Source organism: Pseudomonas brassicacearum (assembly GCF_000585995.1).
GTDB classification, from domain to species: Bacteria; Pseudomonadota; Gammaproteobacteria; order Pseudomonadales; family Pseudomonadaceae; genus Aquipseudomonas; species Aquipseudomonas brassicacearum_A.
In genome coordinates, this window is record NZ_CP007410.1 from 5,921,895 (window position 1) to 5,978,580 (window position 56,686).

General features: G+C 59.1%; 58 protein-coding genes (1 of these 58 running past the window's edge). 12 read left to right on the top strand and 46 right to left on the bottom strand.

Annotation, left to right across the window (positions count from 1 at the left end; all coding sequences use genetic code 11):
- Nucleotides 1-68: 68 nt before the first annotated feature.
- From CD58_RS25430 to CD58_RS25450, 5 genes are all read left to right on the top strand, one after another.
- The gene (locus CD58_RS25430; protein ID WP_025215731.1) at nt 69-650 is read left to right on the top strand and encodes a DUF2796 domain-containing protein; all 582 of its coding nucleotides are present in this window, start codon (nt 69-71) and stop codon (nt 648-650) included.
- A gap of 141 nt (nt 651-791) precedes the next feature.
- Nucleotides 792-1,502, top strand: a complete 711-nt coding sequence (locus CD58_RS25435) for an ABC transporter ATP-binding protein (protein WP_025215732.1) — start codon at nt 792-794, stop codon at nt 1,500-1,502.
- Nucleotide 1,503: 1 nt separating this feature from the next.
- Nucleotides 1,504-2,769: an ABC transporter permease gene (locus tag CD58_RS25440; protein WP_025215733.1), complete on the top strand. Its 1,266-nt coding sequence runs from the start codon at nt 1,504-1,506 to the stop codon at nt 2,767-2,769.
- 11 nt (nt 2,770-2,780) lie between these two features.
- Complete coding sequence (locus CD58_RS25445) at nt 2,781-3,299, top strand: DUF3299 domain-containing protein (protein ID WP_025215734.1); 519 nt, start codon at nt 2,781-2,783, stop codon at nt 3,297-3,299.
- A 260-nt stretch (nt 3,300-3,559) separates the two neighbouring features.
- Nucleotides 3,560-4,258, top strand: a complete 699-nt coding sequence (locus tag CD58_RS25450; protein WP_025215735.1) for an OmpW/AlkL family protein — start codon at nt 3,560-3,562, stop codon at nt 4,256-4,258.
- A gap of 188 nt (nt 4,259-4,446) precedes the next feature.
- On the opposite strand, the gene CD58_RS25455 is transcribed toward CD58_RS25450, so the two are convergent.
- Together CD58_RS25455 and CD58_RS25460 are read right to left on the bottom strand one after the other, a co-directional pair.
- Entirely contained in the window at nt 4,447-5,376 is a 930-nt protein-coding gene (locus CD58_RS25455; protein WP_025215736.1) for an NAD-dependent epimerase/dehydratase family protein, read from the bottom strand.
- The gene (locus tag CD58_RS25460; RefSeq protein WP_038436731.1) at nt 5,369-6,253 is read right to left on the bottom strand and encodes a sugar nucleotide-binding protein; all 885 of its coding nucleotides are present in this window, start codon (nt 6,251-6,253) and stop codon (nt 5,369-5,371) included. Before CD58_RS25460 ends, CD58_RS25455 begins: the two co-directional genes overlap by 8 nt.
- Before the next feature lie 311 nt (nt 6,254-6,564).
- Here CD58_RS25460 and CD58_RS25465 point away from each other — a divergent pair, with 311 nt between their 5' ends.
- Nucleotides 6,565-10,878, top strand: a complete 4,314-nt coding sequence (locus CD58_RS25465) for a DEAD/DEAH box helicase (protein ID WP_025215738.1) — start codon at nt 6,565-6,567, stop codon at nt 10,876-10,878.
- Between the two features lie 208 nt (nt 10,879-11,086).
- On the opposite strand, the gene CD58_RS25470 is transcribed toward CD58_RS25465, so the two are convergent.
- A complete protein-coding gene (locus tag CD58_RS25470) occupies nt 11,087-13,162 on the bottom strand; it encodes a mechanosensitive ion channel family protein (protein ID WP_025215739.1) in 2,076 nt (691 codons plus the stop codon).
- Nucleotides 13,163-13,491: 329 nt separating this feature from the next.
- Between CD58_RS25470 and CD58_RS25475 the strand changes: the two genes are divergently transcribed.
- From CD58_RS25475 to CD58_RS25490, 4 genes are read left to right on the top strand one after another with little or no spacing between them, the layout of a single operon-like run.
- The gene (locus CD58_RS25475) at nt 13,492-14,418 is read left to right on the top strand and encodes a DUF72 domain-containing protein (RefSeq protein WP_025215740.1); all 927 of its coding nucleotides are present in this window, start codon (nt 13,492-13,494) and stop codon (nt 14,416-14,418) included.
- Nucleotides 14,415-15,227, top strand: coding sequence for an endonuclease/exonuclease/phosphatase family protein (locus CD58_RS25480; RefSeq protein WP_025215741.1), 813 nt, complete (start codon nt 14,415-14,417; stop codon nt 15,225-15,227). Before CD58_RS25475 ends, CD58_RS25480 begins: the two co-directional genes overlap by 4 nt.
- Complete coding sequence (gene clsB, locus CD58_RS25485; RefSeq protein ID WP_080712618.1) at nt 15,224-16,522, top strand: cardiolipin synthase ClsB; 1,299 nt, start codon at nt 15,224-15,226, stop codon at nt 16,520-16,522. The genes CD58_RS25480 and clsB overlap by 4 nt, the downstream gene beginning before the upstream one ends.
- A complete protein-coding gene (locus CD58_RS25490) occupies nt 16,509-17,513 on the top strand; it encodes a lysylphosphatidylglycerol synthase domain-containing protein (RefSeq protein WP_025215743.1) in 1,005 nt (334 codons plus the stop codon). The genes clsB and CD58_RS25490 overlap by 14 nt, the downstream gene beginning before the upstream one ends.
- Nucleotides 17,514-17,649: 136 nt before the next feature.
- Here CD58_RS25490 and CD58_RS25495 read toward each other — a convergent pair whose 3' ends face one another.
- From CD58_RS25495 to CD58_RS25505, 3 genes are all read right to left on the bottom strand, one after another.
- The gene (locus tag CD58_RS25495; RefSeq protein ID WP_025215744.1) at nt 17,650-18,408 is read right to left on the bottom strand and encodes an alpha/beta hydrolase family protein; all 759 of its coding nucleotides are present in this window, start codon (nt 18,406-18,408) and stop codon (nt 17,650-17,652) included.
- Nucleotides 18,398-19,507 carry a DUF3182 family protein gene (locus tag CD58_RS25500; RefSeq protein ID WP_025215745.1) on the bottom strand — a complete coding sequence of 370 codons (1,110 nt, stop codon included), beginning with the start codon at nt 19,505-19,507 and terminating at the stop codon, nt 18,398-18,400. The genes CD58_RS25495 and CD58_RS25500 overlap by 11 nt, the downstream gene beginning before the upstream one ends.
- A 302-nt stretch (nt 19,508-19,809) precedes the next feature.
- Nucleotides 19,810-20,805: a GlxA family transcriptional regulator gene (locus tag CD58_RS25505; RefSeq protein ID WP_025215746.1), complete on the bottom strand. Its 996-nt coding sequence runs from the start codon at nt 20,803-20,805 to the stop codon at nt 19,810-19,812.
- Nucleotides 20,806-20,903: 98 nt separating this feature from the next.
- On the opposite strand from CD58_RS25505, the gene CD58_RS25510 reads away from it, so the two are divergent.
- Nucleotides 20,904-21,467, top strand: a complete 564-nt coding sequence (locus tag CD58_RS25510) for a cysteine hydrolase family protein (RefSeq protein ID WP_025215747.1) — start codon at nt 20,904-20,906, stop codon at nt 21,465-21,467.
- 89 nt (nt 21,468-21,556) lie between these two features.
- Here the strand turns inward: CD58_RS25510 and CD58_RS25515 are convergent, their stop codons facing one another.
- Nucleotides 21,557-22,081, bottom strand: a complete 525-nt coding sequence (locus CD58_RS25515; RefSeq protein ID WP_025215748.1) for a single-stranded DNA-binding protein — start codon at nt 22,079-22,081, stop codon at nt 21,557-21,559.
- Nucleotides 22,082-22,090: 9 nt separating this feature from the next.
- On the bottom strand, nt 22,091-23,488 hold the full coding sequence (locus tag CD58_RS25520) for an MFS transporter (RefSeq protein WP_025215749.1): 1,398 nt from the start codon (nt 23,486-23,488) through the stop codon (nt 22,091-22,093).
- Nucleotides 23,489-23,667: 179 nt separating this feature from the next.
- On the opposite strand from CD58_RS25520, the gene uvrA reads away from it, so the two are divergent.
- Nucleotides 23,668-26,502 carry an excinuclease ABC subunit UvrA gene (gene uvrA / locus CD58_RS25525; RefSeq protein WP_025215750.1) on the top strand — a complete coding sequence of 945 codons (2,835 nt, stop codon included), beginning with the start codon at nt 23,668-23,670 and terminating at the stop codon, nt 26,500-26,502.
- Between the two features lie 101 nt (nt 26,503-26,603).
- Here uvrA and bfr read toward each other — a convergent pair whose 3' ends face one another.
- The 38 genes from bfr to rplJ all read right to left on the bottom strand — a co-directional run.
- Complete coding sequence (bfr, locus tag CD58_RS25530; protein ID WP_025215751.1) at nt 26,604-27,068, bottom strand: bacterioferritin; 465 nt, start codon at nt 27,066-27,068, stop codon at nt 26,604-26,606.
- A 157-nt stretch (nt 27,069-27,225) separates the two neighbouring features.
- Nucleotides 27,226-28,674, bottom strand: coding sequence for a catalase (locus CD58_RS25535; RefSeq protein WP_025215752.1), 1,449 nt, complete (start codon nt 28,672-28,674; stop codon nt 27,226-27,228).
- 222 nt (nt 28,675-28,896) lie between these two features.
- Complete coding sequence (rplQ, locus tag CD58_RS25540; RefSeq protein ID WP_003186009.1) at nt 28,897-29,283, bottom strand: 50S ribosomal protein L17; 387 nt, start codon at nt 29,281-29,283, stop codon at nt 28,897-28,899.
- Between the two features lie 42 nt (nt 29,284-29,325).
- On the bottom strand, nt 29,326-30,327 hold the full coding sequence (locus tag CD58_RS25545; RefSeq protein WP_003186012.1) for a DNA-directed RNA polymerase subunit alpha: 1,002 nt from the start codon (nt 30,325-30,327) through the stop codon (nt 29,326-29,328).
- A 22-nt stretch (nt 30,328-30,349) separates the two neighbouring features.
- Nucleotides 30,350-30,970: a 30S ribosomal protein S4 gene (gene rpsD, locus CD58_RS25550; RefSeq protein ID WP_003176404.1), complete on the bottom strand. Its 621-nt coding sequence runs from the start codon at nt 30,968-30,970 to the stop codon at nt 30,350-30,352.
- Between the two features lie 18 nt (nt 30,971-30,988).
- Nucleotides 30,989-31,378 (bottom strand): 30S ribosomal protein S11, encoded by a 390-nt coding sequence (gene rpsK, locus CD58_RS25555; RefSeq protein ID WP_002555466.1) that lies wholly within the window; start codon nt 31,376-31,378, stop codon nt 30,989-30,991.
- 30 nt (nt 31,379-31,408) lie between these two features.
- A complete protein-coding gene (rpsM, locus tag CD58_RS25560) occupies nt 31,409-31,765 on the bottom strand; it encodes a 30S ribosomal protein S13 (RefSeq protein WP_003186020.1) in 357 nt (118 codons plus the stop codon).
- Nucleotides 31,766-31,895: 130 nt separating this feature from the next.
- Entirely contained in the window at nt 31,896-32,012 is a 117-nt protein-coding gene (gene rpmJ / locus CD58_RS29610; RefSeq protein WP_002555468.1) for a 50S ribosomal protein L36, read from the bottom strand.
- 30 nt (nt 32,013-32,042) lie between these two features.
- Nucleotides 32,043-33,371, bottom strand: a complete 1,329-nt coding sequence (secY, locus tag CD58_RS25565) for a preprotein translocase subunit SecY (RefSeq protein WP_025215753.1) — start codon at nt 33,369-33,371, stop codon at nt 32,043-32,045.
- On the bottom strand, nt 33,372-33,809 hold the full coding sequence (gene rplO, locus CD58_RS25570; RefSeq protein WP_003186032.1) for a 50S ribosomal protein L15: 438 nt from the start codon (nt 33,807-33,809) through the stop codon (nt 33,372-33,374).
- 3 nt (nt 33,810-33,812) lie between these two features.
- Entirely contained in the window at nt 33,813-33,989 is a 177-nt protein-coding gene (gene rpmD / locus CD58_RS25575; RefSeq protein WP_003176408.1) for a 50S ribosomal protein L30, read from the bottom strand.
- Nucleotides 33,990-33,991: 2 nt separating this feature from the next.
- Entirely contained in the window at nt 33,992-34,492 is a 501-nt protein-coding gene (gene rpsE, locus CD58_RS25580) for a 30S ribosomal protein S5 (RefSeq protein ID WP_003186035.1), read from the bottom strand.
- Between the two features lie 3 nt (nt 34,493-34,495).
- Nucleotides 34,496-34,846, bottom strand: a complete 351-nt coding sequence (rplR, locus tag CD58_RS25585; RefSeq protein WP_003186037.1) for a 50S ribosomal protein L18 — start codon at nt 34,844-34,846, stop codon at nt 34,496-34,498.
- 10 nt (nt 34,847-34,856) lie between these two features.
- A complete protein-coding gene (rplF, locus tag CD58_RS25590) occupies nt 34,857-35,390 on the bottom strand; it encodes a 50S ribosomal protein L6 (RefSeq protein WP_003186039.1) in 534 nt (177 codons plus the stop codon).
- Nucleotides 35,391-35,402: 12 nt separating this feature from the next.
- Nucleotides 35,403-35,795 (bottom strand): 30S ribosomal protein S8, encoded by a 393-nt coding sequence (rpsH, locus tag CD58_RS25595; protein ID WP_003186040.1) that lies wholly within the window; start codon nt 35,793-35,795, stop codon nt 35,403-35,405.
- A gap of 210 nt (nt 35,796-36,005) precedes the next feature.
- Nucleotides 36,006-36,311 (bottom strand): 30S ribosomal protein S14, encoded by a 306-nt coding sequence (gene rpsN, locus CD58_RS25600; protein WP_003186042.1) that lies wholly within the window; start codon nt 36,309-36,311, stop codon nt 36,006-36,008.
- A gap of 13 nt (nt 36,312-36,324) precedes the next feature.
- On the bottom strand, nt 36,325-36,864 hold the full coding sequence (gene rplE / locus CD58_RS25605) for a 50S ribosomal protein L5 (protein ID WP_003186044.1): 540 nt from the start codon (nt 36,862-36,864) through the stop codon (nt 36,325-36,327).
- A 20-nt stretch (nt 36,865-36,884) separates the two neighbouring features.
- Nucleotides 36,885-37,199 (bottom strand): 50S ribosomal protein L24, encoded by a 315-nt coding sequence (gene rplX, locus CD58_RS25610; RefSeq protein WP_003186046.1) that lies wholly within the window; start codon nt 37,197-37,199, stop codon nt 36,885-36,887.
- Between the two features lie 11 nt (nt 37,200-37,210).
- Nucleotides 37,211-37,579 carry a 50S ribosomal protein L14 gene (gene rplN, locus CD58_RS25615; protein ID WP_002555479.1) on the bottom strand — a complete coding sequence of 123 codons (369 nt, stop codon included), beginning with the start codon at nt 37,577-37,579 and terminating at the stop codon, nt 37,211-37,213.
- A 23-nt stretch (nt 37,580-37,602) separates the two neighbouring features.
- Nucleotides 37,603-37,869: a 30S ribosomal protein S17 gene (rpsQ, locus tag CD58_RS25620; RefSeq protein ID WP_003176419.1), complete on the bottom strand. Its 267-nt coding sequence runs from the start codon at nt 37,867-37,869 to the stop codon at nt 37,603-37,605.
- 2 nt (nt 37,870-37,871) lie between these two features.
- Nucleotides 37,872-38,063 carry a 50S ribosomal protein L29 gene (gene rpmC / locus CD58_RS25625; RefSeq protein WP_002555481.1) on the bottom strand — a complete coding sequence of 64 codons (192 nt, stop codon included), beginning with the start codon at nt 38,061-38,063 and terminating at the stop codon, nt 37,872-37,874.
- Entirely contained in the window at nt 38,063-38,476 is a 414-nt protein-coding gene (rplP, locus tag CD58_RS25630) for a 50S ribosomal protein L16 (protein WP_025215754.1), read from the bottom strand. Before rplP ends, rpmC begins: the two co-directional genes overlap by 1 nt.
- 12 nt (nt 38,477-38,488) lie before the next feature.
- On the bottom strand, nt 38,489-39,175 hold the full coding sequence (gene rpsC, locus CD58_RS25635; RefSeq protein ID WP_003176422.1) for a 30S ribosomal protein S3: 687 nt from the start codon (nt 39,173-39,175) through the stop codon (nt 38,489-38,491).
- 13 nt (nt 39,176-39,188) lie between these two features.
- A complete protein-coding gene (rplV, locus tag CD58_RS25640) occupies nt 39,189-39,521 on the bottom strand; it encodes a 50S ribosomal protein L22 (protein WP_003103908.1) in 333 nt (110 codons plus the stop codon).
- Between the two features lie 11 nt (nt 39,522-39,532).
- Nucleotides 39,533-39,808 carry a 30S ribosomal protein S19 gene (gene rpsS, locus CD58_RS25645; RefSeq protein WP_002555486.1) on the bottom strand — a complete coding sequence of 92 codons (276 nt, stop codon included), beginning with the start codon at nt 39,806-39,808 and terminating at the stop codon, nt 39,533-39,535.
- A 16-nt stretch (nt 39,809-39,824) separates the two neighbouring features.
- Nucleotides 39,825-40,649 carry a 50S ribosomal protein L2 gene (gene rplB, locus CD58_RS25650; RefSeq protein ID WP_003186055.1) on the bottom strand — a complete coding sequence of 275 codons (825 nt, stop codon included), beginning with the start codon at nt 40,647-40,649 and terminating at the stop codon, nt 39,825-39,827.
- Between the two features lie 14 nt (nt 40,650-40,663).
- Nucleotides 40,664-40,963 carry a 50S ribosomal protein L23 gene (rplW, locus tag CD58_RS25655; protein ID WP_002555488.1) on the bottom strand — a complete coding sequence of 100 codons (300 nt, stop codon included), beginning with the start codon at nt 40,961-40,963 and terminating at the stop codon, nt 40,664-40,666.
- On the bottom strand, nt 40,960-41,562 hold the full coding sequence (gene rplD / locus CD58_RS25660) for a 50S ribosomal protein L4 (RefSeq protein ID WP_003186057.1): 603 nt from the start codon (nt 41,560-41,562) through the stop codon (nt 40,960-40,962). The genes rplW and rplD overlap by 4 nt, the downstream gene beginning before the upstream one ends.
- A 12-nt stretch (nt 41,563-41,574) precedes the next feature.
- Nucleotides 41,575-42,210 carry a 50S ribosomal protein L3 gene (gene rplC, locus CD58_RS25665; protein ID WP_003186059.1) on the bottom strand — a complete coding sequence of 212 codons (636 nt, stop codon included), beginning with the start codon at nt 42,208-42,210 and terminating at the stop codon, nt 41,575-41,577.
- Nucleotides 42,211-42,290: 80 nt separating this feature from the next.
- On the bottom strand, nt 42,291-42,602 hold the full coding sequence (rpsJ, locus tag CD58_RS25670) for a 30S ribosomal protein S10 (RefSeq protein ID WP_003186070.1): 312 nt from the start codon (nt 42,600-42,602) through the stop codon (nt 42,291-42,293).
- A 157-nt stretch (nt 42,603-42,759) separates the two neighbouring features.
- Nucleotides 42,760-43,953: an elongation factor Tu gene (tuf, locus tag CD58_RS25675; RefSeq protein ID WP_003186071.1), complete on the bottom strand. Its 1,194-nt coding sequence runs from the start codon at nt 43,951-43,953 to the stop codon at nt 42,760-42,762.
- Nucleotides 43,954-43,983: 30 nt separating this feature from the next.
- A complete protein-coding gene (gene fusA, locus CD58_RS25680) occupies nt 43,984-46,089 on the bottom strand; it encodes an elongation factor G (protein ID WP_025215755.1) in 2,106 nt (701 codons plus the stop codon).
- A gap of 30 nt (nt 46,090-46,119) precedes the next feature.
- A complete protein-coding gene (rpsG, locus tag CD58_RS25685; protein WP_003186074.1) occupies nt 46,120-46,590 on the bottom strand; it encodes a 30S ribosomal protein S7 in 471 nt (156 codons plus the stop codon).
- A gap of 102 nt (nt 46,591-46,692) precedes the next feature.
- Nucleotides 46,693-47,064, bottom strand: a complete 372-nt coding sequence (rpsL, locus tag CD58_RS25690; protein WP_003186084.1) for a 30S ribosomal protein S12 — start codon at nt 47,062-47,064, stop codon at nt 46,693-46,695.
- A gap of 216 nt (nt 47,065-47,280) precedes the next feature.
- A complete protein-coding gene (rpoC, locus tag CD58_RS25695) occupies nt 47,281-51,480 on the bottom strand; it encodes a DNA-directed RNA polymerase subunit beta' (protein WP_025215756.1) in 4,200 nt (1,399 codons plus the stop codon).
- 64 nt (nt 51,481-51,544) lie between these two features.
- Entirely contained in the window at nt 51,545-55,618 is a 4,074-nt protein-coding gene (gene rpoB, locus CD58_RS25700; RefSeq protein ID WP_025215757.1) for a DNA-directed RNA polymerase subunit beta, read from the bottom strand.
- Nucleotides 55,619-55,838: 220 nt separating this feature from the next.
- Nucleotides 55,839-56,204 (bottom strand): 50S ribosomal protein L7/L12, encoded by a 366-nt coding sequence (rplL, locus tag CD58_RS25705; RefSeq protein WP_025215758.1) that lies wholly within the window; start codon nt 56,202-56,204, stop codon nt 55,839-55,841.
- Between the two features lie 78 nt (nt 56,205-56,282).
- Nucleotides 56,283-56,686: the 3' portion of a 50S ribosomal protein L10 gene (gene rplJ, locus CD58_RS25710; RefSeq protein ID WP_025215759.1), read on the bottom strand. The gene runs 97 nt beyond the window's last position; the window shows 404 of its 501 coding nt (coding positions 98-501); its start codon lies beyond the right edge, outside the window — the gene reads right to left on this strand; the stop codon is at nt 56,283-56,285.

The following is a 56,686-nucleotide window of genomic DNA, read 5'->3' on the forward strand; positions in this document are numbered from 1 at the left end:
ACGGTCAAACTCTCCGCACTTTCGTTATGAGATTACATAACACAACTTGTACTTCCTGGAGACTCGTCATGCGTCGTCTGCTTCTCGCCCTGCCGTTCGCCCTGCTGCCCTTGGCTGTCGCTCACGCGGCCGTCGAGCATGACCACGACCATGAGCACGGCAGCCTCGGCGCCCATGAACACGGCGTTGCTCGACTGAACGCTGCACTGGACGGCCAGACCCTGGAGCTGGAACTGGAAAGCCCGGCGATGAACCTGGTGGGCTTCGAACACGCCGCCACCAGCGATGCCGACAAAGCCAAGGTCGCCGCTGCCCGTGCCCAACTGGAAAAACCCCTGGCGCTGTTCAACCTGCCGGCCGCCGCCAAATGCACCGTGGCCCAACAGGAACTGGAAAGCCCGTTGTTTGGCGATGAGCCGGACCACGAAGACCACGATGAAGACGCCGATGGCGACGAACACCACGAGCACAGTGAAATCCATGCCCACTATCAATTCACCTGCGCCGTCCCTGGCGCCCTGAAGAACCTGGACTTGGCGACACTGTTCAAAACCTTCCCGGCCACCCAGAAAATTCAGGTACAACTGATCAGCCCGAGCGGCCAGCAAGGCGTGGAAGTGACGGCCAAGGCGCCAGCCCTGAAATTCTGATTCACCGCAAAACCCAAACCCAATGTGGGAGCGAGCTTGCTCGCGATGAGGCCGGCACATCCAATGCAGATGCAGCCTGACACACCGCCATCGCGAGCAAGCTCGCTCCCACAGGGTTCACCTTGATCTGACCGGTTTCATATGACCCAAGCACTCATCGAACTGTCCGACCTGACCTTCAGCTGGCCCGGGCATCCGCCGCTGCTGGATATCCCGGCGTTTCGCCTGGAGGCCGGCGAAACCTTGTTCCTCAAGGGCCCGAGCGGCAGTGGCAAGACCACCCTGCTGGGGTTGCTGGGCGGTGTGCAGACGCCGGATCGCGGCAGCATCCGCCTGCTCGGCCAGGAACTCAGCGAACTGGGCGCCGGCAGTCGCGACCGGTTTCGCGTGGACCACACCGGCTACATCTTCCAACAATTCAACCTGCTGCCGTTTCTCTCGGTGCGCGAGAACGTCGAGCTGCCTTGTCACTTTTCCAAGCTGCGTGCACAACGGGCCATGCAGCGCCACGGCAGCATCGATCAAGCCGCCGCCACGCTGCTGGCCCACCTGGGGCTGACAGATCCGAACCTGCTGGAGCGCCGCGCCGACTCGCTGTCCATCGGCCAACAGCAACGGGTCGCCGCCGCCCGGGCCCTGATCGGCCAGCCGGAACTGGTGATCGCCGACGAGCCAACTTCGGCCCTGGATTACGATGCCCGGGAAAACTTCCTGCGGCTGTTGTTCGCCGAATGCCGCGAGGCCGGCTCGAGCCTGTTGTTCGTCAGCCACGACCAGAGCCTGGCGCCGCTGTTCGACCGCAACCTCTCGCTGGCCGATCTCAATCGCGCCGCCACGCCACTCGAGGTCTGAGATGTATTTGTTCCGTCTAGCCATGGCCAGCCTGGCGAACCGCCGCTTCACCGCGATCCTCACCGCTTTCGCCATCGCCCTTTCGGTATGCCTGCTGCTGGCGGTGGAACGGGTGCGCACCGAGGCGCGAAACAGTTTTGCCAGCACCATCAGCGGCACCGACCTGATCGTCGGCGCCCGCTCCGGCTCGGTGAACCTGCTGCTGTATTCGGTGTTTCGCATCGGCAATGCCACCAACAACATCCGCTGGGACAGCTTCGAACACTTCGCCAGCAACCCGAAAGTGAAGTGGGCGATCCCCATGTCCCTGGGCGATTCCCATCGTGGCTACCGGGTGATGGGCACCACCGAGGCCTACTTCGAGCACTACCAGTACGGCCGCCAGCAACACCTGGAACTGGCCGATGGCCGGGCTTTCGCCAGCGATCCGTTCGAAGTGGTGCTCGGTGCCGAAGTGGCCGAGGCGCTGCACTACAAACTCGGCGACAAACTGGTGCTGGCCCACGGCGTGGCGGTGGTCAGCCTGGTCAAGCATGACGACAAGCCCTTCACCGTGGTTGGGATTCTCAAGCGCACCGGCACCCCGGTGGACCGCACGCTGCACATTAGCCTCGGCGGCATGGAAGCGATCCACATCGACTGGAAAAATGGCGTACCCGCCCAGGGCAACGGCCGCATCAGCGCCGACCAGGCCCGTAACATGGACCTCACGCCCCAAGCGATCACCGCGTTCATGCTCGGCCTCAACAGCAAGATTTCCACGTTTGCCTTGCAGCGCGAGATCAATGAGTTCCGCGGCGAACCGTTGCTGGCGATTCTGCCCGGCGTGGCGCTGCAGGAGTTGTGGAGCCTGATGGGCACGGCGGAAAAGGCCCTGTTCGTGATTTCACTGTTCGTGGTGCTGACGGGCTTGATCGGCATGCTCACGGCGATCCTCACCAGCCTCAACGAACGCCGCCGGGAAATGGCGATCCTGCGTTCGGTGGGTGCACGGCCGTGGCACATCGCGACCCTGCTGGTGCTCGAAGCCTTTGCCCTGTCGCTGGCCGGGGTGAGCGCCGGGCTGGCCTTGCTATACATCGGCATCGCCGCGGCCCAGGGTTATGTGCAGTCGGCCTATGGTTTGTATCTGCCGCTGAGCTGGCCGAGCGAATATGAATGGACGCTCATGGCTGGCATCCTGCTCGCTGCCCTGCTGATGGGCAGCGTGCCGGCCTGGCGCGCCTATCGCCAATCGCTGGCCGATGGCCTGTCGATCCGTTTATGAGGACCGTGAAAATGCCCCGCGCCCTGCTTGCGCTGTTGATGATGGTCGCCCTGCCGCTGTGGGCGGCCGAGCCGAGGGACCTGGCCTGGTCGGAAATGATCCCGCCGGACGCGCCACCGGAAGTGCCGAACATGACCCCGCTGCACGACTTGTCGAAGATGAGCGATGCCCTCGCCGCCGAATCCGCCCCGGCGGCCAAGCAGGATTTGCCCAACGCCCCGGTGGTCAAGGCCCTCGACGGCCAGCAGATTCGTTTGCCGGGCTACATCGTGCCGCTGGAAGTCAGCGAGGAAGGCCGCACCACCGACTTTTTGCTGGTGCCGTACTTCGGCGCCTGCATCCACGTGCCGCCACCGCCGTCGAATCAGATCGTGCATGTGAAAAGCGAGGTCGGCGTGAAGCTCGACGAGTTGTATCAGCCGTATTGGGTCGAGGGGCCGATGCAGGTCAAGCCGTCTACCAGTGAGCTGGCCGACGCCGGGTATCAGATGGAGGCGCAGAAGATTTATGTGTATGAGCTGCCGGAGTGAACCCGGTAGTGATGTGCAGTCAGTCAGATAGCTATCGCGAGCAAGCTCGCTCCCACAGTTGATCGTGTTTCTTCAGAAAGAATGCGGTCGAATGATGTGGGAGCGAGCTTGCTCGCGATGGTTCCCTCAAATTTTCTCATCGGCGCTTTTATTGAGCTGAGTCAATTAAACACCCCCTGACTCATTGAGCTGGGTCAAAAGACCGGACCAGACGGCTTCGTACCATGAGACATCAAATTTCGATGCCCTCTGGAGCCCTCATGAACAAGTCCTTGCTCTGCGCTTCCCTCGCCGCCCTCGCGCTCGCCGCCCCACTCGCCCAGGCCCACACGGCCGGCGATATTATCGTTCGCGCCGGTGCCATTACCGTCAATCCCGAAGCCGACAGTTCCAGCGTCAAGGTCGACCGTGGCCCGCTGGCCGGTGCCGATCTGGGCGGCAAGGCGACCATGAGCAGCGACACGCAACTGGGCCTGAACTTCGCCTACATGATCACCAACAACCTGGGCATCGAACTGCTGGCGGCCTCGCCGTTCGAGCACGATGTGAAGATCAAAGGCACCGCCCTGGGCGCGGCCAACAACAAGCTCGGCACCCTCAAGCACCTGCCGCCGACCCTGAGCCTGGTCTACTACCCGCTCGACGCCAAGTCGGCCTTCCAGCCTTATGTCGGCGCCGGCATCAACTACACCTGGATCTACGACGAACACGTCGGCAGCACAGCCAGCGCCAACGGCTTCAGCAACTTTCAAGCGAGCAACAGCTGGGGCATGGCGTGGCAAGTGGGCGCAGACTACATGCTGACCGACAACGTGATGATCAACGGCCAGATTCGCTACATCGACATCGACACCACTGCTTATGTCGACAACAACGCCGTGGCCGGCGGGACCCGGGCCAAGGTAAATGTCGAAGTGGACCCATGGATCTACATGGTGGGGTTGGGCTACAAGTTTTAACCTGCTGCACAATGGCAAGTTGATAACACATCCTGTGGCGAGGGAGCTTGCTCCCGTTGGGCTGCGAAGCAGACCCAAAGAGGTTGCGACCGCTTCGCGCTCGAGCGGGAGCAAGCTCCCTCGCCACAGTGTTCACTCCAGCACTGTGTAGCTCATGAAAAAGGCGCCTCGAAAGGCGCCTTTTTCATTCAGCGGCCCAGCAACCGCGCCAATCCCACACTCATCGGCGTTTGCGGGGGAAAGCTGAAGCGCTCCAACAAGCGACGATTGTCGGCCCGGGAATGGCGGATATCGCCGGAGCGTGCCGGGCCATAGCTGATCGGCGGCAGGTCACCGACCACCGCGGCCAGGGCCTGGAGCATCTGCTTGAGGGTCGTGGCCTGGTTCCAGCCGACGTTCACCGCCCCCACTTCCACCTCAGGCTTTTCGATGGCTTGCACCAGCAAGTCCACCAGGTCTTCGACGTAGACAAAGTCCCGGGTCTGCTCACCGTCGCCAAACACGGTGATCGGCAGGCCTTTGTGTGCCCGTTCGCTGAAGATGCTGATGACCCCGGAATACGGCGAGGACGGATCCTGGCGCGGGCCGTAGATGTTGAAGAAGCGGAACACCACCGGTTCCAGCGCGTGCTGGCGGCGATAGAAGTCGAAGTAGAACTCGCTGGCCAACTTATCGGAGGCATAAGGCGTGAGCGGCGCCTTGGGGGTTTCTTCGTCGATCGACTCGCCTTCGCCATTGTTGCCATAGACCGCTGCGCTGGAAGCGAACAGCACCCGCTTCACACCGGCCTGGCGCATGGCTTCGCAGACATTCAGGGTGCCGATGAAGTTGCTCTGGTGCGTGCGCACCGGGTCGTCCACCGAGGCTTGTACCGAAGCCACGGCGGCCAGGTGCGCTACGGCGCTGCAACCGGCCATGGCCCGGGCCACCAGCGCGGCATCGGCGACGTCGCCTTCGATCAGTTCGACAGCAGGGTTATCCAGCGGCAGGTTGCTGCGCTTGCCGGTGGACAGGTCATCGAGGATGCGTACCGAATGTCCCTTGGCAAGCAGAGCGTCGGTCAGGTGCGAACCAATGAAACCCGCGCCGCCGGTGATTAAAACAGGGCCTTCAGCCATGGCGATAAAACCTATCCAGTAAGCCCGGGAGGGCGGCGCGCCAGGCGCGGGGCTTGATCCCGAAGGTGTGCAGTATTTTCTTGCAGGCCAGCACCGCGTGCTGCGGTTCTTCCGCGGCGTCCGGCCGTGCGGCGTGAGCCTGGGGCGTGGGTGACTCGACCGCCAGGGGATGCAGGGCGCGGGCTTCGGTGAGGATCGCCTGGCCCAGCGCCAGCGGCGTGGTCGCCTCGTGTCCGGCGTAATGATAGGTGCCCCACAGCGGAGCGGCGCAATCGAGTTGCTTGAGCACCGAGATAATCACCCGTGCCGCATCGTCCACCGGCGTCGGATTACCCCGACGGTCATCGGCCAGCAGCAGCTCTTCGGGTTGTTCGGCCCGGGCCAGGAAACGTCCAAGGATGCCATCGACGCTGTCGTCCAGCAGCCAGCCGAAACGCAGCAGCACATGCTGTGGGCAGGTGGCGCGCACGCTTTGCTCGATCCGCCACAACGCCTGGCCACGCAAGCCCAGGGGCACAGGTTCGTCCTTTTCGCTGTAGGCGGTGGCACGGGAACCGTCGAACACGCGATAGCTCGACGGTTGCAGCAAGACGATGTTGTGATGCTGGCACAGCTCGGCCAGGCGCTCGACAGCGCGCTCCTGGCCGGCCAGGCGCTGCTCGCTGACGGCCTCGGCTTGAAACCAGTCGAAGTAGTACGCCAGGTTGATCAAGGCGTCCGGGCGGGTGTCGTCGAGCAGTTGCGTCAGGCTCGCGGCATCCCAACCGTCTTCGGGTGGGCGGGGGGCAAGAAAACCGATGTCTTCTTCTGCACCGAGGCGAATCAGCGCCTGCCCAAGGGCATTTCCGCCGCCCAGTAACATAAGGCGCATTCGCATAAAGTCAGCAGGCCCAGTCTATTGGCACAAGAATTTGGTCGATAACGCCCGCAGGCGTTGTCGGAATCGTTGCATTTTGCGGGTTTAGTGCGCAACCGTCATCCGTAAAGTGTGGATCCGAGGTCGGTTGGACACCTTGAGGCCGCCATCGCGAGCAAGCTCGCTCCCACAGGGTTCGGTTGTGAACGCAAAATCTGTTGCTACAAAAAACAATTGTGGGAGCGAGCTTGCTCGCGATGAGGCCCTGACAGGCGACAGAGATCTTAGCCGATACTTGCGTCCTCCCCACCTCGCCCGCATAAACTGATCCTATGAATCTGCCCCTTGCAGCCGACCACGCCATGGCAGGCTTTCACCCCGCCGTTCGCGCCTGGTTCAGCCAGACCTTCCCGGCGGTCACGGCCGCCCAGGCCCAGGCGTGGCCGTTGATCGGCCAGCGCCGTTCGACCCTGGTGGCCGCGCCCACCGGTTCGGGCAAGACCCTGACCGCGTTTCTCGCTGTGCTCGATGACCTGGTGCATCGTGGCCTGGAACAGGGCGGCCTGCCGGACCAGACCCTGGTGGTCTACGTCTCGCCGCTCAAGGCGCTGAGCAACGACATCCAGATCAACCTGCAAAACCCGCTGGCCGGCATTACCGAACAGCTGCGGCAAATGCACTTGCCGCCCCTGCACATCACCACCGCCGTGCGCACCGGCGACACGCCGCAGAAAGAACGCACGGCGATGCGCAAGACCGCGCCACACATCCTGGTGACCACCCCCGAATCGCTCTACGTGCTGCTCGGTTCCGACTCCGGCCGGCAGATGCTCGCCAGCACCCGCACAGTGATCGTCGACGAAATCCACGCGATCGCCGCCAGCAAGCGTGGCAGCCACCTGGCCTTGAGCCTGGAGCGCTTGCAGGCGCTGTGTGCCGAACCACTGATGCGCATTGGCCTGTCGGCCACGCAAAAGCCTATCGAAGCGGTGTCACGGTTTCTCGTCGGTGAAGGCCGCGTCTGTGAAATCGTCGACATTGGCCACGCTCGCCCCCGGGACTTGGACATCGAGGTGCCGCCGGTGCCGCTCTCGGCGGTAATGGCCAACGACGTGTGGGAGCTGGTCTACAACCGCCTCGCCGAGCTGGCCCGGGAACACCGCACCACCCTGGTGTTCGTCAACACCCGGCGCCTGGCCGAACGCCTGAGTCGGCATTTGAGCGAGCGTCTGGGCAAGGACGCCGTGGCGGCCCATCACGGCAGCCTGGCCAAGGAGTTTCGCCTCGACGCCGAACAACGTCTCAAGCGCGGCGAATTGCAGGTGTTGATCGCCACCGCCTCCCTGGAACTGGGCATCGATATCGGCGATGTCGACCTGGTGTGCCAGATCGCCTCGCCCCGTTCAATCTCGGCGTTCCTGCAAAGAGTTGGGCGCTCTGGGCACCAGGTCGGCGGCACGCCCAAGGGCCGCCTGTTCGCCACCACCCGCGACGACTTGATCGAGTGCGCCGCCCTCCTCGACTGCGTGCGCCGTGGCGAGCTGGATATTTTGCACATTCCCAAGGCACCCCTGGACGTATTGGCCCAGCAGATCGTCGCCGAGGTCAGTTGCCAGGAATGGCAGGAACAGGCACTGCTGGAAACCTTGCGCCGCGCATCGCCCTACGCGGAACTGGATGAAGGGCATTACCAGGCGCTGTTGCAGATGCTCGCCGAAGGCCTCAACGGTCGCCAGGGTGTACGCAGTGCCTACCTGCACCGGGACGCCGTGACCCGCACCTTGCGCGGGCGCCGGGGCAGCAAGCTGACGGCGGTGACCAGCGGCGGCACCATCCCGGATAACGCCGACTACAGCGTGCTGCTCGAACCCCAGGGCCTGAACATCGGCAGCGTCAACGAAGACTTCGCGGTGGAGAGCATTGCCGGCGATGTGTTCCAACTGGGCAATACGTCCTACCGCATCATCCGCGTCGAGAGCGGTCGCGTGCGGGTCGAGGACGCCCAGGGCCAACCGCCGACCATTCCGTTCTGGCTCGGCGAAGCCCCAGGGCGCAGCGACGAATTGTCCCTGGCCGTGGCACGCCTGCAAGCCCAGCTCGATCAATTGCTCGGCGCCACCCCGGGCAATCTGCAACCGGCCCTGGATTGGCTGACCGGCACCTTGCAACTGAACCTGGCCAGCGCCGAGCAATTGCTGGATTACCTGGCGCCAGCACGCCTGGCCTTCGGCGCCCTGCCGTCCCAGGACACGCTGCTGATGGAGCGATTTTTCGATGAGTCCGGCGGCACGCAACTGATCATCCACACGCCGTTCGGCAGCCGCATCAACCGCGCCTGGGGCCTGGCCTTGCGCAAGCGTTTCTGCCGCACCTTCAATTTCGAACTGCAAGCGGCCGCCAGCGAGGACGCCATCGTGCTGTCGCTGTCCACCAGCCACAGCTTCGAGCTGGACGAGGTCTGGCGCTACCTCAACAGCCACAGCGCCGAGCAGATCCTGATTCAGGCGGTGCTGGATGCGCCGCTGTTCGGTGTGCGCTGGCGCTGGAATGCCGGCGTGGCCCTGGCCTTGCCGCGCTACACCGGCGGGCGCAAAGTCGCCCCGCAGATTCAGCGGATGAAAAGCGAAGACCTGATCGCCAGTGTGTTTCCCGACCAGATCGCCTGCCTCGAGAACCTCGCTGGCGAGCGGGAGATTCCCGACCATCCGCTGGTGGAACAGACCCTCGACGATTGCCTGCACGAGGCCATGGACAGCGAAGGCTGGCTGGCGCTGTTGCGGCGCATGGAGGCCGGCGAGATTCGCCTGATCAGCCGCGACCTGCCGGCGCCCTCGCCCCTGGCAGCGGAAATCCTCAGCGCCCGGCCCTACACCTTTCTCGACGACGCGCCGCTGGAAGAACGTCGCACCCAGGCGGTGATCAACCGGCGCTGGAGCGATCCACATTCCACCGATGACCTGGGCGCGCTGGACGCCGAGGCTATCCAATCGGTCCGGGACGAAGCCTGGCCGAGCCCCGCCAATCTCGATGAAATGCACGAAGCCCTGATGAGCCTGGCCTGCATCGCCGACAGCGAGGCCAGCGCCCACGCGCCGTGGCTGGATTGGTTGCAGGCCCTGGCCGAACACGGGCGCGCCAGCCATGTGCAGATCAGCGCCGAGCGCGGCCTGTGGGTGGCGTTGGAGCGGCTGACCTGCCTGCAAGCGGTTTATCCACAGGCCCAATGGAAGCCATCGCTGACACCCCTGGCCGGTTTCGATGAAGCCTGGGATGGCGACGAAGCCCTGGTGGAAGTGCTCCGCGCCCGGCTCAGCGCCTTTGGCCCGCTGCCGTTGAAAGCCATCGCCTACCCGTTGGGGTTGTCGACACCGCAGGTCACCCAGGCCCTGGCGCTGCTCGAGCAGCAGGGTTACGTGCTGCGTGGCCGTTTCACGCCGGGCACCGGCCAGGAGGAATGGTGCGAGCGGCATTTGTTGGCGCGCATCCATCGCTACACCGTCAAGCGCCTGCGCCGGGAAATCGAGCCGGTGATGCTGCAGGATTTCATGCGCTTCCTGTTCGACTGGCAGCACCTGTCGCCCACCACCCAGGGCCGGGGCAGCGCTGTGCTGCCATCGATCATCAGCCAGTTCGAAGGCTACCCGGCCGCTGCCTCGGCCTGGGACAGCGATTTACTGTCGGCGCGGATCAAGGACTATTCGCCAAGTTGGCTCGATGAGTTGTGTCGCAGCGGCAAGCTGGTGTGGACGCGCCTGAGCGCTCGCCAGAAGCTCTCGGCCAGCGCCCTGCGCAGTACGCCGGTGGTGTTGCTGCCGCGCAGCCAGGTGGCGCTGTGGAGCAGCCTGGCCGAGCAAACCCCGGTCAGCGAACTGTCGCCCAAGACGCAGAAAGTCCATCAAGCCCTCAGCGAGCATGGCGCGTTGTTTTTTGACGAACTGCTGCACGAAGCCCACCTGCTGCGCAGCGAACTGGAAATCGCCTTGCAGGAACTGGTGGGCGCCGGGTTGGTGAACGCCGACAGCTTCGCCGGCCTGCGCGCGCTGATCACCCCCGCCAGCAAACGCCAGGCCCGCAGCAGTCGGCGCGGGCGCGGGGCGTTTGTCGGTGGCATGGACGACGCCGGGCGCTGGGCCTTGTTGCGCCGCAGCCAACCCGCACCCGCGCAAGGCAACCGCCCGGCGCCGACACCGCCCGAGACACTGGAACACATTGCCATGACCCTGTTGCGCCGCTACGGCGTGGTGTTCTGGCGCTTGCTGGAGCGGGAGGCCGACTGGTTGCCGAGCTGGCGCGAACTGCTGCGCACCTTTCATCGGTTGGAGGCCCGGGGCGAGATTCGGGGCGGGCGGTTCGTCAGCGGGCTGGCGGGCGAACAATTCGCCCTGCCCGAAGCCATTCCATTGCTGCGCGAAGTGCGCCGCCGCCCCACCGACGGCAGCCTGGTGGCGGTGTGCGGCGTCGACCCGCTGAACCTGGCCGGCACCCTGCTGCCGGGGGCGAAGGTGCCGGCGCTGGCAAGTAATCGGCTGGTGTATCGCGATGGGTTGCCGGTGGCGGCGCAGATTGCTGGCAAGCAGCAGTTGTGGGTGGAGTTGGATGGGCTGGGGATGACTGAGGTCAGGAATAAGCTGATCCAACACCATTAGCCCTACACACCAAACTGTTTGGTCCGGGGACTTGGGTCCGGGAACATGCATGGTTAACCTGTGGCGAGGGAGCTTGCTCCCGCTGGGCTGCGTAGCAGCCCCAAAACACACATCCGCACGATGCAATATCCGCCCAAAAGCGACGACTGCTGCGCAGCCGAGCGGGAGCAAGCTCCCTCGCCACAGGTGACCGAGCCGGCCTTTCGAATCAAGACTCCTCTCCCGCTTCCTTCGGCTCATCCACGAACCGCTTGGGCAACATCACCTGCTGTGGATAAGTCTGCGCAAAATGCACCGCCGGATGGTTATCCACAAGCTTCTTCAAGCGCTGGTTGAACGCCCGGCTCACCGCGTACTGCCCACCCGACACCGTACGGAACTGCGCCGTGAGCACCACGCCGTTGAGGTCCATCTTGTCCACGCCGAACACATCCAGCGGTCCTTGCAGGTTGAACTTGAGGAACGGGTCTTCGGAGATCGAGTGTCCGGCTTCGCGAATCAGCTCGATGGCCTGGTCCACGTCGGTGTCGTAGGTGAACTGCACCGAGAAGAACGCGAAGGCAAATTGCCGGGATTGGTTGGTCACGGCCTTGATCTGACCGAACGGCACCGAATGCACGAAGCCCTTGCCGTCGCGCAGGCGCAGGGTGCGGATGGTCAGGCCTTCGACAGTGCCGGCATGGCCGGAGTCGAGCACCACCCAGTCGCCGATGGACAGCGTGTCCTCGATGATGATGAACAGCCCGGTGATCACGTCCTGCACCAATTGCTGCGAACCGAAACCGATCGCCAGCCCCACCACCCCGGCACCTGCCAGCAACGGCGCGACGTTGATGCCCAGGTTGGCCATGGTGGTGATCGCGCAGATCACCACCAGGATGATTTTCGCCGCGTTGCGCAGCAGCGGCAGGATGGTCTTGATCCGCGTGCTGGGCTGGCGGGCCCCGCGTTTGTTCAGCGGTGGTTTCAAGGCTTCCTGGATCGCCGTGTCGAGCACCACCCACGTGAGCCAGGTCATCAGGAAGATCAGGCCGATGCGGCTCAAGGAATCACTGATCGCCCGGCCTATGGCATTGCGCGAGGCGAACTCGAACAGCGAAATCCCCCAGATCCGCCCGAGGATTTCAATGAACGCAACTGCCATGACGATCCGCAACAACGCATGCAGCAAGCTCAACAGGCGGCCTTTATAGGCACTGTTACGCTGGATGGCCTCGGCCTTGGGCGACTTGAAGATGTGCTGGAATACCGTGCTGAGAAACACCATCGCAATCAGCAGGATCGTGGTGAACAACGCGCACCGCAGGGCTTTCTGGTTGTCTTCGCCAACGCCAATCAGGCTCACCGCCGACACCAGCACCATCAGCAGGATCGGCCAGTACCAGAGCCCGGAAAAAATCCGCAGCGACTCTTGCAGGGCCGGCTGCTTCAAGCGCTGGGCCAATGGCCGGTTGCGGATCAGGTGCGCCACCGGCCGGCGCAGGCGAATCACCAGCCAGCCGAAGATCACCGAGGCGAACAAGCCGGTGAATACCGCGATGCTGCTGGTGATGTTGCCACCCAATTGCCGGGCGATCTGCGGGCTGGTCAGGGCATCGCTGAGGGCGGCGAGAAAGCCGATCATGAACAGCGGCCTGGGGCTGAAGTGACGGATCATCGCCACCGCCCGGCGTTTGTGACCGGCGTTGAACATCACGATCACACACAGCAGCACTGACGTGGAGAAAATACCGCTGCTGGTGGCGTAGGCGAAACACAGCGCCAAGGCGCGCCCCACCGAGACTTGCAGGAAATGGCTGACGTACAGGGTCAGCGGCAGGCAGACCAACGCCGGTACGGTATAGGGCAGCAGGTAACCGAGCAGGTCCCGGACCCGCTGGCGGGTGCGCAGCCAACGGCGCGGGCCCAAGTGTTGCACCAGCAGCCGCGCCGCTGTCCAGATCAGCGCGAAGGCCCCGATCCAGACGCCGGACAGCAAGAGGAAATCCCCCGCTATGCGCCAGGATGAACGGGAAGTCTGGTTCACCAACCGGTCCACCTCATCCGCCGCCCGATCCGCCCGCAGGCGCCAGGCGTCCACCAGGCTCTGGTTGAGGTCGAGTTTGTCCTGGACGTCGTCGATGCTCGAACTGATGGCCCCCAATAAACCGCCCTGCACCAGCGGCTCGGGTTCGGCGGGGGCTTCATTGGGGTTTGAGGTGCCGGGGATAGCGGCGGTCCCGTGGGCGTCCGTGCCGGTCAATGCCAACAAAACCAGCAACAATGCGGTACTCAATCGAGACAAAACGCGAGGCTCCTTCACACAGGTTCGGTAAGGAACTGATCAATTATGGGCTGGCAAGTTCGCCCGCAAGACCAATACCAAACCCCGTGGCGAGGGAGCTTGCTCCCGCTGGGCTGCGCAGCAGCCCCAAAACAGGGCCGCTGCGCGCCCCAGCGGGAGCAAGCTCCCTCGCCACAAAAAAACAAAAGTGCTCTCCCTCATGTGGGAATACCCCCTCCCCACAATGACCGCCCCGCCCCCACCGCCGGTAAGCCCATCGAAACTTTCTACGCCCCCGGCAGTCATCACAAAACAGAGGCTGCACGAGGTCATTGGCACGGGAGGGACACATGACGGCGATCCACATTGGCATTTCCGGTTGGCGTTACACGCCTTGGCGGGGCGATTTCTACCCCAAGGGGCTGACCCAGAAACGGGAATTGCAATTTGCTTCGCGAGCGGTCAACAGCATCGAAATCAACGGATCGTTCTACGCCCTGCAACGCCCCGAACGGTATGCCCAGTGGTACGCCGAGACGCCGCCCGGCTTTGTGTTCAGCGTCAAGGCGCCGCGTTTCATCACCCACATCAAGCGCCTGCGGGACATCCGCAAGCCGCTGGCCAATTTCTTCGCCTCCGGCGTGCTGGAGCTCAAGGAGAAACTGGGCGCCATCCTCTGGCAGTTTCCGCCCAGCTTCAAATTCGACCCCGAGCTGTTCGAAGACTTTCTCAAGCAACTGCCCCACGACACCGAAGGCGCTGCCGCCCTGGCCGGCGAGCACGAACCGCGCCTGGACGGCCACGCCAGCACCAAGACCGATAAAAAACGCCCGCTGCGCCACGCCGTCGAAATCCGTCATGAGAGTTTCATCGACCCGCACTTCATCACCTTGCTCAAGCGCTACGACATTGCCCTGGTGATCGCCGACACCGCCGGCAAGTGGCCCTATCGCGAAGACGTCACCAGCGATTTCGTCTACCTGCGCCTGCACGGCGCCGAGGAGCTGTACGCCAGCGGTTATACCGAGGCGGCGTTGAAACGCTGGGGTGACCGGATCCAGGCCTGGAGCCAAGGCAAGCAGCCCGCCGACGCGCACCTGATCGACCCGAAAAAGAAACCCCGGGCACGCAAGAGCCGGGAAGTGTTCTGCTATTTCGACAACGACATCAAAGTCCGCGCGCCCTATGACGCACGCCACTTACTGGAGCGCTTCGACCTGGACAAGGACCTCGCCACCACACCCGGTGAACGCCCGGCCGAGGGAGTATTGCCATGAGCATTCCAGAATCCACCGAAGCGACCCACGATCCGACCCAGCACCTGGCCCAGGATGTCGGGCGGATCAACCGTTTCACCGTGCTGACGGTCAACACCCATAAGGGTTTCACCGCCCTGAACCGGCGTTTCATCCTGCCGGAACTGCGCGAAGCGGTGCGCAGCGTGTCCGCCGACGTGGTGTTTTTGCAGGAAGTGCACGGCACCCACGAACACCACCCGCAGCGCTACAACAACTGGCCAAGCATGCCCCAATACGAATTTCTCGCCGACAGCCTCTGGCCGCAGTTCGCCTACGGGCGCAACGCGGTCTACCCGGCAGGCGACCACGGCAATGCGCTGTTGTCGAAATTCCAGATCATCCGCCACGACAACATCGACATGTCCATCAGCGGCCATGAAAACCGCGGCATGCTCCACAGCGTGCTGCGCCTGCCGGGTGGCGACGGGCTGCACATCCATGCCATTTGCGTGCACCTGGGGCTGCGCGAAGGTCATCGCGTCGAGCAATTGAAACTGCTTTGCCAGCGTTTGAGTGAACTGCCGCCCGAGGCGCCCGTGATCGTCGCCGGGGACTTCAACGACTGGCGCGGCAAGGCCAGTGAGCTGCTCGAGCCCTGTGGCCTGCGGGAAGTGTTTGCCGAGCAGTTGGGCAAGCCGGCCCGCAGCTTTCCAGCGCGCTTGCCGATCCTGCGCCTGGACCGCATCTACGTGCGCAACCTCAAGGCCCATCACCCCAAAGTGCTGAGCGTACGTCCCTGGTCGCACCTGTCCGACCATGCACCGCTGTCGGTGGAGATCGAATTATGAGCGCGACGATGAACAAGGCGACGGTGGAACAGATCGAAGTTCCGCCCACCGAGCGCAACCCGGCGCTCGCCGACATCGAGTACGGCTGGCACGGCAACAACCGGGTCACGCTGTTGGAAAACGGCGAGGAATATTTCCCCCGGGTTTTCGAGGCCATTCGCCGCGCCGAGAGCGAAATTCTGCTGGAAACCTTCATCCTGTTCGAGGACAAGGTCGGCAATGAACTGCGGGATCTGCTGGTAGATGCCGCCCAGCGCGGCGTGCGCATCACCGTCAGCCTCGACGGCTTCGGTTGCGGTGAGCTGACCACCGAGTTCCTGGCGTCGTTGAGCGAGGCCGGCGTGCGCCTGCAAATGTTCGATCCCGCCCCCCGGCACTTGGGGATCCGTACCAACTGGTTCCGCCGCCTGCACCGCAAGATCGTGGTGGTGGACGGGGTGATTGCGTTTATCGGCGGAATCAATTTTTCCGCTGATCACCTGGGTGATTTCGGCCCCGAGGCCAAGCAGGATTACTCCGTGGAGGTCAAAGGCCCGGCGGTGGTGGATATCCATCACTTCGCGCTGTTGCAGAGCGGCCGGCCTTCGCGGGCCAAATATTGGTGGCAACGGCGCCGCAGCCGTCGCAACGAGCTGGCTTTCAACGATCATGACGGCCAGGTGCGCCTGGTCTATCGCGACAATCATGAGCATCAGACCGACATCGAAGAGGTTTACCTGCAAGTGCTGCGCAGCGCCCAGCGGCGGGTGGTGATCGCCAATGCCTATTTCTTCCCTGGCTACCGGTTGCTGCGGGAAATCCGTAATGCGGCGCGGCGTGGCGTGGAAGTGCGGCTGATCCTGCAGGGCCAGCCGGACATGATGGTGGCCAAGCTCGCGGCGCGGATGCTTTACCACTACCTGCTCAAGGCCGGCGTGGTGATCTACGAGTACTGCGAGCGACCGTTGCACGGCAAAGTCGCGCTGGTGGATGAGGATTGGAGCACTGTCGGCTCAAGCAACCTCGACCCGCTGAGCCTGTCCCTGAACCTGGAAGCCAACGTACTGATCCGCGACCGGGGCTTCAACCGCGAACTGTTCCAGCGACTCGATCATCTGAGCCGCAACCACTGCACCGTCATGCCCGAGAATCACGCCCCACGGGGCCTGCTGTGGCGCATGACCATCGGTTTCATGGTGTTCCACTTCCTGCGCCACTTTCCGGCCTGGGCCGGCTGGCTGCCGGCCCATAAACCGCGTCTGAAACCTTTTTCGCCGCCGACGGCGGTTCGGAGCGAGCCCCATGAACCACTCTGAAGCGCACACCGCGCCGAGAGACGCCCACGCGCCGGAACAGGCCAAACCGGCGTCGCGCTGGAGCCGCTGGAAAAGACCGCTGACCCTGGCCTTCTTCCTGCTGCTGATCGTGCTGTTCACGACCCTGGCCCGACGCATCGACTGGTCGGAAGTATTCGCCACCCTGGCGGACTTCAAGGTGCGCACCTTGATCATCGCTGGCGCGTTGACCATTACCAGTTTCATTACCTACGCCTGCTTCGACCTGATCGGCCGCACCTACATCCGGCAGAAACTGGGCTGGCGACAAATCTTGCCGGTGGGGGTGATCAGCTACGCCTTCAACCTCAACCTCAGCGCCTGGGTCGGCGGCATCGCCATGCGCTATCGGCTGTATTCGCGGCTCGGGGTCAGCACCGGCAACATCGCCAAGATCCTTGGCCTGAGCCTGGCCACCAACTGGTTCGGCTACATGACCCTGGCCGGCGTGGTGTTCAGCAGCGGCCTGGTGACGATGCCGCCAGGCTGGAAACTGAGCAGCGGTGCGCTGCAAGGCGTGGGTGCACTGTTGCTGCTGGTGAGCGCCGGTTACCTGGTGGCCTGTCGGTTCTCCAAGCGGCGGGCCTGGACGATTCGCGGCATGGAAATCAATCTGCCATCGCTGCGCATGGCCATGCTGCAACTGGCCCTGGGGGCGCTGAACTGGTCGTTGATGGCTGCGGTGATCTTCACCTTGCTGCCCGGCAAACTGGATTATCCAATGGTGCTCGGCGTGTTGCTGATCAGCAGCATTGCCGGGGTCATTACCCACATTCCGGCGGGGCTCGGGGTGCTGGAAGCGGTGTTTATCGCGGTGTTGCAGCATGAGGTGTCGCGGGGCAGCCTGTTGGCGGGGCTGATTGCGTACCGGGCGATCTACTTCATCTTGCCGCTGTTGATTACGGTGGTGATGTATCTGGTGATCGAGGCGAAGGCCAAGGCGCTGCGGGTCAAGCCAGGGCTCAAGCGCTGAGGTGCCACGCCTGGCCCTATCGCGAGCAAGCTCGCTCCCACAGGGGATGTGCAGTGGACATGGGTTTTGTGTTCACAGGAGATCCAAGGTGGGAGCGGGCTTGCTCGCGATAGGGCCCGCACCAGCACCACAAAAATCAGCGCTCCTGGATAATGCTCAACCGCTCTCCCACCACCATTTCCGTGATCCAGTCCACCAGGATCGAGGTGTAGGCCTGTTGTGATACAGGGTCGCTCAGGGCATGGTCGGCGCCGTCGATGATCCGGTGGGTCAACGAATGGGTCTGCTGGCACGCGGCGCGGTAGCTCATGATGGTGGCATGGGGGACGTGATCGTCGGTCTCCGACTCCACCAGCAGCACATCACCAGTGAACTGCGAACAGGCATGCAAGGCGCGGTTGGTGTCGGCGTGCACCAGGGTGCTGCGATAATCCAGCAGGTCGCTCTTGTCCAGGTCGCGCTTGGGCGTGTGCCATTGCTCGTCGCGGTACAGCGCCGGGACCCGCAAGGCCAACCAGCGCACAGGCCGCAGCGATGTCAGAATCGAGGCCAGGTAACCGCCATAACTGGTGCCCACCACCGCAATCGCCGAGGTGTCCAGGGCCGGGTGCGCGAGCAGCCGGTCGTAGGCCGTCAGCAGATCCCGCAAGTTGTCCTCCCGCGTCACCCGTGACAGCGGAATGCCCGCCCCGCCGGTGTGCCCGCGCAAGTCAAAGGTCAAACACACGCAGCCCAGGCCGGCGATGCCTTTGGCCCGTTCCAGATCACGTTCCTGACTGCCGCCCCAGCCGTGCACAAATAACACGCCGGGCACCTTCGACTTGGGGCTCAGGAATGTCCCGTTCATGTGTTCATCGTCGATCTCAATCTGAATGGTTTCGCTTCTAGCCGTCATAGGAATGAACCGTTACGTATTTAAGAAGGAAGTCTCCATTGTGCGCCTCGCCGCGATACACCTCGGTGGCCCCGGGGGGCAGCGGCTGGTCGGTGTAGGTTTCCACCGAGGACACGCGAACCGCGTTGGTCGATGGGTCCTCGACGAACACTTGCAACGCCGCCAGCTCCGCACTGCTGGCCCCACCCATGCGCCACGACTGCTCCAGCACGCCGCCCCGGGGCTGGCCGGCGGCGTCGAGGCCCTGGGCAATGTCGTAATTGCGCCGCGAGGCGAAGAAGCCCGGGTAGGCCTGGTTGGCGGCGTCATCAAACACCTGGGCCAGGCGCACTGCTTCACGCACGTCGTCAGGCAACTCAAGCCTGAGCAATTCGATGTAGCCGCCCTGCACCACCAGCAGATCCGAGCCGCCGTAGACTTCCAGGCCTTCGCTGTCGCGGGTCAGGTGTTGCACGCCGCAATAGCTGACGACCTTGCCGCTGATGAAGCTCTGGCCAACGCTCTGGGTCTGGACCTCACTGAGGTTCTGTTCCAGCACCACCCCGTCGCGAAACAGCGCCTGGGCATCGGGCCTGGCGACGATTTCGTCGAACTGCGCCAAGCTCTTGATCACCCGCTGGTCGCGCCCGGCACAGGCATGCACAGGCTTGAGGCGGATCGCTCCCGAGTAAAGCAACTGCTCGGCGGCCTGGCGTGCGTCCTGGAGCGCAAAGACACTCACGCCATCAAGCACCGCGCCACGGGTGAGCTTGGCAAACAATGGCGACCAGCCTTTGGGCGCCACGGCATCCTTATTCAACAGACCGTGGGTAATCGCCTTGGTGCAGATAAAATCATGCTCGACATAACCGCCCCATAAATCCTCCGGACCCTTGATGCCCAAGCGCAACGCGGCCTCGGCGCCGATCAGGGTTTGCGTAGGCACCAGATACACATCACGCCCGGTATGTTGTTGGTCGTCATAACTGCCGCCGTACTCAAAGCCCAGGATCTGCGCCAGCCAACGGGCCAGTGCGCGATTGGTTTCGACTTCATGGAGCGGTGCGTGAGGGTTGACCGAGTGGGCCACTACCGTTTTGTTGCGATTGACTGACGTCATGCGATGCCCTTTTACCTGTGCTCGATGGCGGTAGATAGAGGGGTGCAGAGATCAGGCCAACGGTGTGTCGAGCCGGGAGGAGCAGGGAAACGGGCGTATCGGAGGGAGTTGATAGCACCTGGCCTGTTTCATTCTGCACGACCCGCGGCCGTCATCCCGCAAATTGCACGATGGAGTGCAAATCCCCGTGGCGAGGGAGCTTGCTCCCGCTGGGGTGCGAAGCGCCCCCATAAAACCGACGCTTGCAATGGGACTGCTGCGCAGTCCAGCGGGAGCAAGCTCCCTCGCCACAGGTGTCAGTCTCAGCTTTTTGAAACAGCCGGCGGATTCACCCCAAACTTCGCCCGATAATCACTCGGCGCCAACCCGGTGATCTTCTTGAACGTCGCTCGAAAAGCGCTTGGGTCTTGATAGCCGACGGTCCAGGCAATGTGGTCGATGGTGCCATTGGTGAACTCCAGCATTTCCCGAGCCTTGCCGACGCGCAGGTGCTGGCAGTATTCAGTGGGCTTGAGTCCGGTGGCGGCGCGAAACCGGCGCAGGAAGGTGCGTTCTTCCAGACCGGCCCGTTCAGCCATCGCGCCGAGGGATACGTCTACCGCGCCGCTGCTTTGCAACCAATGCTGGACCTTGAGAATCGCCGCATCGCCATGTCCGAGAATGGGGGCAAAGTTACTGCCGCACTGGCTCGCGCTATCGCTGTGTTCGATCACCAGAAATTGCGCCGTGCGCGTGGCGATGCTGGGCCCGAGCAGGCGGTCCACCAAGCGCAGCCCGAGCTCCGACCACGCCATCAACCCGGCCGTGGTAATCAGGTCGCCGTCGTCGACGATGGGTTTGTCGGCGTTGAGTTTGATCTTGGGGTAACGCGCGGCGAAGCTCTTGGCCGAGGTCCAATGGGTGGTGGCGCTGCGGCCGTCGAGCAAGCCGCTTTCGGCCAGCAGGATCGAGCCTACGCACACCCCGCCCAACACCGTGCCGCCGGCATGCTGGGCACGCAGCCAAGCCATCAGTGCCCGGGAAATCTGGCCCTCACTGAAGCCGGCGAGGGACGGCGGAATCAGCAACGCAACCAGCTTGCCCGCGGGGCCGGTAGCACTGTCGAACACACGCTGCGGTGCCTCATCACCCTCTGCTTGCCAGTGGCTCACCCGCAGCTGTGGCAGTTGCGCGCTGGCCTGCTCGGCGGCGATCCGCTGTGCCACCGCAAACAGATCGGTCAGGCCGTGCACCGCCGCCAGTTGCGCACCGGGATAAATCAGTACCCCGAGTTCGGCGACTGCCCTTTCCTGCACCATTGTCAGTTTTCCCTCGCTTATTGTCGTTGCGGCCAATCCTCGAACCGGCGGTAAAGGCCAATACTGGCGCCCTACCCCATCCGATCAAGGAAGCCCTCATGTCCAAGCAAGCGCTCATCGTAGTCGATATCCAGAACGACTACTTCCCCCAAGGAAAATGGCCGTTGGTCGGCGCCGAAGCTGCTGCCGACAACGCCGCGAAGCTGATTGAAGCTTTTCGCCAGGCCGGCGATCAGGTGGTGCACATCCGCCACGAGTTCACCTCCGACGACGCGCCGTTCTTCACGCCGGGCTCCGAAGGCGCCAAGTTGCACCCCAAGGTGCTCAACCGCGCCGACGAACCGGTGGTACTCAAACATTTCGTCAATTCGTTTCGCGAAACCGAACTGCAAGCCCTCCTCGACCACCACGGCATCGAACAACTGGTGGTGGTCGGCAGCATGAGCCACATGTGCGTCGACGGCGTCGTGCGGGCGGCGGCAGACCTGGGCTACGACGTCACGGTGATCCATGATGCCTGCGCCACCCTCGACCTGGAATTCAATGGTGTCGTCGTTCCAGCCGTCCAAGTGCATGCGGCGTTCATGGCGGCGCTGGGGTTTGCTTATGCGAGCGTGGTGAGTGCTGAGCAATTTCTGACTGCCGGCCGGACGCAGCCATAAGCTCCAAGCGAAAAAAAACCGCGCCTCGGAAACCGAAGCGCGGTTTTGTCTTTAGCTTGAAGCTAGCGACTTGAAGCTATGAGCTGCATTTAGAACGGAATATCGTCATCAAAGCTGTCGAAATCCGGAGCCGGTTGCGGCGCGGCCTGTTGTGGGGCCGGGCGCTCGCGTTGTGGCTGTGGAGCCGACTGCTGTGGACGAGGCGCCTGCTGACGTGGGGCTGGGGCCGATTGCTGGTAGTTGTTGCCACCTTGTTGCTGGTCGCCCTGTGGACGGCCGCCCAGCAGTTGCATGGTGCCTTGCATGTCGACCACGATTTCGGTGGTGTAGCGCTTGATACCGTCTTTTTCCCACTCGCGGGTCTGCAGCTTGCCTTCGATGTACACCTGCGAACCCTTGCGCAGGTATTCGCCGGCGATCTCGGCCACCTTGCCGAACATCGACACGCGGTGCCATTCGGTCTTCTCGACCTTCTGGCCGGTCTGCTTGTCGGTCCACTGTTCGCTGGTCGCCAGACTCAGGTTGGTCACGGCGTTGCCGTTCGGCAGGTAGCGAACTTCGGGATCCTGGCCGCAAGTACCGACCAATATGACTTTGTTAACCCCACGGGCCATAACGTTCTCCTAGGCTTCGCACGCGTTCGGGGCCGGGTTGTTCACCAGGCGCTCGAGCGTCGCGCGATCCAATAATTCGGTGTCCAGTTTGATATATACGGCCGCCTCGTCGGCGACCACCACTGCATCGGTTACTCCAACGACGGCCTTCAGACGCTCGGTCAGGCCAGCCTCACGAATCGCCTCGGGCGATAAGGGCAAGCGCAGGCTCGTCACATAGGGAGGTTCGCGCATGGTAACAGCAAAGGCTAGCCAAAGTGCAGCCAGCGCGGCACATCCCAGGAACACAACCGACAAACCGCCATGCTGGAACAACCAGCCGCCGAGAATCCCGCCCAACGCCGAACCCAGGAATTGGCTGGTGGAGTAGACCCCCATCGCCGTGCCCTTGCCCCCCGCCGGTGAAACCTTGCTGATCAGCGACGGCAGTGACGCCTCCAGCAGATTGAACGCGGTGAAGAACACCACCGTGCCGATCACCAGGGCCCGCAGGCTATCGCCGAACTGCCAGAAGAATAGCTCAGTGAGCATCAGCGTCAGGACGGCGCCGAGCAAAACTCGTTTCATTTTGCGTCGCTTCTCGCCATAGATGATGAACGGGATCATGGCGAAGAACGAAATCAGCAGCGCAGTCAGGTAGACCCACCAGTGCTGTTCCTTGGGCAGGCCGGCCTTCTCGACCAGCGCCAGCGGCAAGGCCACGAAGCTGGACATCAGCATGGCGTGAAGCACGAAAATGCCCAGGTCCAGGCGCAACAGGTCCGGGTGCTTGAGCGTCGGGATCAGCGCTTGGCGCGCCACCCCGGACTCACGGTGCTGCAACGGCCCGGTGGAGTGCGGCACCATGAACGCCACGATCAGGATGCCCACCAACGCCATGGCACCGGTCGCCAGGAACAGCCCCGACAAGCCAAAGGCACGGGTCAGCAACGGTCCTACGACCATGGCGACAGCGAACGACAGACCGATGGTCATGCCGATCATGGCCATGGCCTTGGTCCGATGTTGTTCACGGGTCAAGTCTGACAACAGCGCCATGACGGCGGCGGAAATAGCCCCCGCACCTTGCAGGATTCGTCCGGCGATCACGCCCCAGATCGAATCGGCATTGGCCGCCAACACGCTGCCCAGGGCGAAGACGATCAGCCCCAGGTAAATCACGGGACGTCGCCCGATGCGGTCGGAAATGACCCCGAACGGAATCTGGAAAATCGCCTGGGTCAGGCCGTAAGCGCCAATCGCCAACCCGATGAGGGCCGGGGTCGCGCCCGCCAAGTCCATGCCATAGGTCGCCAGCACCGGCAACACCATGAACATGCCCAGCATACGGAAGGCGAACACCAGGGCCAGACCGCTTGCCGCGCGGGTCTCACCACTACTCATGCGTTCGCTGTGGGGATCGTGCATGGAAAAACCTCATGTGAACCGGCGGCGATTCTACCAGTCCCATCGATTGAGGGGGTATATGGCGACCGTTTGCCGCGCAGTCTTCATGTATGGCTGCAAACGCACTCTCAATAGTGTGCATCCATCCAGTATTTGCCCGTATACTCCTACGTTTTCGACGCCCGCCGAGCGAGGCCACTTTGGACAAGATCCTGATTCGTGGGGCCCGTACCCACAACCTGAAGAACATCGACCTGACCCTGCCACGGGACAAACTGATCGTCATCACCGGCCTGTCCGGATCCGGCAAATCATCCCTGGCTTTCGACACCCTGTACGCCGAAGGCCAGCGACGCTATGTCGAATCGCTGTCGGCCTATGCCCGGCAGTTCCTGTCGATGATGGAAAAACCTGACGTCGACACCATCGAAGGCCTGTCGCCGGCCATCTCCATCGAACAGAAATCCACCTCCCATAACCCACGGTCGACGGTGGGCACCATCACCGAGATCTACGACTACCTGCGCCTGCTGTATGCGCGAGTCGGTATCCCCCGCTGCCCCGACCACGACATTCCCCTGGAAGCCCAGACCGTCAGCCAGATGGTCGACCTGGTGCTTGCCCAGCCGGAAGGCAGCAAGCTGATGCTGCTGGCGCCGGTGATTCGCGAGCGCAAGGGCGAACACCTGATGGTCTTCGAAGAGCTGCGCGCCCAGGGTTTCGTGCGGGCCCGGGTCAACGGCAAGCTGTGCGAGCTGGACGAACTGCCGAAGTTGGATAAACAGAAGAAGCATTCGATCGATGTCGTGGTCGACCGCTTCAAGGTCCGTGCCGACCTGCAACAGCGGTTGGCCGAGTCCTTCGAGACCGCCCTGAAACTGGCCGACGGCATTGCCCTGGTGGCACCGATGGACGACGAGCCCGGGGAGGAAATCATCTTCTCCGCGCGCTTTGCCTGCCCGATCTGCGGCCACGCCATCAGCGAGCTGGAACCCAAGCTGTTCTCCTTCAACAACCCGGCCGGCGCCTGCCCGACCTGCGATGGGCTGGGGGTCAAGCAGTTCTTCGACACCAAGCGCCTGGTCAATGGCGAGCTGACCCTGGCCGAAGGTGCTATTCGCGGCTGGGACAGGCGCAACGTCTATTACTTCCAGATGCTCGGGTCGCTGGCGGCCCACTACAAGTTCAGCCTGGACAAGCCATTCAACGAGTTACCCGCCGATCAGCAGAAATTCATCCTGCACGGCAGCGGCTCGCAGAATGTCGATTTCAAATACCTGAACGACCGCGGCGATATCGTCAAGCGCTCCCACCCGTTCGAAGGCATCGTGCCGAACCTGGAGCGGCGCTACCGCGAGACCGAATCGGCCAGCGTGCGCGAAGAGCTGGCGAAGTTCCTCAGCACCCAGCCCTGCCCTGACTGCCGCGGCACTCGCCTGCGTCGCGAGGCGCGGCATGTGTGGGTCGGCGAGAAGACTTTGCCGGCGGTGACCAACCTGCCGATTGGCGACGCTACCGATTACTTCGGCGGCTTGAAGCTCACCGGTCGTCGTGGCGAAATCGCCGACAAGATCCTCAAGGAAATCCGCGAACGCCTGCAGTTCCTGGTGAACGTCGGCCTGGATTACCTGACCCTTGATCGCAGCGCAGACACTTTGTCCGGCGGCGAAGCCCAGCGTATCCGCCTTGCAAGCCAGATCGGCGCCGGCCTGGTGGGAGTGATGTACATCCTCGACGAGCCGTCCATCGGCCTGCACCAACGGGACAACGACCGACTGCTCGGGACCCTGAAGCATCTGCGGGACATCGGCAACACGGTGATCGTGGTCGAACACGACGAAGACGCGATTCGCCTGGCGGATTACGTGGTGGACATCGGCCCGGGCGCGGGCGTGCATGGCGGGCATATCGTTGCCCAGGGCACTGCCGCCGAAGTCATGGCGCACCCCGATTCCCTGACCGGCAAATACCTGTCGGGCCGGGTGAAGATCAAGGTTCCGGCCAAGCGCACGCCACGCAACAAGAAGCTGTCGCTGACCCTCAAGGGCGCCCGTGGCAACAACTTGCGCAACGTCGACCTGGAAATCCCGATCGGCCTGCTGACCTGCGTCACCGGCGTGTCCGGCTCTGGCAAATCGACGCTGATCAACAACACCCTGTTCCCGCTCAGCGCCACGGCCCTGAACGGCGCCACCACCCTGGAAGCGGCCGCCCACGACAGCATCAAGGGCCTGGAGCACCTGGACAAGGTGGTCGACATCGACCAGAGCCCAATCGGTCGTACGCCGCGCTCCAACCCGGCGACCTATACCGGGTTGTTCACGCCGATCCGCGAACTGTTCGCCGGCGTGCCGGAGTCTCGCTCCCGGGGCTACGGTCCGGGGCGGTTCTCCTTCAACGTCAAGGGCGGGCGTTGCGAAGCCTGCCAGGGCGATGGCCTGATCAAGGTGGAAATGCACTTTCTGCCGGATATCTACGTGCCGTGCGACGTGTGCAAGAGCAAGCGCTACAACCGCGAAACCCTGGAGATCAAATACAAGGGCAAGAACATCCACGAAACCCTCGAGATGACCATCGAGGAAGCGCGGGTGTTCTTCGACGCGGTACCCGCGCTGGCGCGCAAGCTCCAGACGTTGATGGATGTGGGCCTGTCGTATATCAAGCTGGGGCAGTCGGCGACGACGTTGTCCGGCGGTGAAGCCCAGCGGGTCAAGTTGTCCCGCGAGCTGTCCAAGCGCGACACCGGCAAGACCCTGTACATCCTCGACGAGCCGACCACAGGCCTGCACTTCGCCGATATCCAGCAATTGCTCGACGTGCTGCATCGCCTGCGGGACCACGGCAACACCGTGGTGGTGATCGAGCACAACCTGGACGTCATCAAGACCGCTGACTGGCTGGTGGACCTGGGACCGGAAGGCGGCTCCAAGGGTGGCCAGATCATCGCCGTAGGGACACCCGAGCAAGTGGCCGAGATGAAGCAATCCTATACCGGCTACTACCTCAAACCGTTGCTGGAGCGTGATCGGGACTGATTTCACCCGAGCACGAAAAAGCCCCTGTCATCTCGTCGATGACAGGGGCTTTTGCTTTTCTTCTGTGGGAGCGAGCTTGCTCGCTCCCACAATTATCGCGATTAGAACTGTGATTGCAGGTAGTTTTCCAGGCCAATCAACTTGATCAGACCCAACTGCTTCTCGAGCCAGTAGGTGTGGTCTTCTTCAGTGTCGTTGAGTTGGATACGCAGGATCTCGCGGGTCACGTAGTCGTTGTGCTGCTCGCAAAGTTCGATGCCTTTGCATAGGGCAGCGCGCACCTTGTATTCCAGGCGCAAGTCGGCGGCGAGCATATCGGGCACGGTGGTGCCGATGTCCAAGTCATCCGGACGCATCCGCGGCGTGCCTTCGAGCATCAGGATCCGGCGCATCAATGCATCGGCGTGCTGGGCTTCTTCTTCCATCTCATGGTTGATACGTTCGTAGAGCTCGGTGAAACCCCAGTCCTCGTACATCCGCGAGTGGATGAAATATTGATCACGGGCTGCCAGTTCGCCTGTCAGCAACGTGTTGAGGTAATCGATTACATCTGGGTGACCTTGCATCGCCCTACATCTCCACAAGCTTTGAAGGCTCTAGTTTGAACCAACCTGACGAAGAGGTCACTCGCTCATCGCAATAAAAGCGAAGAAAATCCGAGAAAACCGGGCTAAAAAACGCAAAAACCGCCCAAATGAGGGCGGTTCTGCTTCTCGTTTAGACTTAGTTAAGCTGTACGTCCAACGCCTTTGCGATACCTTCTCCATAAGCGGCGTCCGCCTTGAAGAAATGCTGGAGCTGACGGTCAACGACATCCGCCGATACACCGGCCATCGCGCCGGCGATATTGTTGATCAGCAACGCTTTCTGCTCATCACTCATCAAACGGAACAGCGCACCGGCATGGGTGTAGTAGTCAGTGTCTTCGCGATGATCGTAACGATCAGCCGCGCCACTGAGAGCCAGGGCCGGCTCGGCATAGCGTGAAGCCTGTTTCGGCGCTTCCACGTAACTGTTCGGCTCATAGTTCGGTGCCGCACCGCCGTTGCTGCCAAACGCCATGGCACCATCACGCTGGTAGGTATTGACCGGGCTGCGCGGAGCATTCACCGGCAATTGCTGATGATTGGTCCCTACACGGTAGCGGTGCGCATCGGCATAGGCGAATACCCGGCCCTGCAGCATGCGATCCGGCGACAGACCAACGCCCGGCACCATGTTGCTCGGCCCGAACGCCGCCTGCTCGACCTCGGCAAAGTAGTTCAGCGGATTGCGGTTGAGTTCGAGTTCACCTACTTCAATCAACGGAAACTCTTTCTGCGACCAGGTCTTGGTCACGTCGAACGGGTTCTCGTAATGAGCCGCGGCCTGAGCCTCAGTCATGACCTGGATGCAGACACTCCATTTCGGGAAGTCACCTCGCTCGATCGCATTGAACAAGTCACGCTGGGCGTAATCCGGGTCGGTACCCGCCAGGCGTGCCGCTTCAGCCGGGGCGAGGTTCTTGATCCCTTGCTTGGTCTTGTAGTGCCATTTCACCCAATGACGTTCACCCTGTGCATTAATCAGGCTGTAGGTGTGGCTGCCGAAACCGTGCATGTGGCGGTAGCCGTCAGGAATGCCACGATCGGAGAACAGAATGGTGACCTGGTGCAGCGCCTCAGGCGAATGCGACCAGAAATCCCACATCGCCTGGGCGCTCTTCAGGTTGCTTTGCGGCAGACGTTTCTGGGTGTGGATGAAGTCCGGAAATTTCAATGGATCACGGATGAAGAACACCGGTGTGTTGTTGCCAACAATGTCCCAGTTGCCTTCCTCGGTGTAGAACTTCAGGGCGAAACCGCGCGGATCGCGTTCGGTGTCGGCAGAACCACGCTCACCACCCACAGTGGAAAACCGCAGGAACGTTGGGGTTTGCTTGCCGACTGAGTCAAACAATTTGGCGCTGGTGTACGGCGTGATATCCCGGGTGACGGTGAATGTTCCGTAAGCGCCCGAGCCTTTGGCGTGCACGCGGCGTTCAGGAATATTTTCGCGGTTGAAGTGAGCAAGCTTCTCGATCAGGTGAAAATCATCGAGCAACAGTGGGCCGCGCGGGCCGGCGGAGCGAGAGTTCTGGTTATCGGCGACAGGAGCGCCGCTGGCGGTCGTAAGCGTTTTGGTCTGGCTCATGCTCAATCTTCCTAGGTCGGTCTTCGAACTGCCGGCTAATCGGCTGGAAAGGAGTATTGATCATGTTAATGACAGTATCCAAATTCATTAAATCATGGGCATCGATAGTTATTATCTAATTTTGATGACTTGCCGATAGCGAGGCCTGACGAAACGGCCTCTTGCTTTTCTACCGGGCACAAAAAACCGGGCACTAGGCCCGGTTTTTTGTATGTTGCCGACTTACTCAGCGGATACAGCTTCACCGCTGGTAGCACGATCAACCAACTCGACGTACGCCATAGGCGCGTTGTCGCCAGCGCGGAAACCGCACTTGAGGATGCGCAGGTAGCCACCCTCACGGGTAGCGTAACGCTTGCCCAGGTCGTTGAAGAGCTTACCAACGATAGCTTTCGAACGCGTACGGTCGAAAGCCAGACGGCGGTTAGCCAGGCTATCTGTCTTGGCCAGAGTGATCAGCGGCTCAGCAACGCGACGCAGTTCTTTGGCTTTCGGCAGTGTAGTTTTGATCAGCTCGTGCTCGAACAGCGACACCGCCATGTTTTGGAACATGGCCTTGCGGTGCGAGCTGGTGCGGCTCAGGTGACGACCACTTTTACGATGACGCATGGTTCATTCCTTACCAAACACAACGTTCGGTGATTACGACGATCAGGCAGTCGCCTTGTCGTCCTTCTTAAGACTTGCAGGCGGCCAGTTGTCGAGGCGCATGCCGAGGGACAGACCGCGGGAGGCCAGAACGTCCTTGATTTCAGTCAAGGATTTCTTGCCAAGGTTCGGAGTCTTCAACAGCTCTACTTCGGTACGCTGAATCAGGTCACCGATGTAGTAGATGTTTTCCGCCTTAAGGCAGTTAGCCGAACGTACAGTCAGTTCCAGATCGTCAACCGGGCGAAGCAGGATCGGATCGATCTCGTCTTCCTGCTCAACAACCACTGGCTCACTGTCACCCTTAAGGTCGACGAACGCAGCCAACTGCTGTTGCAGGATGGTTGCAGCGCGGCGAATAGCCTCTTCAGGATCCAGGGTACCGTTGGTTTCCAGATCAATAACCAGCTTGTCCAGGTTGGTACGCTGCTCGACACGGGCGTTTTCCACCACGTATGCGATACGGCGAACCGGGCTGAACGAAGAGTCAAGCTGCAAGCGACCGATGCTGCGGCTTTCGTCTTCATCGCTCTGACGCGAGTCTGCCGGTTCATAACCACGACCACGAGCTACGGTGAGCTTCATGTTCAGGGCGCCGTTAGACGCCAGGTTAGCGATTACGTGATCGGGGTTAACGATCTCGACATCATGATCCAGCTGAATATCGGCAGCGGTAACCACCCCCGAACCCTTCTTCGACAAGGTCAGCGTAACTTCGTCACGACCGTGCAGCTTGATAGCCAGACCTTTCAGGTTCAACAGGATTTCAATTACGTCTTCCTGTACACCTTCGATGGCGCTGTACTCATGGAGCACACCGTCAATCTCGGCCTCGACTACTGCACAGCCGGGCATTGAGGACAACAGGATGCGGCGCAGCGCGTTGCCCAGGGTGTGGCCGAAACCACGCTCGAGAGGCTCGAGTGTGATCTTGGCGCGGGTTGGACTGACAACCTGCACATCAATATGGCGGGGTGTCAGGAACTCATTTACCGAAATCTGCATGGATGCACCTATTTTCTAGCCCTTACTTGGAGTAGAGCTCGACAATCAGGCTTTCGTTGATGTCGGCGGACAGATCACTGCGAGCAGGAACGTTTTTGAAAACGCCCGACTTCTTCTCAGTGTCTACTTCTACCCATTCTACGCGGCCACGTTGGGCACACAGATCGAGAGCTTGGACAATGCGAAGTTGGTTCTTTGCTTTCTCGCGAACAGCAACCACGTCACCAGCACGAACCTGGTAGGACGGAACGTTTACGGTCTGACCGTTAACGCTGATCGACTTGTGCGATACCAGCTGACGGGATTCGGCACGAGTAGAACCGAAACCCATACGGTATACAACGTTGTCCAAACGGCATTCGAGCAGCTGCAACAGGTTTTCGCCGGTTGCGCCTTTCTTGCCAGCAGCTTCTTTGTAGTAGCCGCTGAATTGACGCTCGAGAACGCCGTAGATACGACGGACCTTCTGCTTTTCACGCAGTTGGGTGCCGTAATCGGACTGGCGACCGCGGCGTTGGCCGTGGATACCAGGTGCTGCTTCAATGTTGCACTTCGATTCGATCGCGCGCACGCCGCTCTTCAGGAAGAGATCGGTGCCTTCGCGACGAGCGAGTTTGCATTTTGGACCAATGTAACGAGCCATTCTTTACAATCTCCTGGATTACACGCGGCGCTTCTTCGGCGGACGGCACCCGTTGTGCGGGATTGGCGTCACGTCGGTGATGCTGGCGATCTTGTAGCCACAGCCGTTCAAAGCGCGGACTGCGGATTCACGACCTGGACCTGGACCTTTGACGTTGACGTCGAGGTTTTTCAGGCCGTATTCCAGCGCAGCTTGACCAGCACGTTCAGCAGCTACTTGAGCGGCGAACGGGGTGGACTTGCGGGAACCGCGGAAACCCGAACCACCAGAGGTAGCCCAAGAGAGAGCGTTACCTTGACGGTCGGTAATGGTCACGATGGTGTTGTTAAAAGAAGCATGGATGTGGGCGATGCCATCAACCACTGTCTTTTTAACTTTTTTACGAGGACGAGCAGCAGGTTTTGCCATGATTAAATTCCTGTCGATTCGCTGGGGCGATTACTTGCGGATCGGCTTACGCGGACCTTTACGGGTACGCGCGTTGGTCTTGGTACGCTGACCGCGTACTGGAAGACCACGACGATGACGCAGACCGCGATAGCAACCGAGGTCCATCAAGCGCTTGATTTTCATGTTGATTTCGCGACGCAGGTCACCTTCAGTGGTGAACTTCGCCACTTCGCCACGCAGCTGTTCAATCTGCTCGTCGCTCAGATCTTTGATCTTTGCCGCTGGGTTGACCCCAGTCACTGCACAAATTTTCTGTGCAGTAGTGCGACCAACACCATAGATGTAGGTCAGCGAGATAACAGTATGCTTGTTATCTGGAATGTTAACGCCTGCAATACGGGCCATTCAGTGGGACTCCAATTGACAGCTACCTACGCCCCGGAAGCCAAGAAATAGGGCGCGAGATAATATCGCTGTAATAACAAATAATCAACCCGGCAGCGCACTAGCTGCCGGGCTTAAAGCACAATCACACTCAGCCTTGGCGCTGTTTGTGACGCGGTTCCGCGCTGCAAATTACCCGAACAACACCTTCGCGGCGAATAATCTTGCAGTTACGGCACAGCTTTTTCACCGATGCACGAACTTTCATCACCAACTCCTCGAACCTTATGGACGCTACTCAGCGCAACATGCCGCTGCCGTAGCCCTTCAGGTTGGCTTTCTTCATCAGGGATTCGTACTGGTGCGAAACGAGGTGCGATTGTACTTGGGACATGAAGTCCATCACAACCACGACCACGATCAGCAACGAGGTCCCGCCAAGGTAGAACGGTACGTTTGCCGCAACCACCAGGAACTGGGGCAACAGACAGACGGCCGTCATGTAAAGAGCACCGAACATGGTCAAGCGAGTCAGAACGCCATCAATGTAGCGCGCAGACTGCTCACCTGGACGGATGCCCGGAATAAAGGCACCGGACTTCTTCAGGTTTTCCGCTACGTCTTTCGGATTGAACATCAACGCCGTATAGAAGAAGCAGAAGAAAATAATCCCTGCACTAAACAGCAGAATATTCAACGGCTGACCAGGAGCGATCGACTGCGAGATGTCCTGCAACCAGCCCATACCTTCAGACTGGCCGAACCAGGCACCCAACGAAGCCGGGAACAGCAGAATGCTGCTCGCGAAAATAGCCGGAATGACGCCGGCCATGTTCACCTTCAACGGCAAGTGGCTAGTCTGCGCAGCAAACACCTTACGGCCCTGCTGACGCTTGGCGTAGTGAACAGCAATACGCCGCTGACCACGCTCAATGAACACCACGAAACCGATAATCGCTACTGCCAGCAAACCGATGGCAACCAGGGCGAAAATGTTGATATCACCCTGACGCGCAGACTCGAAAGACTGCCCGATCGCTCTCGGAAGACCGGCGACGATACCTGCGAAGATCAACATCGAGATACCGTTGCCAACACCACGCTCAGTAATCTGCTCACCCAGCCACATCATGAACATCGCGCCTGCCACAAATGTGGTTACCGCAACGAAATAGAAGCTAAAGTCCGCAGTGAACGAAACACCCTGCCCCGCCAGGCCAATGGACATGCCAATGGCTTGAACGAGAGCGAGGATGACAGTGCCGTAGCGGGTGTACTGGCTGATCTTGCGACGGCCAGCTTCACCTTCCTTCTTCAACTGCTCCAGCTGCGGGCTGACGGCGGTCATCAACTGCATGATGATCGATGCCGAAATGTACGGCATGATCCCCAGTGCAAAGATGCTCATCCGCTCCAGCGCGCCGCCGGAAAACATGTTGAACAAGCTAAGAATGGTCCCCTCATTCTGTCGAAACAGGTCCGCGAGTCGGTCCGGGTTGATACCTGGAACCGGGATGTGTGCGCCTATTCGGTAGACGATAATCGCCAGGAACAGAAAACGCAGACGAGCCCAGAGTTCAGACATACCGCCTTTGCCGAGCGCAGAGAGAGCACCTTGCTTAGCCATTTATTCCTCGAACTTGCCGCCAGCTGCTTCGATAGCCGCACGCGCACCTTTGGTGGCGCCGATTCCCTTTCCGATGGTGACAGCACGAGCAACTTCGCCCGACAGCATGATTTTCACACGCTGTACGTTCTGGTTGATCACGTTGGCATCCTTCAGGGACTGCACGGTGACGATGTCGCCATCCACTTTAGCCAGCTCGGACAGACGCACTTCTGCGCGATCCATGGCCTTCAGGGAAACGAAACCGAACTTCGGCAGACGACGATGCAGCGGCTGTTGACCGCCTTCAAAGCCTGGAGCAATGGTGCCACCGGAGCGGGAGGTCTGACCTTTGTGGCCACGGCCACCGGTCTTGCCCAAACCACTACCGATACCACGGCCCGGACGATGCTTTTCGCGACGGGAACCCGGCGCTGGACTCAGATCATTGAGTTTCATCGATTAACCCTCGACACGCAGCATGTAGTAAGCCTTGTTGATCATCCCGCGATTCTCGGGAGTATCCTGGACTTCTACAGTGTGACCGATGCGACGCAGACCCAGACCCTTAACGCACAGTTTGTGGTTAGGGATGCGGCCGGTCATGCTTTTGATCAGCGTAACTTTTACGGTAGCCATGATCAGAAGATCTCCTTGACGCTTTTGCCACGCTTGGCGGCAATGGATTCAGGAGACTGCATTGCTTTCAAACCCTTGAAAGTGGCGTGAACCACGTTTACCGGGTTAGTCGAGCCGTAGCACTTGGCCAGAACGTTCTGAACGCCAGCAACTTCGAGGACAGCACGCATAGCGCCGCCAGCGATGATACCGGTACCTTCAGAAGCAGGCTGCATGTACACCTTCGAAGCGCCATGGGCAGACTTCATTGCGTACTGCAGAGTGGTGCCGTTCAGATCAACTTGGATCATGTTGCGGCGAGCAGCTTCCATTGCCTTCTGGATCGCAGCAGGCACTTCACGCGACTTGCCACGGCCGAAGCCAACGCGCCCCTTACCATCACCTACCACGGTCAACGCGGTGAAGGTGAAGATACGGCCGCCTTTAACGGTTTTGGCTACGCGGTTAACTTGAACCAGCTTCTCAATGTAGCCTTCGTCGCGCTTTTGGTCGTTATTTGACATAACTTAGAACTCCAGCCCAGCTTCACGAGCAGCATCAGCCAGCGCCTTGACGCGGCCGTGGTACTTGAAGCCAGAGCGGTCGAAAGCCACCTGCGAGACGCCAGCGGCTTTTGCACGCGTAGCGACCAGCTGGCCAACCTTAGTGGCCGCGTCGATGTTGCCAGTGGCACCATCACGCAGTTCTTTATCCAAAGTCGAGGCACTTGCCAGGACTTTGTTGCCGTCGGCCGAAATGACCTGGGCGTAGATGTGCTGCGACGAGCGGAACACGCAGAGACGCACGACTTCGAGTTCGTGCATTTTCAGGCGTGCTTTGCGAGCGCGACGCAGTCGAGTAACTTTTTTGTCGGTCATTTGCTATGCCCTACTTCTTCTTGGCTTCTTTACGACGGACGACTTCGTCCGCGTAGCGCACACCTTTGCCTTTGTACGGCTCTGGTGGACGGAAGTCGCGGATCTCGGCGGCCACTTGACCTACCAGCTGCTTATCGATGCCCTTGATCAGGATATCGGTCTGGCTAGGAGTCTCAGCGGTGATGCCTTCCGGCAGTTCATAATCCACTGGGTGCGAGAAGCCAAGAGCCAGGTTCAGCACTGTGCCTTTTGCTTGCGCTTTGTAACCAACACCGACCAGCTGGAGCTTGCGCTCGAAGCCTTGGCTTACGCCTTGGACCATGTTGTTTACCAACGCACGAGTGGTACCAGCCATTGCGCGAGTCTGTTGATCGCCATTGCGAGCAGCGAAACGCAGCTCACCAGCTTCTTCAACGATCTCAACGGACGAATGGATGTTCAGTTGCAGAGTGCCCTTGGCACCCTTCACCGAAAGCTGTTGGCCTGCGAATTTGACTTCGACACCGGCTGGCAGCTTAACGGGGTTCTTAGCGACGCGTGACATGCTTATCCCCCCTTAGAACACAGTGCAAAGAACTTCGCCGCCGACACCGGCAGCGCGCGCAGCACGATCCGTCATCACACCTTTGTTGGTGGAGACGATAGACACACCGAGACCGCCACGAACTTTTGGCAGATCATCGACGGACTTGTACTGACGCAGGCCTGGACGGCTAACGCGCTTCACTTCCTCGATGACCGGACGGCCTTCGAAGTACTTCAGCTCGATGGACAGCAGTGGCTTGATTTCGCTGCTGATCTGATAACCCGCAATGTAACCTTCGTCCTTCAGGACTTTGGCAACAGCTACCTTCAACGTAGAAGATGGCATGCTTACGACGGACTTTTCAGCCATCTGGGCATTACGGATACGAGTTAGCATGTCCGCTAACGGGTCCTGCATACTCATGGGCTAGACGCTCCTAATACACAAAAAATTAGCCTTGCGGCTAGTACGTGTCGCCGAGTGCATCCGCGCAAAAAAAGCACGGGCTCAGGCGAGCCGGGTATTCTAGACACACCCCACAAATGAATCAAGCCCCATGAGGGGCTTGATTCAAGTTCAAGGTCACCGGTGGTCAGGATCTTGCGACCCTGCACACCGAGACTTCGATCGTGCTTACCAGCTGGCTTTAACCAGACCTGGAACGTCACCACGCATTGCAGCTTGACGCAGCATGTTACGGCCAAGGCCGAACTTGCGGTACACGCCGTGCGGACGACCAGTCAGGCGGCAGCGGTTACGCATGCGCGAAGCGCTTGCGTCACGTGGCTGCTTCTGCAGTGCTACGGTAGCTTCCCAACGTGCTTCTGGACTTGCGTTCAGATCAACGATGATAGCTTTCAGCGCTGCACGCTTGGTGGCGTACTTGGCAACGGTGAGCTGACGCTTCAGCTCACGGTTTTTCATGCTCTTCTTGGCCATTTTCCTACTCCAATCAGTTGCGGAACGGGAATTTGAAAGCGCGCAGCAGTGCGCGACCTTCGTCATCCGTCCGAGCAGTGGTGGTCAGGGTAATGTCCAGACCGCGGAGAGCGTCAATCTTGTCGTAATCGATTTCCGGGAAAATGATCTGCTCTTTAACGCCCATGCTGTAGTTACCACGACCATCGAAGGACTTGGCATTCAGGCCGCGGAAGTCGCGAACCCGAGGCAGGGAGATCGACAGCAGACGATCCAGGAACTCGTACATACGCTCACGGCGCAGGGTCACTTTGACGCCGATCGGCCAACCTTCACGGACTTTAAAGCCAGCGATGGATTTCCGAGCGTAAGTCACAACGACTTTCTGACCGGTGATCTTTTCCAGGTCAGCAACAGCGTGCTCGATGACTTTTTTGTCACCGATCGCTTCGCCCAGACCCATGTTCAGGGTGATTTTGGTAACGCGCGGAACTTCCATCACGTTCGAAAGCTTAAGTTCTTCCTTAAGTTTCGGTGCGATTTCCTTCCGGTAAATCTCTTTTAGTCGTGCCATGGTCTTCTACCTAGCAGTGTTCAAGCATCAACCGCTTTTTGGGTCGACTTGAAGACACGAATTTTCTTACCGTCTTCTACTTTGAAACCAACGCGATCAGCCTTGTTGGTTTCGCCGTTGAAAATGGCGACGTTAGAAGCGTGCAGTGGCGCTTCTTTCTCGACGATACCGCCCTGTACGCCCGACATCGGGTTAGGCTTGGTATGACGCTTGACCAGGTTCAGACCACCAACAACCAGACGGTTGTCAGCAAGAACCTTCAGCACCTTACCGCGCTTACCTTTGTCTTTGCCGGCGATCACGATGATCTCGTCGTCACGACGAATCTTTTGCATGTCGGATCTCCTTACAGCACTTCTGGGGCGAGCGAGACGATCTTCATGAACTTCTCAGTACGAAGTTCACGGGTCACTGGCCCAAAGATACGGGTGCCGATCGGCTCTTGCTTGTTGTTCAGAAGAACAGCAGCGTTGCCATCAAAGCGGATAATGGAGCCATCTGCACGGCGAACGCCGTGACGAGTGCGGACTACAACAGCAGTCATCACTTGGCCTTTTTTCACCTTACCGCGAGGAATTGCTTCCTTCACGGTAACTTTGATGATGTCACCAATACCAGCGTAACGACGATGGGAGCCACCCAGCACCTTGATGCACATAACGCGGCGAGCGCCGCTGTTATCGGCCACATCGAGCATGGATTGAGTCTGAATCATATAATTTCTCCGACCCCTAGTCCTTAGACTTCCACAGCGCGTTCGAGAACATCAACCAGCGCCCAAGACTTGGTCTTGGCCAAAGGACGAGTTTCACGAATAGTGACTTTGTCGCCGATGTGGCACTGATTGGTTTCGTCGTGCGCGTGCAGCTTAGTCGAACGCTTAACGTATTTACCGTAGATCGGGTGCTTAACGCGACGCTCGATCAGAACGGTGATGGTTTTGTCCATCTTGTCGCTGACAACACGGCCAGTCAGCGTACGGACAGTTTTTTCGGCTTCAGCCATGATTACTTACCTGCCTGCTGGTTGAGCACAGTTTTCACGCGAGCGATGTCACGCTTAACTTGCGAGAGCAGATGAGACTGCCCCAACTGGCCAGTTGCTTTCTGCATACGCAGATTGAACTGGTCGCGCAGCAGGCCGAGCAGTTGCTCGTTCAGCTGCTGTGCTGATTTTTCACGAAGTTCATTCGCTTTCATCACATCACCGTCCGTTTAACAAAGGCGGTGGCGAGCGGCAGCTTTGCAGCAGCCAGGGCAAAAGCCTCACGCGCCAGCTCTTCAGTTACACCCTCGATTTCATACAGGACTTTGCCTGGCTGAATCTGGGCAACCCAGTATTCGACGTTACCCTTACCTTTACCCATCCGAACTTCGAGTGGCTTCTTGGAAATAGGCTTGTCCGGGAATACACGGATCCAGATCTTGCCGCCACGTTTTACGTGACGGGTCAGAGCACGACGCGCTGACTCGATCTGACGAGCGGTGAGACGACCACGAGCAACAGACTTCAGCGCGAACTCGCCGAAGCTGACTTTGCTACCGCGCAATGCCAGGCCACGGTTGTGACCGGTCATCTGCTTGCGGAACTTCGTACGCTTTGGTTGCAACATTTGGCGTACCCCTTACTTAGCAGCTTTTTTACGAGGCGCTGGTGCTTGTGGTTTCAGCTCTTCTTGGCGACCACCAATTACTTCGCCTTTGAAGATCCAAACCTTTACACCGATCACACCATAGGTGGTGTGAGCTTCGTAGTTGGCATAGTCGATGTCGGCACGCAGGGTGTGCAGTGGCACACGACCTTCGCGATACCATTCAGTACGTGCGATTTCAGCACCGCCGAGACGACCGCTCACTTGGATTTTGATGCCTTTGGCACCAATGCGCATTGCGTTCTGTACAGCGCGCTTCATAGCGCGACGGAACATTACGCGACGCTCCAGCTGCTGAGCTACGCTCTGCGCAACCAGCATACCGTCGAGCTCCGGCTTACGGATCTCTTCGATATTGATGTGCACAGGCACACCCATTTGCTTGGTCAGGTCCTGACGCAGTTTCTCAACATCTTCACCTTTCTTCCCGATAACGATACCTGGGCGAGCGGTGTGGATGGTGATACGTGCAGTCTGAGCCGGACGATGGATATCGATACGGCTTACGGACGCGCTTTTTAGTTTGTCTTGGAGATACTCACGCACCTTCAGATCAGCGAACAAATAGTCCGCATAAGTCCGACCGTCTGCGTACCAGACGGAGGTGTGCTCCTTGACGATTCCCAGGCGAATGCCAATGGGATGTACTTTCTGACCCATCTCTTCGACTCCGTTACTTGTCAGCAACCTTGACAGTGATATGGCAAGACCGCTTGACGATGCGATCAGCACGGCCTTTGGCACGCGGCATGATACGCTTCAGCGAACGCCCTTCGTTGACGAAAACGGTGCTGACTTTCAGGTCATCAACGTCTGCGCCTTCGTTATGCTCGGCGTTGGCTACGGCCGACTCCAGCACTTTTTTCATGATCTCGGCGGCTTTCTTACTGCTGAAAGCCAACAGGTTGAGCGCTTCGCCCACCTTCTTCCCGCGGATCTGGTCGGCGACCAAGCGGGCTTTCTGGGCGGAGATTCGAGCGCCCGACAACTTAGCGGCTACTTCCATTTCCTAACCCCTTAACGCTTGGCTTTCTTGTCAGCCACGTGCCCACGGTATGTGCGGGTACCGGCAAACTCGCCCAGTTTGTGGCCGACCATGTCTTCGTTCACGAGAACTGGGACGTGCTGGCGACCGTTGTGTACTGCGATGGTCAAACCGACCATTTGTGGCAGGATCATCGAACGACGCGACCAGGTCTTAACTGGTTTGCGATCATTCTTTTCCGCCGCCACTTCGATCTTCTTCAGTAGGTGAAGATCAATAAAAGGACCTTTTTTCAGAGAACGTGGCACTGTCGTATCCCTCTATTTACTTGCGACGACGGACGATCATTTTGTCGGTACGCTTATTACCACGAGTCTTCGCGCCCTTAGTCGGGAAGCCCCATGGCGATACCGGATGACGACCACCAGAGGTACGACCTTCACCACCACCATGTGGGTGGTCAACCGGGTTCATGGCAACACCACGAACGGTTGGGCGAACGCCACGCCAGCGCTTGGCACCAGCTTTACCCAACGAACGCAGGCTGTGCTCGGAGTTCGAGACTTCGCCCAGGGTCGCACGGCATTCAGCCAGTACTTTGCGCATCTCACCAGAACGCAGACGCAGGGTCACGTAGACACCTTCACGAGCGATCAGCTGAGCCGAAGCACCAGCGGAACGAGCGATTTGCGCGCCTTTACCTGGCTTCAATTCGATGCCGTGTACGGTGCTACCAACTGGAATGTTGCGCAGTTGCAGAGCGTTGCCCGGCTTGATCGGTGCCAAGGCACCTGCGATCAGCTGGTCGCCAGCGCTCACGCCTTTAGGGGCGATGATGTAGCGACGCTCGCCATCTGCGTACAGCAGCAGAGCGATGTGAGCAGTACGGTTTGGATCGTATTCGATACGCTCGACGGTGGCAGCGATGCCATCCTTGTCGTTACGACGGAAGTCGACCAGACGATAATGCTGCTTATGACCACCACCGATGTGACGAGTGGTAATACGGCCATTGTTGTTACGACCACCAGACTTCGATTTTTTCTCGAGCAGCGGTGCGTGAGGAGCGCCTTTATGCAGCTCCTGGTTGACCACCTTGACCACAAAACGGCGGCCAGGGGAAGTCGGTTTGCATTTAACGATTGCCATGATGCACCCCTTCCTTACTCAGCACTGCTGCTGAAATCGAGATCTTGGCCTGGCTGAAGGGAGATAACTGCCTTCTTCCAGTCATTACGCTTGCCCAGACCGCGAGCAGTGCGCTTGCTTTTACCCAGAACATTCAGGGTAGTCACGCGCTCTACTTTCACGCTGAACAGGCTTTCGACGGCCTTCTTGATTTCCAGCTTGGTTGCGTCGGTCGCAACCTTGAAAACGAACTGGCCTTTCTTGTCTGCCAGAACCGTAGCCTTCTCGGAAACGTGCGGGCCAAGCAGAACTTTAAATACGCGTTCCTGGTTCATCCCAGCAGCTCCTCGAATTTCTTCACGGCCGACACGGTGATCAACACCTTGTCGTATGCGATCAGACTAACTGGATCGGAACCTTGCACGTCACGGACATCAACGTGTGGCAGGTTACGAGCAGCCAGGTACAGGTTCTGATCAACAGCGTCAGACACGATCAGGACGTCAGTCAGGCCCATGCCATTCAGCTTGTTCAGCAGATCTTTGGTTTTCGGTGCTTCAACAGCAAAGTCCTGAACCACGACCAGACGATCAGTACGCACCAGCTCAGCAAGGATGGAACGCATTGCTGCGCGATACATCTTCTTGTTCAGCTTCTGGGAGTGATCCTGAGGACGAGCTGCGAAAGTGGTACCGCCGCCACGCCAGATTGGGCTACGGATAGTACCGGCACGAGCACGGCCAGTACCTTTCTGACGCCATGGGCGCTTACCGCCACCAGAAACGTCGGAACGGGTCTTTTGCTGCTTGCTACCTTGACGGCCGCCGGCCATGTAGGCCACGACTGCTTGGTGAACCAGCGTCTCGTTGAATTCGCCGCCAAATGTCAGTTCGGAAACTTCGATCGCTTGAGCGTCATTTACATTTAATTGCATGTCAGCTTCCCCTTAACCGCGAGCCTTGGCTGCTGGACGTACAACCAAGTTGCCGCCAGTAGCGCCAGGAACAGCGCCCTTGACCAACAACAGATTGCGTTCAGCGTCCACGCGCACTACTTCGAGGGACTGCACGGTCACGCGCTCAGCGCCCATATGACCGGACATTTTTTTGCCCTTGAATACACGACCAGGAGTCTGGCACTGGCCGATAGAGCCTGGAACGCGGTGGGATACGGAGTTACCGTGGGTGTTATCTTGCCCGCGGAAGTTCCAACGCTTGATCGTACCCTGGAAGCCTTTACCTTTGGACTGACCGGTTACATCAACCAGTTGACCAGCAGCGAAGATTTCAGCGTTGATCAGATCGCCGGCCTGGTACTCGCCTTCTTCAAGGCGGAATTCCATTACGGTACGACCAGCGGCAACGTTCGCCTTGGCGAAGTGGCCAGCCTGAGCAGCTGTTACACGCGAAGCACGACGCTCGCCGACAGTGACTTGCACTGCACGATAGCCATCGGTCTCTTCAGTTTTGAACTGGGTGACGCGATTCGGCTCGATCTCAATGACCGTGACCGGAATGGAGACACCTTCTTCGGTGAAAATACGGGTCATACCGCATTTACGACCGACTACACCAATAGTCATGTTGTAAACCTCATGAGTGTACGGGGCTTTCACCCGCTATGGCCGCCCATTTCAGAGCGTTACACGACTAAGACCGAGTCTTAGCCGAGGCTGATCTGCACTTCCACACCGGCCGCAAGATCGAGCTTCATAAGAGCATCAACGGTTTTATCCGTTGGCTGGACGATGTCCAGAACGCGCTTATGAGTACGGATCTCGTACTGGTCACGCGCGTCTTTGTTGACGTGCGGGGAGACCAGAACGGTGAACCGCTCTTTACGGGTAGGCAGTGGAATTGGACCACGCACTTGAGCACCAGTACGTTTCGCGGTTTCCACGATTTCCTGGGTGGATTGGTCGATCAGGCGATGGTCAAAAGCCTTCAACCTGATACGGATTTGCTGATTTTGCATTGGATTTCAGACTCCGGCTGCTATTCCCACCGAGCGCAATACGCCCGTTAAAAGGAGGCGCAATTCTATAGACGACCCATATAGGTGTCAACCCAATAAAAAAGCCCCCGCTAGGCGGGGGCTTCTTCAATTCATCGAAGCTTACTCAAGAAAGAGCTTACTCGATGATTTTGGCTACGACGCCAGCGCCGACGGTACGACCGCCTTCACGGATAGCGAAACGCAGACCGTCTTCCATCGCGATGGTTTTGATCAGGGTGACAACCATTTTGATGTTGTCGCCTGGCATTACCATTTCAACGCCTTCCGGCAGTTCGCAGTTACCGGTCACGTCAGTGGTCCGGAAGTAGAACTGTGGACGGTAGCCTTTGAAGAACGGAGTGTGACGACCGCCTTCTTCTTTGCTCAGAACGTACACTTCAGCTTCGAACTTGGTGTGCGGCTTAACCGAACCTGGCTTAACCAGAACCTGGCCACGCTCAACGTCGTCACGCTTGGTACCACGCAGCAGAACGCCGCAGTTCTCGCCAGCACGACCTTCGTCGAGCAGCTTACGGAACATTTCAACACCGGTGCAGGTGGTGACGGTAGTGTCACGCAGACCAACGATTTCCAGTGGATCCTGAACCTTGACGATACCGCGCTCGATACGACCGGTTACAACAGTACCGCGACCCGAGATCGAGAATACGTCTTCGATTGGCATCAGGAATGGCTTGTCGATAACACGAACTGGCTCTGGGATGTAGCTGTCCAGAGTTTCTACCAGACGCTTGACAGCGGTGGTACCCATTTCGTTGTCGTCTTGGCCGTTCAGAGCCATCAGAGCCGAACCGATGATGATCGGAGTGTCGTCACCTGGGAAGTCGTAAGTGCTCAGCAGATCGCGCACTTCCATCTCAACCAGTTCCAGCAGCTCAGCGTCGTCAACCATGTCAGCCTTGTTCAGGAAGACAACGATGTACGGAACGCCTACCTGACGGGACAGCAGGATGTGCTCACGGGTTTGTGGCATCGGACCATCAGCGGCCGAGCAAACCAGGATCGCGCCGTCCATCTGGGCAGCACCGGTGATCATGTTCTTCACATAGTCAGCGTGACCTGGGCAGTCAACGTGAGCGTAGTGACGAATCGAAGAGTTGTACTCAACGTGCGCGGTGTTGATGGTGATACCACGAGCCTTTTCTTCCGGAGCGCTGTCGATCTTGTCGAAAGCAACGACGGCCGAACCGAAAACTTCGGAGCAGACGCGAGTCAGAGCTGCAGTCAGAGTGGTTTTACCGTGGTCAACGTGACCAATGGTGCCAACGTTGACGTGCGGTAGGGAACGATCAAATTTTTCTTTAGCCACGACAATTAACTCCTTGCCTAAAGGGCTGAATCAGCCTTGTTTTTTGGTAACAGTTTCGACGATATGCGACGGAGCTGTATTGTATTTTTTGAATTCCATAGAGTAGCTTGCGCGACCCTGAGACATGGAACGAACGTCGGTCGCGTAACCGAACATTTCACCCAACGGAACCTCGGCACGAATGACCTTGCCGGAAACCGTATCTTCCATACCCAGAATCATGCCACGACGACGGTTAAGGTCGCCCATGACATCACCCATGTAGTCTTCAGGCGTAACGACTTCTACTGCCATGATCGGCTCAAGCAACTCACCACCGCCCTTTTGGGCCAGTTGCTTGGTTGCCATGGAAGCAGCCACCTTAAACGCCATCTCGTTGGAGTCGACGTCGTGGTAAGAACCATCGAACACAGTCGCCTTCAGGCCGATTAGCGGATAGCCGGCAACAACGCCGTTCTTCATCTGCTCTTCGATACCCTTCTGGATCGCCGGGATGTATTCCTTAGGAACCACACCACCTACGACTTCGTTCAAGAATTGCAGACCTTCCTGACCTTCGTCAGCAGGTGCAAAACGGATCCAGCAATGGCCGAACTGACCACGACCACCGGACTGGCGAACGAACTTGCCTTCGATCTCACAGCTCTTCGTGATGCGCTCACGATAGGAAACCTGAGGCTTGCCGATGTTGGCTTCGACGTTGAACTCACGGCGCATCCGGTCAACCAGGATGTCCAAGTGCAGCTCGCCCATGCCAGAGATGATCGTTTGACCGGTCTCTTCATCAGTCTTGACGCGGAAAGATGGATCTTCCTGAGCAAGCTTGCCCAGAGCGATACCCATTTTTTCCTGGTCATCCTTGGTCTTTGGCTCAACGGCAACCGAAATAACCGGCTCCGGGAAGTCCATGCGAACAAGGATGATTGGCTTGTCGCCGTTGCACAAAGTCTCACCCGTGGTGACGTCCTTCATGCCGATCAAGGCCGCGATGTCACCAGCGCGAACTTCCTTGATCTCTTCGCGGGCGTTTGCGTGCATTTGCACCATACGACCCACACGCTCTTTCTTGCCTTTTACAGAGTTGATCACGCCGTCGCCGGAGTTCAACACGCCCGAGTAAACCCGGACAAAGGTCAAGGTACCCACGAATGGGTCGGTAGCGATCTTGAACGCCAGAGCCGAGAACGGCTCGCTATCGTCTGCATGACGCTCCAGCTCGATAGTCTCGTCATCCGGGTCAGTACCCTTGATGGCAGGAATGTCGGTCGGCGCAGGCAGGAAGTCGATCACGGCGTCGAGAACCAGGGGAACACCCTTGTTCTTGAAGGAAGAACCGCAAACAGCCAGGACGATCTCACCAGCGATAGTACGCTGACGCAGAGCAGCCTTGATTTCCTCGTTGGTGAGCTCTTCACCCTCGAGGTACTTGTTCATCAGCTCTTCGTTGGCTTCGGCCGCAGCCTCAACCATGTTGCCGCGCCACTTCTCGGCTTCTTCCAGCAACTCTGCCGGGATGTCCTTGCGAACAGGAACCATACCCTTGTCAGCATCGTTCCAGTAGACAGCTTGCATGTTGATCAGATCGATCTGACCCTGGAAGTTGTCTTCGGAACCGATAGCCAGCTGGATCGGCACCGGAGTGTGACCCAGACGCTGCTTGATCTGACCGATCACGCGCAGGAAGTTGGCACCAGCACGGTCCATCTTGTTCACGTAAACAAGACGTGGAACACCGTACTTGTTGGCCTGACGCCATACGGTTTCCGACTGAGGCTCAACACCCGAGGTGCCGCAGAACACAACGACCGCGCCGTCGAGCACGCGCAGGGAACGTTCTACTTCAATGGTGAAGTCCACGTGGCCCGGGGTGTCGATGACGTTGAAGCGGTGCTCGTCCTTGTACTGCTTCTCAGAACCCTTCCAGAAAGCGGTAATGGCAGCAGAAGTAATGGTAATACCACGCTCCTGCTCCTGCACCATCCAGTCGGTGGTCGCGGCGCCATCATGCACCTCGCCCATCTTGTGACTTTTGCCGGTGTAAAAAAGGACGCGCTCAGTGGTGGTGGTTTTACCAGCATCCACGTGAGCAACGATACCGATGTTACGGTAGCGGTTAATCGGTGTAGTACGAGCCATAAAGCCCTCGCAAATTGAGTGACGCTAAAATTAGAAGCGGTAGTGCGAGAAAGCCTTGTTGGCTTCAGCCATACGGTGCACGTCTTCACGCTTCTTAACTGCAGCACCTTTACCTTCAGCAGCGTCCAACAGTTCGCCAGCCAAACGCAGAGCCATGGACTTCTCGCCGCGCTTGCGGGCGAAGTCTACCAGCCAGCGCATTGCCAGGGCGTTACGACGGGACGGACGAACTTCGACCGGAACCTGGTAAGTAGCACCGCCTACACGGCGCGACTTCACTTCGACCAGCGGAGCGATGGCGTCGAGAGCTTTCTCGAAGATTTCCAGGGGATCGCTGTTCTTGCGTTCCTTAACTTTGTCCAGTGCGCCATAAACAATACGCTCGGCAACGGCTTTCTTGCCGCTTTCCATTACGTGGTTCATGAACTTGGCGAGAATCTGGCTTCCGTATTTCGGATCGTCCAGAATCTCACGTTTGGCTGCTACGCGACGTCTTGGCATTGATAAGCCCTCAAACGGTCTTCAGGTTAGCCCGGGACAGCAAATGCGTGCCCGACCTTACTCTTATCGACTCAATAAAATTAAAATCTGCAAAACGGCCGATTACTTCGGACGCTTGGTACCGTACTTCGAACGACCCTGGTTACGACCTTTAACGCCGGAAGTATCCAAAGAACCGCGAACGGTGTGGTAACGAACACCTGGCAAGTCTTTTACACGGCCGCCACGGATCAGGACCACGCTGTGCTCTTGCAGGTTGTGGCCTTCACCGCCGATGTACGAGGAAACCTCGAAACCGTTGGTCAGACGCACACGGCATACTTTACGCAGTGCCGAGTTAGGTTTTTTCGGCGTGGTGGTATACACACGGGTGCATACGCCACGACGTTGCGGGCAGTTCTGCAGCGCAGGCACGTCGGATTTCTCGACGATACGCTTACGCGGCTGACGTACCAGCTGGTTGATAGTTGCCATCTACTAGCTCCACTGTTGTCTTGCGACGCTATTGTCTTACAAGAAAAGCAAAATGGCAGGAACGAATTCCCGCCAAATTTAGGGGATCAAGAGTCTAAAGAGGATCTTGTTCCCAGTCAAGGCAAGGCCCCGACCTCCCCGCTCGCCAGATCTCGACAATTTGTCTCGATTCGGCGAACGGGATGACCAGGGCCAGGCACTTAATTACTGCTGAACTCAGTTACCGCTCGAGTTCAGTGCTTCGGTCAGTGCAGCTTCCACTTCACTGGCGCTTACGCGCAACGGCTTGTCTGCATCGCGGCGACGCTTGCGTTCGCTGTGATAGGCCAAACCGGTACCTGCCGGGATCAAACGACCCACGACCACGTTTTCTTTCAGGCCACGCAGGTAATCGCGCTTGCCGGTCACCGCCGCTTCGGTCAGTACACGGGTGGTTTCCTGGAAGGAAGCCGCCGAGATGAACGATTCGGTGGACAGCGATGCCTTGGTAATACCCAGCAGAACGCGAGTGAACTTGGATACGAACTTGTCATCCGCAGCCAGGCGCTCGTTTTCTACCAGTACGTGAGTCAGTTCCATCTGGTCGCCCTTGATGAAACTCGAATCGCCGGACTCAGCGATTTCGACCTTACGCAGCATCTGACGCAGAATGGTCTCGATGTGCTTGTCGTTGATCTTCACGCCTTGCAGACGATAAACGTCCTGGATCTCGTTCACGATGTACTTGGCCAGCGCACTCACACCCAGCAGACGCAGGATGTCGTGTGGATCGCTCGGGCCGTCGGAGATGACTTCGCCGCGGTTTACCTGTTCGCCTTCGAAGACGTTCAGGTGACGCCACTTCGGAATCAACTCTTCGTACGGATCGCTACCGTCGTTCGGGGTAATGACCAGACGGCGCTTGCCCTTGGTCTCTTTACCGAACGCGATGGTGCCGCTGACCTCAGCCAGAATCGAGGCTTCTTTCGGACGACGGGCTTCGAACAAGTCGGCAACACGCGGCAGACCACCGGTGATGTCGCGGGTTTTCGAAGTTTCCTGCGGGATACGAGCGATAACATCACCGATCGCGATCCGCGCACCGTCCGCTACACCGACCAGGGCGTTGGCTGGCAGGAAGTACTGAGCGATTACGTCAGTGCCTGGCAGCAACAGATCCTTGCCGTTGTCGTCGACCATCTTCACGGCCGGACGGATGTCCTTGCCGGCAGCTGGACGATCTTTCGCGTCGAGTACTTCAATGTTGGTCATACCGGTCAATTCGTCGGTCTGACGCTTGATCGTGATGCCTTCTTCCATGCCTACGTAGGTCACGGTACCTTTCATTTCGGTCACGATCGGGTGGGTGTGCGGATCCCACTTGGCCACGATAGCGCCAGCGTCGACCTTGTCACCTTCCTTGACCGAAATCACAGCACCGTACGGCAGCTTGTAACGCTCGCGCTCACGACCGAAGTCGTCAGCGATTGCCAGCTCACCGGAACGGGATACAGCCACCAGGTGGCCGTCCACGCGCTCTACGTGCTTCAGGTTGTGCAGACGGACAGTACCGCCATTCTTCACCTGGACGCTGTCGGCTGCGGAGGTCCGGCTTGCCGCACCACCGATGTGGAACGTACGCATCGTCAGCTGGGTACCCGGCTCACCGATGGACTGGGCAGCGATAACGCCGACCGCCTCACCGATGTTCACCTGGTGACCACGAGCCAGGTCGCGACCGTAGCACTTGGCACAGATGCCGTAGCGGGTTTCGCAGCTGATCGGCGAACGTACGATCACTTCGTCGATGCTGTTGAGCTCGATGAACTCGACCCACTTCTCGTCGACCAGGGTACCGGCAGGAACGATGACTTCCTCGGTACCTGGCTTGAATACGTCACGGGCAATGACACGACCCAATACGCGCTCACCCAGCGGCTCTACAACGTCACCGCCTTCAATGTGCGGCGTCATGACCAGGCCATGCTCGGTGCCGCAATCGATCTCGGTCACGACCAGATCCTGCGCGACGTCTACCAGACGACGAGTCAGGTAACCGGAGTTCGCGGTTTTCAACGCGGTATCCGCAAGACCCTTACGAGCACCGTGAGTGGAGATGAAGTACTGAAGTACGCTCAAACCTTCACGGAAGTTCGCGGTAATCGGGGTCTCGATGATGGAACCGTCCGGCTTGGCCATCAGGCCACGCATACCGGCGAGCTGACGGATCTGCGCAGCAGAACCCCGTGCGCCCGAGTCGGCCATCATGTACATCGAGTTGAAGGACTCTTGGTCGACTTCGTTGCCATGACGGTCGATGACTTTCTCTTTCGAGAGGTTGGCCATCATCGCCTTGGATACTTCGTCGTTCGCCTTGGACCAAAGGTCGATCACCTTGTTGTACTTCTCGCCCTGGGTTACCAGGCCGGAGGCGTACTGGCTTTCGATCTCTTTCACTTCTTCGGTAGCAGCACCGATGATGCGGGCTTTTTCATCCGGGATAACGAAGTCGTTAACACCGATGGAAACGCCGGAAATGGTCGAATAAGCAAAGCCGGTGTACATCAACTGGTCAGCGAAGATCACGGTCTCTTTCAGACCAACCACGCGGTAGCACTGGTTGATCAGCTTGGAGATCGCCTTTTTCTTCATCGGCAGGTTGACGACATCGAAAGACAGGCCTTTTGGCACAACCTGGAACAACAGCGCACGGCCGACAGTGGTGTCGACGATACGGGTGTTGGTCACGCTGCCGCCATCACGATCGTTCACGGTTTCGTTGATCCGCACTTTGACCTTGGCATGCAGTGCGGCTTCGCCAGCACGGAACACCCGGTCAACTTCCTGCAGATCCGCGAACACACGACCTTCGCCCTTGGCGTTGATCGCTTCACGAGTCATGTAGTACAGACCCAATACAACGTCCTGCGACGGAACGATGATTGGCTCACCGTTGGCTGGCGACAGGATGTTGTTGGTAGACATCATCAACGCGCGCGCTTCGAGCTGGGCTTCCAGCGTCAGCGGCACGTGCACGGCCATTTGGTCGCCGTCGAAGTCGGCGTTGTACGCAGCACAGACCAGCGGGTGCAGCTGGATAGCCTTACCTTCGATCAGTACCGGTTCAAACGCCTGGATACCCAGACGGTGAAGGGTCGGTGCACGGTTGAGCAGCACTGGGTGTTCGCGAATCACTTCGGCGAGAACGTCCCAGACTTCTGGCAGCTCGCGCTCGACCATCTTCTTGGCCGCTTTAATGGTGGTAGCGAGACCACGCATTTCCAGCTTGCCGAAAATGAACGGCTTGAACAGCTCCAGGGCCATTTTCTTCGGCAGACCGCACTGGTGCAGACGCAGGGTCGGGCCTACGGTAATAACCGAACGACCGGAGTAGTCAACACGCTTACCGAGCAAGTTCTGACGGAAACGACCCTGCTTACCCTTGATCATGTCAGCCAGGGATTTCAGAGGACGCTTGTTGGAACCGGTAATAGCGCGGCCACGACGACCGTTGTCGAGCAGAGCATCGACAGCTTCCTGCAACATACGCTTTTCGTTACGCACGATGATGTCCGGAGCGGACAGATCAAGCAGGCGCTTCAAGCGGTTGTTACGGTTGATCACTCGACGATACAAGTCGTTGAGGTCGGAAGTCGCGAAACGACCGCCATCGAGCGGAACCAGTGGACGCAGATCTGGCGGCAGTACCGGCAGAACGGTCAGCACCATCCACTCTGGCAGGTTGCCGGAGCCCTGGAAGGCCTCCATCAACTTCAGACGCTTGGACAGTTTCTTGATCTTGGTTTCGGAGTTGGTTTGCGGAATTTCTTCACGCAGACGGCCAATCTCGTGTTCCAGGTCGATAGCGTGCAGCAGCTCGCGGACAGCTTCGGCACCCATGCGGGCATCGAAATCGTCACCGAACTCTTCCAGCGCTTCGAAGTACTGCTCGTCGTTCAGCAGCTGACCCTTTTCAAGGGTGGTCATGCCCGGATCGATAACGACATAGCTCTCGAAGTAGAGAACGCGTTCGATATCACGCAGGGTCATGTCCATCAGCAGGCCGATACGGGACGGCAGCGATTTCAGGAACCAGATGTGGGCAACCGGCGAGGCCAGTTCGATGTGAGCCATGCGCTCACGACGAACTTTTGCCAGCGCAACTTCAACGCCGCACTTCTCGCAGATCACACCACGGTGCTTCAAGCGCTTGTACTTACCGCACAGGCACTCGTAATCCTTTACCGGGCCAAAGATCTTGGCGCAGAACAGGCCGTCACGCTCGGGTTTGAACGTACGGTAGTTGATGGTTTCCGGCTTTTTAACTTCACCGAACGACCACGAACGGATCATCTCAGGCGAGGCCAATCCAATACGGATGGCGTCGAACTCTTCGACTTGACCCTGGTTTTTCAGCAAATTCAGTAGGTCTTTCAAGGCCTTTCCTCCTGGCGGAGCAGAGAGCGGGCAACACAGCCCCGCTCTCGATTCGCGTCACGTGTTATTCGGTTTCCAGATCGATATCGATGCCGAGGGAACGAATTTCCTTGATCAACACGTTGAAAGACTCGGGCATGCCCGGCTCCATACGGTGATCGCCGTCCACGATGTTTTTGTACATCTTGGTCCGGCCGTTCACATCGTCCGACTTCACTGTGAGCATTTCTTGCAGAGTGTATGCAGCACCGTACGCTTCCAGTGCCCAGACCTCCATCTCCCCGAAACGCTGACCACCGAACTGCGCCTTACCACCCAGCGGCTGCTGGGTAACCAGGCTGTAAGAACCGGTAGAACGAGCGTGCATCTTGTCGTCTACCAAGTGGTTCAGCTTCAGCATGTACATGTAGCCAACAGTAACCGGGCGCTCGAACTTGTTGCCGGTACGGCCGTCGAACAGCTGCATCTGGCCACTTTCCGGCAGGTCTGCCAGTTTCAGCATGGCCTTGATTTCGCTTTCCTTGGCACCGTCGAACACCGGAGTAGCCATTGGAACGCCGCCGCGCAGGTTCTTCGCCAGATCCAGGATTTCCTGGTCGGAGAAGGTGTCCAGCTCTTCGTTGCGTCCGCCGATCTCGTTGTAGATCTCGTGCAGGAACTTACGCAGGTCAGCGACCTTGCGCTGCTCTTCGATCATACGGTTGATCTTCTCGCCCAGGCCCTTGGCCGCGAGGCCCAGGTGGGTTTCAAGGATCTGACCAACGTTCATACGCGAAGGTACGCCCAACGGGTTGAGGACCACATCGACCGGGGTACCATTGGCATCGTGCGGCATGTCTTCAACCGGCATGATCACGGAGACCACACCCTTGTTACCGTGACGACCGGCCATCTTGTCGCCCGGCTGGATGCGGCGACGGATTGCCAGGTAAACCTTGACGATTTTCAGCACGCCCGGAGCCAGGTCATCGCCCTGCTGCAGTTTGCGCTTCTTGTCTTCGAACTTGTCGTCCAGCAGACGGCGGCGATCAACGATATAGGCCTGGGCCTTCTCGAGCTGCTCGTTCAGAGCATCTTCAGCCATGCGCAGCTTGAACCACTGACCATGCTCAAGACCGTCGAGAACTTCGTCGGTGATTTCCTGACCTTTCTTCAGGCCTGCGCCGCCTTCGGCCTTATGGCCAACCAAAGCGGAGCGCAGACGCTCGAAAGTTGCGCCTTCAACAATACGGAACTCTTCGTTCAGGTCCTTGCGGATCTCGTCGAGTTGAGTCTTCTCAATGGACAGTGCACGAGCATCACGCTCAACGCCGTCACGGGTGAAGACTTGTACGTCGATGACGGTACCCTTGGTGCCGGTAGGCACGCGCAGGGAGGTGTCTTTAACGTCGCTGGCTTTTTCACCGAAGATGGCACGCAGCAGTTTTTCTTCCGGCGTCAGCTGGGTCTCGCCTTTCGGAGTGACCTTGCCCACCAGGATGTCGCCTGCGCCTACTTCAGCACCTACATAAACGATACCGGCTTCGTCCAGCTTGTTCAGTGCAGCTTCACCCACGTTCGGGATGTCTGCAGTGATTTCCTCTGGGCCAAGCTTGGTGTCACGGGCCACACAGGTCAGTTCCTGGATGTGGATCGTGGTGAAGCGGTCTTCCTGAACAACACGCTCGGACAGGCAGATGGAGTCTTCGAAGTTGAAGCCGTTCCATGCCATGAACGCGATGCGCATGTTCTGACCCAGTGCCAACTCACCCATATCGGTGGACGGGCCGTCGGCCATGATATCGCTGCGCTGCACCCGATCACCCTTGCTCACCAGCGGACGCTGGTTGATGCAGGTATTCTGGTTGGAGCGGGTGTACTTGGTCAGGTTGTAGATGTCGACACCGGCTTCGCCAGTTTCAACTTCGTCATCGGCAACACGGACCACGATACGGCTGGCATCGACGGAGTCGATCACACCGCCACGACGAGCCACGACGCAAACGCCGGAGTCACGGGCAACGTTACGCTCCATGCCGGTACCCACCAGCGGCTTGTCGGCACGCAGGGTCGGTACAGCCTGACGCTGCATGTTCGAACCCATCAACGCACGGTTGGCGTCGTCGTGCTCGAGGAACGGGATCAGCGACGCTGCGACCGAAACTACCTGCTTCGGCGAGACGTCCATCAAGGTGACGTCTTCCGGCGCCTTGACGGTGAACTCGTTCAGGTGACGAACAGCTACCAGCTCGTCGATCAGGACTTTCTTGTCGTTCATCGTGGCCGAAGCCTGAGCGATCACGTGATCGGCTTCTTCGATGGCGGACAGGAAGACGATCTCATCGGTGACCAGAGCGTCTTTCACCACACGGTATGGGCTCTCGAGGAAGCCATACTGGTTGGTGCGCGCATAGGCAGCCAGGGAGTTGATCAGACCGATGTTCGGACCTTCCGGCGTTTCGATCGGGCATACACGACCGTAGTGAGTCGGGTGTACGTCACGAACTTCGAAGCCAGCGCGCTCACGGGTCAGACCGCCCGGGCCGAGTGCAGAGACACGACGCTTGCGGGTGATCTCGGACAGCGGGTTGTTCTGGTCCATGAACTGAGACAGCTGGCTCGAACCGAAGAACTCCTTCACCGCCGCAGCCACTGGCTTGGCGTTGATCAGGTCTTGCGGCATCAGGCCTTCGCTTTCAGCCATCGACAGACGTTCCTTGACCGCGCGCTCTACACGCACCAGGCCAACACGGAACTGGTTCTCAGCCATTTCGCCTACGCAGCGAACACGACGGTTACCCAGGTGGTCGATGTCATCGACGATGCCTTTGCCGTTACGGATGTCGACCAGAGTCTTGAGCACCGCAACGATGTCGTCTTTATTCAACACGCCCGAACCTTCGATCTCGGTACGACCGATACGACGGTTGAACTTCATCCGGCCGACCGCAGACAGGTCATAGCGCTCAGGGCTGAAGAACAGGTTGTTGAACAAGGTCTCGGCTGCATCCTTGGTTGGCGGCTCGCCAGGACGCATCATGCGATAGATCTCGACCAGGGCTTCCAGTTGGTTGCCGGTGGAGTCGATCTTCAGCGTGTCGGAGATGAACGGACCACAGTCGATATCGTTGGTGTACAGAGTTTCGATACGAACGACCTGGGCCTTGGCGATTTTCGCCAGGATCTCAGTGTTCAGCTCGGTGTTGCACTCTGCCAGGATTTCGCCGGTAGCCGGATGCACGATGACCTTGGCGGTGGTACGACCCAGGACGTAGTCCAGAGGCACCTGCAGCTCTTTGATCCCGGCTTTTTCCAGCTGGTTGATGTGACGAGCGGTAATACGACGACCCTGCTCGACAATAACCTTGCCCTTGTCGTCCTGGATATCGAGGACAGCGATTTCACCGCGCAGACGCTGAGGCACCAGCTCCAGGCTAAGGTTTTCACCCTGCACGTGGAAGACGTTGGTGGTGTAGAACGCGTCCAGTACTTCTTCGGTGGTGTAGCCGAGCGCACGCAGCAGTACCGATGCAGGCAGCTTGCGACGACGGTCGATACGCACGAATACGCAGTCTTTCGGGTCGAACTCGAAATCCAGCCACGAGCCGCGGTAAGGAATGATGCGCGCGGAGTAAAGCAGTTTGCCGGAGCTGTGCGTCTTGCCACGGTCGTGGTCGAAGAACACGCCCGGAGAACGGTGCAGCTGGGAAACGATTACACGCTCGGTACCGTTGATTACGAAGGTACCGTTCTCAGTCATCAGGGGGATTTCACCCATGTAGACTTCTTGCTCTTTGATGTCCTTGATCGCTTTGTTCGACGATTCTTTGTCGAAAATGATCAGGCGCACTTTTACCCGCAAAGGTACGGCGTAAGTTACACCGCGCAATACGCATTCTTTGACATCAAATGCCGGTTCGCCCAGGCGATAACCGACGTACTCCAGCGCAGCATTGCCGGAGTAGCTGATGATCGGGAAAACGGATTTGAAGGCCGCATGCAGGCCCACGTCGCGGAACTGATCTTTAGTCGCTCCCGCTTGCAAGAATTCACGATACGAATCCAGCTGGATGGCCAGGAGGTACGGCACATCCATGACGTCCGGCAACTTGCTAAAGTCCTTGCGGATACGTTTTTTCTCAGTATATGAGTAAGCCATCAGCGTTCCCCAGCTTGGTCACCTGCTTGTTTGGCCCCTCCCGACGGGAGCAGCCAGAAAATCGTGCAAACCCCATGGTTTGCGCCACCACATCGGGTGGTTACAGCTCGCTATCGGCACCGACCCAGTCGGCTGCCAATAACGGAAAAAGGCCGGTGGCAAGAGCCACCAGCCATCAGCCTGTCGCTTAACGCTCGGGCTGGAGACGCAAAGTCGATGCTTACTTCAGCTCGACTTTAGCGCCTGCTTCTTCCAGAGTTGCTTTGGCTTTGTCAGCTGCGTCTTTCGAAACAGCTTCCAGAACCATGGCAGGAGCGCCGTCAACTACAGCCTTGGCTTCTTTCAGGCCCAGACCGGTCAGTTCACGTACTGCCTTGATCACGTTAACTTTCTTCTCGCCAGCTTCGGTCAGCATGACGTTGAATTCGGTTTGCTCTTCAACAACGGCGGCAGCAGCAGCTGGACCGGCAGAAGCAGCGGCAGCGGAAACGCCGAATTTTTCTTCGAAAGCTTTGATCAGCTCAACAACCTGCAGAACGGACATTTCAGCTACGGCGTTGAGGATATCGTCTTGAGAGATAGACATGACTCTAATTCCTAAATTGGGGGACGGCCTACGCGGCCATCGAAATAAACAAAAAAGCGCGAGAGAAAATGCTCAGCCTTAGGCTGCGGCAGCTTCTTTTTGCTCGCGAACTGCAGCCAGAGTACGAGCCAGCTTGCTGGTAGCGCCTTGAATCACGCTCATCAGCTGCGAAATGGCTTCGTTACGGGTCGGCAGTGTTGCCAGTACGTCGATTTGGTTAGCTGCGAGGAACTTGCCCTCGAACGCAGCTGCCTTGATCTCGAACTTATCCTGACTCTTGGCGAATTCCTTGAACAGACGGGCAGCAGCGCCCGGATGATCCTTGGAGAACGCGATCAGAGTCGGGCCAGTGAACACGTCGTTGAGGACACTGTATTCAGTGTCAGCAACAGCGCGCTTGAGCAGGGTATTACGTACAACACGTACGTATACGCCAGCTTCACGAGCCTCTTTACGGAGTCCGGTCATAGCGCCTACTGTCA

Bases quoted from the DNA above. Each gene is read 5' to 3' on its own strand.
- CD58_RS25500 (WP_025215745.1), bottom strand. From the start codon at position 19,507: ATGACGTCAGTCAATCGCAACAAAACGGTAGTGGCCCACTCGGTCAAC.
- rpsM (WP_003186020.1), bottom strand. From the start codon at position 31,765: ATGGCCCGTATTGCAGGCGTTAACATTCCAGATAACAAGCATACTGTT.
- rpsJ (WP_003186070.1), bottom strand. From the start codon at position 42,602: ATGCAAAATCAGCAAATCCGTATCAGGTTGAAGGCTTTTGACCATCGC.
- CD58_RS25510 (WP_025215747.1), top strand. From the start codon at position 20,904: ATGTCCAAGCAAGCGCTCATCGTAGTCGATATCCAGAACGACTACTTC.
- CD58_RS25430 (WP_025215731.1), top strand. From the start codon at position 69: ATGCGTCGTCTGCTTCTCGCCCTGCCGTTCGCCCTGCTGCCCTTGGCT.
- rpsL (WP_003186084.1), bottom strand. From the start codon at position 47,064: ATGGCAACTATCAACCAGCTGGTACGTCAGCCGCGTAAGCGTATCGTC.
- rplP (WP_025215754.1), bottom strand. From the start codon at position 38,476: ATGTTGCAACCAAAGCGTACGAAGTTCCGCAAGCAGATGACCGGTCAC.
- rplN (WP_002555479.1), bottom strand. From the start codon at position 37,579: ATGATTCAGACTCAATCCATGCTCGATGTGGCCGATAACAGCGGCGCT.
- fusA (WP_025215755.1), bottom strand. From the start codon at position 46,089: ATGGCTCGTACTACACCGATTAACCGCTACCGTAACATCGGTATCGTT.
- rplR (WP_003186037.1), bottom strand. From the start codon at position 34,846: ATGACCGACAAAAAAGTTACTCGACTGCGTCGCGCTCGCAAAGCACGC.
- CD58_RS25445 (WP_025215734.1), top strand. From the start codon at position 2,781: ATGCCCCGCGCCCTGCTTGCGCTGTTGATGATGGTCGCCCTGCCGCTG.
- CD58_RS25545 (WP_003186012.1), bottom strand. From the start codon at position 30,327: ATGCAGATTTCGGTAAATGAGTTCCTGACACCCCGCCATATTGATGTG.
- rpmD (WP_003176408.1), bottom strand. From the start codon at position 33,989: ATGGCTACCGTAAAAGTTACGCTGATCAAAAGCATGACCGGCCGCATC.
- rplO (WP_003186032.1), bottom strand. From the start codon at position 33,809: ATGAAACTCAATGATCTGAGTCCAGCGCCGGGTTCCCGTCGCGAAAAG.
- CD58_RS25475 (WP_025215740.1), top strand. From the start codon at position 13,492: ATGACGGCGATCCACATTGGCATTTCCGGTTGGCGTTACACGCCTTGG.
- CD58_RS25480 (WP_025215741.1), top strand. From the start codon at position 14,415: ATGAGCATTCCAGAATCCACCGAAGCGACCCACGATCCGACCCAGCAC.
- CD58_RS25460 (WP_038436731.1), bottom strand. From the start codon at position 6,253: ATGCGAATGCGCCTTATGTTACTGGGCGGCGGAAATGCCCTTGGGCAG.
- rpsN (WP_003186042.1), bottom strand. From the start codon at position 36,311: ATGGCCAAGAAGAGCATGAAAAACCGTGAGCTGAAGCGTCAGCTCACC.
- rpsQ (WP_003176419.1), bottom strand. From the start codon at position 37,869: ATGGCTGAAGCCGAAAAAACTGTCCGTACGCTGACTGGCCGTGTTGTC.
- rplL (WP_025215758.1), bottom strand. From the start codon at position 56,204: ATGTCTATCTCTCAAGACGATATCCTCAACGCCGTAGCTGAAATGTCC.
- CD58_RS25450 (WP_025215735.1), top strand. From the start codon at position 3,560: ATGAACAAGTCCTTGCTCTGCGCTTCCCTCGCCGCCCTCGCGCTCGCC.
- rplC (WP_003186059.1), bottom strand. From the start codon at position 42,210: ATGACTATTGGTGTAGTCGGTCGTAAATGCGGTATGACCCGTATTTTC.
- CD58_RS25535 (WP_025215752.1), bottom strand. From the start codon at position 28,674: ATGAGCCAGACCAAAACGCTTACGACCGCCAGCGGCGCTCCTGTCGCC.
- rpsD (WP_003176404.1), bottom strand. From the start codon at position 30,970: ATGGCTCGTTACATTGGTCCAAAATGCAAACTCGCTCGTCGCGAAGGC.
- clsB (WP_080712618.1), top strand. From the start codon at position 15,224: ATGAGCGCGACGATGAACAAGGCGACGGTGGAACAGATCGAAGTTCCG.
- CD58_RS25515 (WP_025215748.1), bottom strand. From the start codon at position 22,081: ATGGCCCGTGGGGTTAACAAAGTCATATTGGTCGGTACTTGCGGCCAG.
- rpmC (WP_002555481.1), bottom strand. From the start codon at position 38,063: ATGAAAGCGAATGAACTTCGTGAAAAATCAGCACAGCAGCTGAACGAG.
- rplQ (WP_003186009.1), bottom strand. From the start codon at position 29,283: ATGCGTCATCGTAAAAGTGGTCGTCACCTGAGCCGCACCAGCTCGCAC.
- CD58_RS25435 (WP_025215732.1), top strand. From the start codon at position 792: ATGACCCAAGCACTCATCGAACTGTCCGACCTGACCTTCAGCTGGCCC.
- rplX (WP_003186046.1), bottom strand. From the start codon at position 37,199: ATGCAAAAGATTCGTCGTGACGACGAGATCATCGTGATCGCCGGCAAA.
- rpsG (WP_003186074.1), bottom strand. From the start codon at position 46,590: ATGCCAAGACGTCGCGTAGCAGCCAAACGTGAGATTCTGGACGATCCG.
- rplD (WP_003186057.1), bottom strand. From the start codon at position 41,562: ATGCAATTAAATGTAAATGACGCTCAAGCGATCGAAGTTTCCGAACTG.
- rpmJ (WP_002555468.1), bottom strand. From the start codon at position 32,012: ATGAAAGTTCGTGCATCGGTGAAAAAGCTGTGCCGTAACTGCAAGATT.
- rplV (WP_003103908.1), bottom strand. From the start codon at position 39,521: ATGGAAGTAGCCGCTAAGTTGTCGGGCGCTCGAATCTCCGCCCAGAAA.
- rplF (WP_003186039.1), bottom strand. From the start codon at position 35,390: ATGTCACGCGTCGCTAAGAACCCCGTTAAGCTGCCAGCCGGTGTCGAA.
- CD58_RS25455 (WP_025215736.1), bottom strand. From the start codon at position 5,376: ATGGCTGAAGGCCCTGTTTTAATCACCGGCGGCGCGGGTTTCATTGGT.
- rpsH (WP_003186040.1), bottom strand. From the start codon at position 35,795: ATGAGTATGCAGGACCCGTTAGCGGACATGCTAACTCGTATCCGTAAT.
- bfr (WP_025215751.1), bottom strand. From the start codon at position 27,068: ATGCAAGGTCACCCAGATGTAATCGATTACCTCAACACGTTGCTGACA.
- CD58_RS25495 (WP_025215744.1), bottom strand. From the start codon at position 18,408: ATGACGGCTAGAAGCGAAACCATTCAGATTGAGATCGACGATGAACAC.
- CD58_RS25520 (WP_025215749.1), bottom strand. From the start codon at position 23,488: ATGCACGATCCCCACAGCGAACGCATGAGTAGTGGTGAGACCCGCGCG.
- secY (WP_025215753.1), bottom strand. From the start codon at position 33,371: ATGGCTAAGCAAGGTGCTCTCTCTGCGCTCGGCAAAGGCGGTATGTCT.
- rplB (WP_003186055.1), bottom strand. From the start codon at position 40,649: ATGGCAATCGTTAAATGCAAACCGACTTCCCCTGGCCGCCGTTTTGTG.
- rpsE (WP_003186035.1), bottom strand. From the start codon at position 34,492: ATGTCAAATAACGACCAAAAGCGCGACGAAGGCTACATTGAGAAGCTG.
- CD58_RS25490 (WP_025215743.1), top strand. From the start codon at position 16,509: ATGAACCACTCTGAAGCGCACACCGCGCCGAGAGACGCCCACGCGCCG.
- CD58_RS25440 (WP_025215733.1), top strand. From the start codon at position 1,504: ATGTATTTGTTCCGTCTAGCCATGGCCAGCCTGGCGAACCGCCGCTTC.
- CD58_RS25465 (WP_025215738.1), top strand. From the start codon at position 6,565: ATGAATCTGCCCCTTGCAGCCGACCACGCCATGGCAGGCTTTCACCCC.
- CD58_RS25505 (WP_025215746.1), bottom strand. From the start codon at position 20,805: ATGGTGCAGGAAAGGGCAGTCGCCGAACTCGGGGTACTGATTTATCCC.
- rplE (WP_003186044.1), bottom strand. From the start codon at position 36,864: ATGGCACGACTAAAAGAGATTTACCGGAAGGAAATCGCACCGAAACTT.
- rpoB (WP_025215757.1), bottom strand. From the start codon at position 55,618: ATGGCTTACTCATATACTGAGAAAAAACGTATCCGCAAGGACTTTAGC.
- rplW (WP_002555488.1), bottom strand. From the start codon at position 40,963: ATGAACCAGGAACGCGTATTTAAAGTTCTGCTTGGCCCGCACGTTTCC.
- rpsC (WP_003176422.1), bottom strand. From the start codon at position 39,175: ATGGGTCAGAAAGTACATCCCATTGGCATTCGCCTGGGAATCGTCAAG.
- rpsK (WP_002555466.1), bottom strand. From the start codon at position 31,378: ATGGCAAAACCTGCTGCTCGTCCTCGTAAAAAAGTTAAAAAGACAGTG.